52 protein-coding genes (2 of these 52 cut by a window edge) are annotated in these 57671 nt (G+C 46.2%); 23 read left to right on the top strand and 29 right to left on the bottom strand.

The genetic code is table 11. The annotated features are described in order from the left end of the window. A protein-coding gene (gene yihA / locus L5M51_RS17775; protein WP_006079362.1) for a ribosome biogenesis GTP-binding protein YihA/YsxC crosses the window boundary here: on the top strand, positions 1 to 574 show its 3' portion. Its footprint begins 86 nt before the window's first position; only the last 574 of its 660 coding nucleotides appear in the window; its start codon lies beyond the left edge, outside the window; the stop codon is at positions 572 to 574. 1021 nt (positions 575 to 1595) lie between these two features. Here yihA and polA read toward each other — a convergent pair. Further along, the gene (gene polA / locus L5M51_RS17770; protein WP_263173942.1) at positions 1596 to 4364 is read right to left on the bottom strand and encodes a DNA polymerase I; all 2769 of its coding nucleotides are present in this window, start codon (positions 4362 to 4364) and stop codon (positions 1596 to 1598) included. A 387-nt stretch (positions 4365 to 4751) separates the two neighbouring features. Here polA and elbB point away from each other — a divergent pair, with 387 nt between their 5' ends. Further along, entirely contained in the window at positions 4752 to 5414 is a 663-nt protein-coding gene (gene elbB / locus L5M51_RS17765) for an isoprenoid biosynthesis glyoxalase ElbB (protein ID WP_113940152.1), read from the top strand. Between the two features lie 75 nt (positions 5415 to 5489). Here the strand turns inward: elbB and glpG are convergent, their stop codons facing one another. From glpG to L5M51_RS17740, 5 genes are all read right to left on the bottom strand, one after another. Next, positions 5490 to 6335 (bottom strand): rhomboid family intramembrane serine protease GlpG, encoded by an 846-nt coding sequence (gene glpG, locus L5M51_RS17760; protein WP_263173940.1) that lies wholly within the window; start codon positions 6333 to 6335, stop codon positions 5490 to 5492. Then, positions 6332 to 6637 (bottom strand): thiosulfate sulfurtransferase GlpE, encoded by a 306-nt coding sequence (glpE, locus tag L5M51_RS17755; protein ID WP_006084745.1) that lies wholly within the window; start codon positions 6635 to 6637, stop codon positions 6332 to 6334. The genes glpG and glpE overlap by 4 nt, the downstream gene beginning before the upstream one ends. A 101-nt stretch (positions 6638 to 6738) precedes the next feature. After that, a complete protein-coding gene (gene tdh / locus L5M51_RS17750; RefSeq protein WP_012090660.1) occupies positions 6739 to 7764 on the bottom strand; it encodes an L-threonine 3-dehydrogenase in 1026 nt (341 codons plus the stop codon). Positions 7765 to 7786: 22 nt separating this feature from the next. Continuing rightward, positions 7787 to 8980 carry a glycine C-acetyltransferase gene (locus tag L5M51_RS17745; RefSeq protein WP_263173939.1) on the bottom strand — a complete coding sequence of 398 codons (1194 nt, stop codon included), beginning with the start codon at positions 8978 to 8980 and terminating at the stop codon, positions 7787 to 7789. A 286-nt stretch (positions 8981 to 9266) separates the two neighbouring features. After that, a complete protein-coding gene (locus tag L5M51_RS17740) occupies positions 9267 to 9914 on the bottom strand; it encodes a TetR/AcrR family transcriptional regulator (protein ID WP_219235129.1) in 648 nt (215 codons plus the stop codon). Positions 9915 to 10061: 147 nt separating this feature from the next. On the opposite strand from L5M51_RS17740, the gene waaA reads away from it, so the two are divergent. After that, entirely contained in the window at positions 10062 to 11327 is a 1266-nt protein-coding gene (waaA, locus tag L5M51_RS17735; RefSeq protein ID WP_263173937.1) for a lipid IV(A) 3-deoxy-D-manno-octulosonic acid transferase, read from the top strand. A gap of 26 nt (positions 11328 to 11353) precedes the next feature. Here waaA and L5M51_RS17730 read toward each other — a convergent pair whose 3' ends face one another. Beyond that, on the bottom strand, positions 11354 to 12109 hold the full coding sequence (locus L5M51_RS17730; RefSeq protein WP_263173935.1) for a 3-deoxy-D-manno-octulosonic acid kinase: 756 nt from the start codon (positions 12107 to 12109) through the stop codon (positions 11354 to 11356). A 98-nt stretch (positions 12110 to 12207) separates the two neighbouring features. Here L5M51_RS17730 and L5M51_RS17725 point away from each other — a divergent pair, with 98 nt between their 5' ends. From L5M51_RS17725 to L5M51_RS17715, 3 genes are all read left to right on the top strand, one after another. Next, a complete protein-coding gene (locus L5M51_RS17725) occupies positions 12208 to 13251 on the top strand; it encodes a glycosyltransferase family 9 protein (protein WP_263173934.1) in 1044 nt (347 codons plus the stop codon). A 90-nt stretch (positions 13252 to 13341) separates the two neighbouring features. Then, a complete protein-coding gene (locus L5M51_RS17720; RefSeq protein ID WP_173497801.1) occupies positions 13342 to 14427 on the top strand; it encodes a glycosyltransferase in 1086 nt (361 codons plus the stop codon). Positions 14428 to 14451: 24 nt separating this feature from the next. Next, positions 14452 to 15534 (top strand): CDP-glycerol glycerophosphotransferase family protein, encoded by a 1083-nt coding sequence (locus tag L5M51_RS17715; RefSeq protein ID WP_411569257.1) that lies wholly within the window; start codon positions 14452 to 14454, stop codon positions 15532 to 15534. A gap of 48 nt (positions 15535 to 15582) precedes the next feature. Here the strand turns inward: L5M51_RS17715 and L5M51_RS17710 are convergent, their stop codons facing one another. Then, a complete protein-coding gene (locus tag L5M51_RS17710) occupies positions 15583 to 16755 on the bottom strand; it encodes a glycosyltransferase family 4 protein (RefSeq protein ID WP_263173931.1) in 1173 nt (390 codons plus the stop codon). A gap of 357 nt (positions 16756 to 17112) precedes the next feature. Further along, on the bottom strand, positions 17113 to 18183 hold the full coding sequence (locus L5M51_RS17705) for a glycosyltransferase (RefSeq protein WP_263173930.1): 1071 nt from the start codon (positions 18181 to 18183) through the stop codon (positions 17113 to 17115). 282 nt (positions 18184 to 18465) lie between these two features. Between L5M51_RS17705 and coaD the strand changes: the two genes are divergently transcribed. Next, on the top strand, positions 18466 to 18957 hold the full coding sequence (gene coaD, locus L5M51_RS17700) for a pantetheine-phosphate adenylyltransferase (protein WP_105250747.1): 492 nt from the start codon (positions 18466 to 18468) through the stop codon (positions 18955 to 18957). A gap of 90 nt (positions 18958 to 19047) precedes the next feature. Then, the gene (locus tag L5M51_RS17695) at positions 19048 to 20523 is read left to right on the top strand and encodes a capsule assembly Wzi family protein (protein ID WP_131524422.1); all 1476 of its coding nucleotides are present in this window, start codon (positions 19048 to 19050) and stop codon (positions 20521 to 20523) included. Between the two features lie 72 nt (positions 20524 to 20595). Here L5M51_RS17695 and mutM read toward each other — a convergent pair whose 3' ends face one another. The 8 genes from mutM to L5M51_RS17655 all read right to left on the bottom strand — a co-directional run bounded on the left by mutM (position 20596) and on the right by L5M51_RS17655 (position 27658). Beyond that, positions 20596 to 21411 (bottom strand): bifunctional DNA-formamidopyrimidine glycosylase/DNA-(apurinic or apyrimidinic site) lyase, encoded by an 816-nt coding sequence (gene mutM, locus L5M51_RS17690; RefSeq protein WP_011787487.1) that lies wholly within the window; start codon positions 21409 to 21411, stop codon positions 20596 to 20598. A 35-nt stretch (positions 21412 to 21446) separates the two neighbouring features. Continuing rightward, on the bottom strand, positions 21447 to 21902 hold the full coding sequence (locus L5M51_RS17685) for a hypothetical protein (RefSeq protein ID WP_263173928.1): 456 nt from the start codon (positions 21900 to 21902) through the stop codon (positions 21447 to 21449). 90 nt (positions 21903 to 21992) lie between these two features. Further along, the gene (gene moaA / locus L5M51_RS17680) at positions 21993 to 22976 is read right to left on the bottom strand and encodes a GTP 3',8-cyclase MoaA (protein ID WP_263173926.1); all 984 of its coding nucleotides are present in this window, start codon (positions 22974 to 22976) and stop codon (positions 21993 to 21995) included. Between the two features lie 17 nt (positions 22977 to 22993). After that, positions 22994 to 24805: a bifunctional molybdopterin-guanine dinucleotide biosynthesis adaptor protein MobB/molybdopterin molybdotransferase MoeA gene (locus L5M51_RS17675; protein WP_263173925.1), complete on the bottom strand. Its 1812-nt coding sequence runs from the start codon at positions 24803 to 24805 to the stop codon at positions 22994 to 22996. A 36-nt stretch (positions 24806 to 24841) separates the two neighbouring features. Continuing rightward, complete coding sequence (mobA, locus tag L5M51_RS17670) at positions 24842 to 25432, bottom strand: molybdenum cofactor guanylyltransferase MobA (protein WP_263173924.1); 591 nt, start codon at positions 25430 to 25432, stop codon at positions 24842 to 24844. Beyond that, positions 25416 to 26126 (bottom strand): ATP-binding cassette domain-containing protein, encoded by a 711-nt coding sequence (locus tag L5M51_RS17665; protein WP_113940168.1) that lies wholly within the window; start codon positions 26124 to 26126, stop codon positions 25416 to 25418. The genes mobA and L5M51_RS17665 overlap by 17 nt, the downstream gene beginning before the upstream one ends. 3 nt (positions 26127 to 26129) lie before the next feature. Beyond that, a complete protein-coding gene (locus L5M51_RS17660; RefSeq protein WP_105250740.1) occupies positions 26130 to 26837 on the bottom strand; it encodes an ABC transporter permease in 708 nt (235 codons plus the stop codon). Continuing rightward, positions 26834 to 27658: a substrate-binding domain-containing protein gene (locus tag L5M51_RS17655; protein ID WP_105250739.1), complete on the bottom strand. Its 825-nt coding sequence runs from the start codon at positions 27656 to 27658 to the stop codon at positions 26834 to 26836. The genes L5M51_RS17660 and L5M51_RS17655 overlap by 4 nt, the downstream gene beginning before the upstream one ends. A 284-nt stretch (positions 27659 to 27942) precedes the next feature. On the opposite strand from L5M51_RS17655, the gene L5M51_RS17650 reads away from it, so the two are divergent. Together L5M51_RS17650 and L5M51_RS17645 are read left to right on the top strand one after the other, a co-directional pair. After that, positions 27943 to 29325 (top strand): sigma-54-dependent transcriptional regulator, encoded by a 1383-nt coding sequence (locus L5M51_RS17650; protein ID WP_105250738.1) that lies wholly within the window; start codon positions 27943 to 27945, stop codon positions 29323 to 29325. Between the two features lies 1 nt (position 29326). Beyond that, complete coding sequence (locus L5M51_RS17645; protein ID WP_105250737.1) at positions 29327 to 31480, top strand: cache domain-containing protein; 2154 nt, start codon at positions 29327 to 29329, stop codon at positions 31478 to 31480. A gap of 338 nt (positions 31481 to 31818) precedes the next feature. On the opposite strand, the gene L5M51_RS17640 is transcribed toward L5M51_RS17645, so the two are convergent. Continuing rightward, complete coding sequence (locus L5M51_RS17640; RefSeq protein ID WP_263173923.1) at positions 31819 to 32277, bottom strand: GNAT family N-acetyltransferase; 459 nt, start codon at positions 32275 to 32277, stop codon at positions 31819 to 31821. 100 nt (positions 32278 to 32377) lie between these two features. Further along, positions 32378 to 33037, bottom strand: a complete 660-nt coding sequence (locus L5M51_RS17635) for a 7-cyano-7-deazaguanine/7-aminomethyl-7-deazaguanine transporter (RefSeq protein WP_105250735.1) — start codon at positions 33035 to 33037, stop codon at positions 32378 to 32380. Positions 33038 to 33242: 205 nt separating this feature from the next. Here L5M51_RS17635 and L5M51_RS17630 point away from each other — a divergent pair, with 205 nt between their 5' ends. After that, complete coding sequence (locus L5M51_RS17630; RefSeq protein WP_263173921.1) at positions 33243 to 33992, top strand: substrate-binding periplasmic protein; 750 nt, start codon at positions 33243 to 33245, stop codon at positions 33990 to 33992. 21 nt (positions 33993 to 34013) lie between these two features. Here L5M51_RS17630 and L5M51_RS17625 read toward each other — a convergent pair whose 3' ends face one another. Next, entirely contained in the window at positions 34014 to 35372 is a 1359-nt protein-coding gene (locus tag L5M51_RS17625) for an isochorismate synthase MenF (protein WP_105250733.1), read from the bottom strand. 420 nt (positions 35373 to 35792) lie between these two features. Here L5M51_RS17625 and L5M51_RS17620 point away from each other — a divergent pair, with 420 nt between their 5' ends. From L5M51_RS17620 to L5M51_RS17585, 8 genes are all read left to right on the top strand, one after another. Beyond that, entirely contained in the window at positions 35793 to 37880 is a 2088-nt protein-coding gene (locus tag L5M51_RS17620) for a TonB-dependent receptor plug domain-containing protein (protein ID WP_263173919.1), read from the top strand. A 1-nt stretch (position 37881) separates the two neighbouring features. Then, positions 37882 to 39252, top strand: coding sequence for an ATP-binding cassette domain-containing protein (locus L5M51_RS17615; protein ID WP_113940175.1), 1371 nt, complete (start codon positions 37882 to 37884; stop codon positions 39250 to 39252). After that, positions 39242 to 39922 (top strand): energy-coupling factor transporter transmembrane component T, encoded by a 681-nt coding sequence (locus L5M51_RS17610; RefSeq protein WP_263173918.1) that lies wholly within the window; start codon positions 39242 to 39244, stop codon positions 39920 to 39922. Before L5M51_RS17615 ends, L5M51_RS17610 begins: the two co-directional genes overlap by 11 nt. Beyond that, a complete protein-coding gene (locus L5M51_RS17605) occupies positions 39915 to 40457 on the top strand; it encodes a core component of ECF transporter (RefSeq protein ID WP_263173917.1) in 543 nt (180 codons plus the stop codon). The genes L5M51_RS17610 and L5M51_RS17605 overlap by 8 nt, the downstream gene beginning before the upstream one ends. 29 nt (positions 40458 to 40486) lie before the next feature. Next, positions 40487 to 41224: a DNA-binding protein gene (locus L5M51_RS17600; protein ID WP_113940177.1), complete on the top strand. Its 738-nt coding sequence runs from the start codon at positions 40487 to 40489 to the stop codon at positions 41222 to 41224. Between the two features lie 38 nt (positions 41225 to 41262). After that, positions 41263 to 41493: a hypothetical protein gene (locus L5M51_RS17595; RefSeq protein WP_113940178.1), complete on the top strand. Its 231-nt coding sequence runs from the start codon at positions 41263 to 41265 to the stop codon at positions 41491 to 41493. Between the two features lie 243 nt (positions 41494 to 41736). After that, a complete protein-coding gene (locus L5M51_RS17590; RefSeq protein ID WP_263173915.1) occupies positions 41737 to 42927 on the top strand; it encodes an HD-GYP domain-containing protein in 1191 nt (396 codons plus the stop codon). A gap of 113 nt (positions 42928 to 43040) precedes the next feature. After that, positions 43041 to 43676 carry a paraquat-inducible protein A gene (locus L5M51_RS17585; RefSeq protein WP_173248414.1) on the top strand — a complete coding sequence of 212 codons (636 nt, stop codon included), beginning with the start codon at positions 43041 to 43043 and terminating at the stop codon, positions 43674 to 43676. A 74-nt stretch (positions 43677 to 43750) separates the two neighbouring features. Here L5M51_RS17585 and L5M51_RS17580 read toward each other — a convergent pair whose 3' ends face one another. From L5M51_RS17580 to L5M51_RS17565, 4 genes are read right to left on the bottom strand one after another with little or no spacing between them, the layout of a single operon-like run. Beyond that, positions 43751 to 44056 (bottom strand): DUF3240 family protein, encoded by a 306-nt coding sequence (locus L5M51_RS17580; RefSeq protein WP_105250730.1) that lies wholly within the window; start codon positions 44054 to 44056, stop codon positions 43751 to 43753. Further along, the gene (locus L5M51_RS17575) at positions 44053 to 47106 is read right to left on the bottom strand and encodes an efflux RND transporter permease subunit (RefSeq protein WP_263173914.1); all 3054 of its coding nucleotides are present in this window, start codon (positions 47104 to 47106) and stop codon (positions 44053 to 44055) included. The genes L5M51_RS17580 and L5M51_RS17575 overlap by 4 nt, the downstream gene beginning before the upstream one ends. A 1-nt stretch (position 47107) precedes the next feature. Further along, entirely contained in the window at positions 47108 to 48136 is a 1029-nt protein-coding gene (locus L5M51_RS17570) for a membrane fusion-like protein (RefSeq protein ID WP_263173912.1), read from the bottom strand. After that, positions 48133 to 49356: a metal transporter gene (locus tag L5M51_RS17565; RefSeq protein ID WP_263173911.1), complete on the bottom strand. Its 1224-nt coding sequence runs from the start codon at positions 49354 to 49356 to the stop codon at positions 48133 to 48135. Before L5M51_RS17565 ends, L5M51_RS17570 begins: the two co-directional genes overlap by 4 nt. A gap of 145 nt (positions 49357 to 49501) precedes the next feature. Here L5M51_RS17565 and L5M51_RS17560 point away from each other — a divergent pair, with 145 nt between their 5' ends. Together L5M51_RS17560 and L5M51_RS17555 are read left to right on the top strand one after the other, a co-directional pair. Beyond that, positions 49502 to 50047, top strand: coding sequence for a helix-turn-helix transcriptional regulator (locus tag L5M51_RS17560; RefSeq protein ID WP_105250726.1), 546 nt, complete (start codon positions 49502 to 49504; stop codon positions 50045 to 50047). A gap of 113 nt (positions 50048 to 50160) precedes the next feature. Further along, on the top strand, positions 50161 to 50307 hold the full coding sequence (locus L5M51_RS17555) for a hypothetical protein (RefSeq protein WP_105253023.1): 147 nt from the start codon (positions 50161 to 50163) through the stop codon (positions 50305 to 50307). Positions 50308 to 50330: 23 nt separating this feature from the next. On the opposite strand, the gene L5M51_RS17550 is transcribed toward L5M51_RS17555, so the two are convergent. Both L5M51_RS17550 and L5M51_RS17545 read right to left on the bottom strand, forming a co-directional pair. Next, positions 50331 to 51281, bottom strand: a complete 951-nt coding sequence (locus tag L5M51_RS17550) for a YeiH family protein (protein WP_263173910.1) — start codon at positions 51279 to 51281, stop codon at positions 50331 to 50333. A 286-nt stretch (positions 51282 to 51567) separates the two neighbouring features. After that, on the bottom strand, positions 51568 to 52131 hold the full coding sequence (locus L5M51_RS17545) for a malate synthase (protein WP_011845404.1): 564 nt from the start codon (positions 52129 to 52131) through the stop codon (positions 51568 to 51570). A 255-nt stretch (positions 52132 to 52386) separates the two neighbouring features. Between L5M51_RS17545 and L5M51_RS17540 the strand changes: the two genes are divergently transcribed. Together L5M51_RS17540 and L5M51_RS17535 are read left to right on the top strand one after the other, a co-directional pair. After that, complete coding sequence (locus tag L5M51_RS17540; protein ID WP_263173909.1) at positions 52387 to 53919, top strand: DUF3612 domain-containing protein; 1533 nt, start codon at positions 52387 to 52389, stop codon at positions 53917 to 53919. A 547-nt stretch (positions 53920 to 54466) separates the two neighbouring features. Beyond that, positions 54467 to 55375 (top strand): hypothetical protein, encoded by a 909-nt coding sequence (locus L5M51_RS17535; protein WP_263173907.1) that lies wholly within the window; start codon positions 54467 to 54469, stop codon positions 55373 to 55375. 195 nt (positions 55376 to 55570) lie between these two features. On the opposite strand, the gene L5M51_RS17530 is transcribed toward L5M51_RS17535, so the two are convergent. The 3 genes in view from L5M51_RS17530 to L5M51_RS17520 are tightly spaced (each overlapping or abutting the next) and all read right to left on the bottom strand, a layout consistent with a single transcriptional unit that may run on beyond the window. Then, positions 55571 to 55897: a DUF3325 domain-containing protein gene (locus tag L5M51_RS17530; protein ID WP_263173906.1), complete on the bottom strand. Its 327-nt coding sequence runs from the start codon at positions 55895 to 55897 to the stop codon at positions 55571 to 55573. Further along, positions 55894 to 57483: a PepSY-associated TM helix domain-containing protein gene (locus L5M51_RS17525; RefSeq protein WP_263173905.1), complete on the bottom strand. Its 1590-nt coding sequence runs from the start codon at positions 57481 to 57483 to the stop codon at positions 55894 to 55896. The genes L5M51_RS17530 and L5M51_RS17525 overlap by 4 nt, the downstream gene beginning before the upstream one ends. Then, a protein-coding gene (locus L5M51_RS17520) for a hypothetical protein (protein ID WP_263173903.1) crosses the window boundary here: on the bottom strand, positions 57480 to 57671 show its 3' portion. It continues 177 nt past the right edge of the window; only the last 192 of its 369 coding nucleotides appear in the window; its start codon lies off the right edge, out of view; it ends in the stop codon at positions 57480 to 57482. Before L5M51_RS17520 ends, L5M51_RS17525 begins: the two co-directional genes overlap by 4 nt.

The following is a 57671-nucleotide window of genomic DNA, read 5'->3' as shown; positions in this document are numbered from 1 at the left end:
CGATGTTGGAGTTGAGATTGCATTTGCTGGCCGCTCTAATGCTGGAAAGTCTAGTGCACTCAATGCATTAACTGAGCAAAAAAGTTTAGCAAGAACCAGTAAAACACCGGGCCGTACTCAACTAATTAACGTATTTGAGTTAGATGCTCAGCGTCGTTTAGTTGACTTGCCTGGTTATGGCTTTGCGCAAGTCCCACTTGCGTTGAAAAATAAATGGCAGCAAGCATTGGGTGAATATTTGCAAAAACGCGCTTGTTTAAGTGGCGTGGTTGTCTTGATGGATATTCGTCATCCATTAAAAGATCTCGATATGCAGATGATTGAATGGGCAGTTGCTAGTGAAATTCCAGTATTAGCTTTGCTAACGAAATCAGACAAATTAGCCCAAAGTGCTAAGATGAAAACCGTAAATGAAGTGCGTCTCGCACTAAGTGAGTTTGGCGACTGGGTGCAAGTTGAACCCTTCTCATCACTTAAAGGAACCGGTAAGCCTAAAGTGTTGGCAATTCTTAATGAATGGTGTCATCCACAGTGGTTGACTGATGAGTTAGATGCAGCGAATAACGCTGAATAATATCGCCTGTTTTGGTGTACATGGTAGAATTTGACTGTGTATACCTCCTCTTTGTTTTTACTGCAATTTTTTCTCTTTTGTTCAGTCTCATTCCCATCGGTTATTCGTTAATCTCAGGCAAAAAAATAGCCGATGATATTATCATCGGCCAAAAATATTAGCTCTTTTGGGGAGAAGCTAAATTCAACAAGACTCAAGCACCATCAAATTAGCTTCAATGGTTCTCAATGAAACTAGCATACAGCCAATTCATCCCTTATTAAAGTAAATACTCTAAAATTTACTTAAAGTCTGAAAAAAGAGCAAAAAAAAGCCTCAGCAAACAAGTTGCTGAGGCGCCAGAATTTGGCTCATCACTATAAGTGAAATAAAGGTCTGAAAGATAGAACATCTTAACCTCTGTACCCTACGCAGAGAATATTACTCTATTTATCTTTAAATGGAAAACAGTTTTTTCAAAAAAGAGGTAATTATGTGCGCTTGATCTCAGGTTGTGAGTGAAAAAGCATCTCAAATTGATCCTAAAATTTCAGTGAAAATGGTTAATTGGCTGATTTAAAGAGAAAACTCGAAATTTATATACAAAAGTGATCAATATTTGAGATTTGATTTTTTACTCTAATCCTGACCTAAGATTTTGGTGTACGCGAGAGAGAACAACCGTTATGGCACTCTTGAGCATATATGGCTGACTTGAATGCAGTTTCAATTAGAGTAAATCACACCCTTTAATATCCATCTGCTGTGGCAGTGTATCGATGAACTCTACTGCCAAATGTATCAGATAAAGATTGTTTGACTGTGAGTGAATCATTTCTGCCGATGAAGTTTGTCTAACTTAACGAGCTAATTTGTATTGTGAAAGGGTTATTTATGCTGAGTGATGAAAAGGACTCTGTATTGATGTTCTTAGAGGCGATTAAGACGGGAGAGAGCTAATCTGAGCTCAAAATATTGAAGTCAGATTAGCTTTATTTTCAGTTAAATCATATTGATAGTGTTCTTCTGGATATTACTGAGATTAGTGGGCTTCATCCCAGTTATCACCAATGCCTGCTTCGGCAAGCAGTTCAACATCGAGATTAGCTGCTTGCGCCATCAAGGTGCAGATTGTCTTTTTAAGTGCCTCTGCTTTATCCGCATCGACTTCAAACACTAATTCATCGTGAACCTGCATGATCATAGTGATTTCGCCTTGGGTTTCTGTTTTGATCCACTGGGCAATATTGATCATGGCCTTTTTGATGATGTCAGCAGCCGTACCTTGCATTGGCGCGTTAATCGCAGCACGTTCAGCACCTTGGCGGCGCATCGCATTACGATCACGGATTTCGGGCAAGTAGAGGCGACGACCAAACAGAGTCGACACATAACCTAAGTTAGCAGCACCCGCGCGCGTTTCTTCCATATAACGTAATACGCCAGGATAACGGGCAAAGTAGGTATCGATATAGGTTTGTGCTTCATGGCGTGGGATATCAAGCTGACGCGCCAAACCAAAGGCTGACATGCCATAAATTAAGCCGAAGTTAACCGCTTTGGCACGGCGGCGTTGTTCTGTGGTGACTTCATCAAAGTCGGTACCAAATACTTCTGCAGCAGTGGCTCTATGAATGTCTTTGCCCTCGGCGAAGGCTTTGAGTAAGCCAGCATCTTGGGATAAATGGGCCATGATCCGTAGTTCGATTTGCGAGTAGTCGGCGGCCAAAATTTTACGGCCTGCTGGGGCGATAAAGGCTTGGCGAATACGGCGACCTTCTTCGGTGCGAATCGGAATATTCTGCAGGTTAGGTTCGCTTGACGATAAGCGACCTGTTGCCGCATTAGCTTGATGATAGCTAGTGTGTACGCGACCCGTTTTAGCGTTGACCATCAGTGGCAGCTTATCGGTGTAAGTACTCTTTAACTTAGATAGACTTCGATGTTCGAGGATCACCTTTGGCAGTGGGAAATCTAATGCTAATTCGACCAACACTTCTTCCGCGGTCGATGGTGCACCCTTTGGGGTCTTTTTGGTGATCGGATAACCTAGCTTTTCATAAAACAATACTTGCAGCTGCTTAGGTGAACCAAGATTGAATTTTTCACCGGCAATGTCGTAGGCTTTTTCTTCTAAGGTATCGATTTTACGCGCCAGTTCATCGCTCTGTTGGCCGAGTAACATACTGTCGATTAATACCCCTTGACGTTCAATGTCCGACAACACTTGGATTAGCGGCAATTCGACTTCAGTAAACATGGCGGCAAGTTCGGCTTCTTTTTCGAGTCTTGGCCATAAATGTTGGTGTAAACGCAGTGTGATGTCGGCATCTTCGGCCGCATAAGGCGCAGCCGTCTCTAGTGGAATTTGGTTGAAGGTCAGCTGTTTTGCACCTTTACCGGCGATTTCTTCAAAGCTGATATTCTTATGGCCTAAGTACTTGAGCGCTAAACCATCCATATCATGGCGCGAAGCCACTGAGTTGAAAACATAGGATTCGAGCATAGTGTCGAAAGCGACGCCCTGTAGTTTGATCCCTGCATTGGCTAAGATACTGATGTCGTACTTAAGATTTTGACCGACTTTCTTGATCTTTGGATCCTCAAGCAGCGGACGCAGTTTTTCTAACGCGACCGTTTTATCGATTTGAGTCGGTGCACCAACGTAATCGTGGGTCAAAGGAAGATAAGCGGCTTTTCCTGTCTCAACGGCGAAGGAAATCCCGACTAATTCGGCCACCATGTAATCTAAGCTGGTGGTCTCAGTATCGATTGCCATTAAGTCGGCTTGTTTAAGCTTAGCAATCCAAGTGTCTAATTCGGCTTCGGTGAGAATGCAGTCGTACTGTGTTTCAATCGCTTCGACTGGAGATGAGTCTTCTTGCGTTTCTGTGGATGCCGCATCAATTGAGGTATTTGCCGTCATTTTATTATCTAAGACTTCGGCTAACCAACGTTTAAACTCCATCTCGCCGTAGCATTTTATCAGTTCATCTTTGTCTGCTGGCATGATGGTAAGTTCGTGCCAATCTTGCTCAAGTTCGACATCGGTTTTGATGGTGGCGAGTTCGTAAGAAAGCTTGAGCATGTCGGCATTTTCAATGATCTTTGCCGCCATGGTTTTAGAACCTCTAAAGCCGAGCTCGGCGACTTTTTCGGGCTCCGCTAATAAGTTACTCACACTGCCGGCTCCCGTGAGCATAGCGAGCGCCGTTTTCTCTCCTACGCCGGGTAAGCCGGGAATGTTGTCGGCCTTGTCGCCCATCAGTGCGAGTAAATCTATGATACGGTCTGGACCGACACCAAATTTGGTGACGACTTCTTCTGGGCCCATTATGGTGTCTGTCATGGTGTTGATGAGCGTAACGTTCTCATCCACTAATTGCGCCATGTCTTTATCGCCTGTGCTGATAAGTACGGCACGGTTTTCTAAGCTGGCTTGGCGGGCAATAGTACCGATCACGTCATCGGCTTCGACGCCGGAAATTGAAATCAGTGGTAAACCTAGTGCGCGAATAATGCGATGCAAGGGTTCGATTTGCGAACGTAGATCATCAGGCATAGGTGGGCGCTGTGCTTTGTATTCGCTGTACATGTCATTGCGGAAGGTTTTTCCCTTGGCATCGAACACGACTGCGATATGGCTTGGTTGATAACGGGTCAGCAAGCTGCGTAACATATTCACTACGCCATAAACGGCACCGGTTGCTTCGCCCTTTGAGTTTGTTAGGTGAGGAGGCGCATAATAAGCGCGATACAAATAAGAAGATCCATCCACAAGCACAAGTGGGTTTTTAGCGACGGTTGGCATAGGTATTTTTCGTTTATCGATGACTTAGATGGCGCTAAGCATGCCACAGAAGCACTATTTCAGCCATGGCAAAATGACTCCCAGCCTGTGGATAAGTCTGTGAGTGAAAAAGTCAACTGAGAATAATGGCGATGATTACGGCTTAGTGCGATTTTTTTAAGTTGTTGTTTTTTATGTTTATAAAAGATTTGTGTGAGTTCAATACTGTTTCTTAAAAAATCTTCCCAATTTGTGGATTTTTTATTGACTCCGTAAAATACATCTAAGGATTGGCTTAATTTTCGGCACTCGTCAGATTCGACGAATTAAGTTAGCACGATTTTTAATCAGATCAACTAGTTTGTTTATGGTTTGTTAAAACTTAATGACATAAGAAGGATATTTTTAATGAAAAAAGTCGCAGTGTTACTGAGTGGATGTGGTGTTTTCGATGGAACTGAGATACATGAATCGGTTTTAACGCTTTTATGCTTATCCCGATCAGGGGCTCACTACCAGTGTTTTGCACCTGATATCAAACAGATGCATGTGGTAGATCATCTCACTGGCGAGGTCGATGCTGCTGCAAGTCGTAACGTGCTGGTGGAGTCGGCGCGTATCGCCCGTGGCGAAGTCAAAGCGACCACAGAATTAGATATCGCCGAATTTGATGCCTTGATCATTCCCGGTGGCTTTGGTGCGGCGAAAAATCTGTGTAACTTTGCGACGAATGGCAGTGAGTGTGAAGTGGAACCGCTGGTGACTGATTTTATCAATGAGTTCATTCTGGCGAAAAAGCCCGTTGGTTTTATCTGTATTGCTCCTATGATGATCCCGCGTTTATATCCCCAGGGTGTAAAAGGCACTATTGGTAATGATAGCGATACTGTCGCAGCGTTTAATTTGATGGGCGGTGAGCATCAAGTTGCGACAGTACATGAGATAGTCGTGGATGAAGCAAATCGGATTGTCAGCACTCCCGCTTATATGTTGGCTGGTAATATTGCTGAAGCGCATTCAGGCATCGAGAAGCTAGTCGTTAAGCTACTAGAAATGACTGATCAGAGTTAGTTTGAGCTGTTTGTAGAAGAGTGAAGCGAGTCATTGAACCAAGATAAATTTCAGGATTTATCTTGGTTCACTATATTAAATTGAGATCGAGGATTTGCGGCTATCAAATAAACCTTGGGCTAACCCTATGAGTAAGCCGCCAATGTGGGCGCCGTTAGCAACCGAAACCCCTAGAATATCTGTGAATCCCAATGCCAACCATATCATCATAAAGCCCATATATGATGGTGGGAAATCTATTCCAGCTGCGGGTTTACGTATACCCATAATCCAAGTGTAACCTACCACTGCATACACAACGCCGGACAGCCCGCCAAAGTTAGGTCCACCGACATAATATTGGATAACGTTTGGCAGTGTTCCTGCGACAAACAGCAGGATGAGTAATGGTGCAGTACCAATACGGGTTTCGATTTTACCGCCTAAATACCACCACCAGAGCAAATTAAAGATGACGTGCATGGCTGAAAAATGCAGCAGGCTCGGTGTAAAAACACGCCAGAACTGGCTGAACTCTGAATGAGGTACTGCTCCAAAATAGGACAGTGCCGCGTAGGTTTGGTTGGCGAACCCTAAGTTCATCGCCGCAAAAATGAGTACGCAAACCGCAAAAACGATCAACGTGACTGGGCCTGCGCCGGTAATGAATTGGGTGAACAACTGCAGCGAAGGGGCACCATAATCGAGTTTGGTTTGGGTATCGCCGTGTTCCCACGAGGCTTGCAGATATTTATTGTCGTAAGGGTGAGCAATAAAGTGGGCAAACTCTTTGCGTGCTTGCTCCACATCTTTGTCATGGATAACCAGAATGGCGACACCCTGAACCAGCGGCTCAATTTGGCAGTCAATGTCTTCCCCTTTGAGGTAATCGACAAATGCCTGCGCGGCTCTGCTGTTGGGGAGTCTGCCAATTTCTATCATGCATTCGCCTCATGCCAGGCGCTATAGCCGCCGTCTAGGCTGTAAACGTCATCAAAACCTTGTTCGCATAAATATTGCGCCGCATTTTGGCTGCTCATGCCGTGGTAACAAACCACCACGAGTGGGCTATCCATATCGGCTTGGCTAATAAATTGCGCTAGGTTTTCGTTATTCAGGTTAGTTGCACCTGCAATATGGCCGTTGGTGAAGCTATTGCCATCGCGGATATCGACGATTTGCACTGGCTGTGCTTCGGTCATTTGCAGCAATTGATTAACGCTTAAGTGTTTAAAGGAAGACATAATAAAACCTGACAAAGCTAAGAGATGGAAATCAAGATGGGATAAGTGTGCAACAAGGGGCTGCGAGTGTACAGCCCCTATCTAGGTAATGCTCTGCAGGATTAATCCCAGCTGAGGATCACTTTACCCGATTGGCCCGAGCCCATAGCGTCGAAACCTTGTTGGAAATCATCAATCTTGAAGTGGTGAGTGATGATAGGTGAAATATCTAAGCCTGATTGGATAAGACTGGCCATCTTGTACCAAGTTTCGAACATTTCACGGCCGTAGATGCCTTTAATGACCAAACCTTTGAAGATCACTTTGCTCCAGTCGATGGCCATTTCACCACTTGGAATACCGAGCATAGCGACTTTGCCGCCGTGGTTCATGGTATCTAACATGGCGTGGAAGGCCGATGGTACGCCAGACATTTCTAATCCAACGTCGAAACCTTCGGTCATGCCCAGTTCTTTCATCACGTCTTTTAGGTTTTCTTTTGACACGTTCACAGCGCGCGTGGCGCCCATTTTACGGGCCAGCTCTAAGCGGTATTCGTTGACGTCGGTGATCACCACATGGCGAGCACCTACGTGACGACATACTGCTGCCGCCATGATGCCGATGGGACCTGCGCCTGTGATCAACACGTCTTCACCGACTAAATCGAAGGATAATGCTGTGTGCACAGCGTTACCAAACGGGTCAAAGATTGAGGCTAAATCATCGCTGATATCATCAGGGATTTTAAAGGCGTTAAAGGCGGGGATAACTAAGTATTCCGCAAATGAACCTTCACGATTGACACCCACGCCAGAGGTGTTACGGCATAAATGGGTGCGGCCTGCGCGGCAGTTACGGCAGTGGCCGCAGGTGATATGGCCTTCGCCAGACACGCGGTCGCCTATCTTAAAACCACGAACTTCTTGACCGATATCAACCACTTCGCCTACATATTCATGACCAACAACCATGGGGACTGGAATGGTTTTTTGTGACCATTCGTCCCAGTTGTAGATGTGCATGTCGGTGCCACAAATCGCAGTTTTTTTAATTTTGATCAGCAGATCGTTGTGGCCCATCACTGGCTTAGGCGCATCGACTAACCAAATACCTTTTTCGGCTTTTAACTTGCTTAGTGCTTTCATTGTCTCAAGTCCTAAATAGGGGTTAAATAATGCCCATTTCTTTGGCAATACGGGTAAAGGCGGTGATCGCTTTGTCGAGTTGCTCACGGGTATGTGCCGCTGACATTTGCGTACGGATACGGGCTTGTCCCTTAGGAACGACTGGGAACGAGAAGCCAATAACATAAATATGTTCTGCTAATAAGCGGTTAGCAAAGTCGCCCGCCAGTTTCGCATCACCAATCATCACAGGGATAATCGCGTGGTCGGCGCCGCCCAAAGTAAAGCCTGCTGCTGACATTTGCTCACGGAAATAACGGCTGTTTTCCCATACGGCTTCGCGCAGGGCTTGGCCTGATTTGAGCATTTCTAACACATGGATAGATGCAGTCACGATTGATGGCGCTAATGAGTTAGAGAACAGGTAAGGACGTGAACGCTGACGTAACCAGTCGATGACTTCTTTTTTACCCGAAGTGAAACCGCCCGATGCGCCGCCTAAGGCTTTGCCTAAGGTGCCAGTGATGATGTCGACTCTGTCCATCACATTGCAATATTCGTGCGTGCCACGGCCGTTTGCGCCGATAAAGCCCACAGCGTGAGAGTCATCGACCATCACTAGTGCGCCGTATTTATCGGCTAAATCACATACGCCTTGCAGGTTAGCAATCACGCCGTCCATCGAGAATACGCCGTCGGTGGCGATCAAGATGTTACGTGCGCCAGCTTCTTTCGCGGCGATCAGCTGAGTTTCTAAATCGGCCATGTCGTTGTTGGCATAACGGAAACGCTTCGCTTTACATAAACGTACACCGTCGATGATAGAAGCATGGTTGAGCGCATCGGAGATGATGGCGTCTTCTGCATCTAACAAGGTTTCGAACAGACCAGCGTTTGCATCGAAACAAGAAGAGTACAGAATGGTGTCTTCAGTGCCGAGGAATTCGCTTAGGCTCGCTTCGAGCTGTTTATGTATGTCTTGGGTGCCACAAATAAAGCGCACCGACGCCATACCAAAACCGTGACTGTCTAAGCCTCCTTGGGCGGCTTTAATCAGTTCGGGATGATTGGCTAGGCCTAAGTAATTGTTAGCACAAAAGTTAACAACTTCTTGGTGATTAACTTGAATGGCAGTCTGTTGTGGTGAGGCAATAACACGCTCGCTTTTATATAAGCCTTCGGCTTTGATGTCTGCAAGCTGTTGATTAATCTGTGCGTAGAATGAGGTAGAGGCCACCTGATATCTCCTTAGTTAACTTTATTCTGATTTTGGGAGTGGCGGCATTCTAACTCTAAACCTAATCGGCCTACAGCCTTTTTTTCATGCAGGTTCGCAAGATAAACTAGTTTAGGGCTAAAGTGGTTTTTACATTATAAAAACTAATGTGCAACATAAGTTTGCCACTGTTTGACTGAGTATTCTTTTAAGCGTTGTAGAGCGAAAACGGGTTCGCACTCAGTACTATAATTGCTTTGAGTTTAGTTCCGAATGCGAGTTCCCAACATAGGCGTTTGGGATGATGTTATAGGGATTCTTGACTCGCTAGCGCGTGGTAATGTTGCTCTAGGCGAGTAAAAGTCGCAACGGAAGTCGGGGTTGCATAGGCTTTGAAAATCATCAGCACCCTTAAAACGCCTTCATAAAGTGTCGCTTTAGTAATGGTTGACGTGCTGGATTGTGTGAGTTGATAACCAATCCAAAAGCTGACGATCATCTTAATGGTATCCGCCAGTGGCGTGATTTTGTCAGCATCGACACACAGAAATCCATCTTGTGTGAGTTTATGCAGCACATGGCTTGAACGCGTTAAGACTTGCTGCTGTGCGTGCAAATAGCGTTTTTTTAGTTCTCCATCGCGGGCGAGAATATCCGCAAGATTGGCGTACATAAAGCGGAATTGCCACAAGGTATAGAACATAGCATCGAAGTAGCCGATTAACAGTTCTACATCCACTTGCTTATCTTCATAGGGTTGGAAACCCGATTCGAGATGATTCTCATATAGACTGAAAATACAGCGGATAATGTCTTCTTTATTGCGAAAATGGTAATAAAGATTCCCGGGACTCATATTTAAGTGAGCAGCAATGTGATTGGTGGTGATGTTTCTTTCGCCATGCTCGTTGAACAGTTCAAGACTGGCATAGATTATTTTGTCGCGGGTTTTCATAAGTTATCCAAATTGCTAGTGAACGCCACATAATTGATCAAAGAAAGCTAACCAACGACCGCCGAACTGCTGGTAAATTATCCCTAATTTGGTGCATATGCTAACATTGCCGCTATTCATCAGGCAAAACTCATAAGCACGTTTTTAATGAATCGTTTTCTCTATTCCACGATCTTATATTTATTATCCCCTTTGCTAGTCGTCTATTTAGCATTTCGTACTATTAAAAGCCCTGATTACCGCGGTCGTTGGGGGGAGCGTTTTGGATTAACCCGACTTAAATCGACGGATTTACTGGTCCATTCTGTGTCTATGGGCGAAACGCTCGCGGCAATCCCATTGATCCGTTTGATTATGCAATCACACCCTGAGCTAAGCATTACGGTTACCACAACCAGCCCAACAGGGTCTGCAGAAGTGCGCAAAGCCTTTGGTGACTCAGTGCAGCATTGTTATTTGCCCTTTGACTTACCTTGGTGCGTGAGGCGTTTCTTGTGCCAAGTCTCGCCTAAGTGGTGTGTGATTATGGAAACTGAGCTGTGGCCTAACTTAGTTGCTGTTGCTGCCAAACGCGGTGTGCGCTTGATGTTAGCGAATGCCCGCCTGTCGGCCAAGTCGGCGGCGCAATATGCTAAGCGCCCTAAACTCAGTCGACCTATGTTGCAACGACTCGATGTTATTGCGGTGCAGACTCAAGTAGAAGCGCAGCGTTTTATCGAGTTAGGTGTATCGCCGGACAGAGTGACAGTATGCGGTAGCTTGAAGTTTGATCTCAGTATTACGCCTGAGCGTTTAGCCAATGCCAAGCTGTTGCGTCAGACTTGGGGGCGTAAAACCTCGCCGATTTGGGTCGCAGGCAGTGTGCATCCTGGAGAATTTGACGCCATGCTCATCGCCCATAGGCAATTATTGGCTCAGTGGCCCGATGCCTTGCTGATTATTGCACCGCGTCATCCTGAGCAGTTTTCTGCCGTTGCTGAGGTTGTTGCCAGTCAAGGTTTTGAATTAATTCGTCGCAGCAGTAATCTTCCTGTGACGGCCACGACTCAAGTGCTGGTCGGCGATACCATGGGTGAACTTCTGACCTTTTATGGCACGGCGGACCAAGCCTTTGTCGGTGGCACGCTGATCAATAATGGTGGCCATAATCCCTTGGAGCCTGTTGCTATGGGCGTACCTGTTATGGTGGGGCCGAACCATTGGGACTTTGCCCAGATTACGCAGATGTTGGCGGATGCTGGTGGGTTAAGGGTTGTCGCTTCGGCGGATGAACTTGCCGCTAACTTGATTGAGTATTTTGCTAAACCTGAGTTACGCCAGCAGGCGGTGAACGCGGGATTGGCTGTGGTTGAGGCAAATCGCGGTGCCTTGCAACAACAATATCTTCTCGCGCAATCTTTAATAACCGCTTAATTCAACTGGATAATTCGTTTAGTGGATCAGGCGCTTTGCATCGCCGCTTGATAGCCTTGCATTAGTGATGACCAGTTATCAGCGGTGAAGGCAAGGTTTGGTAGCTTGGCTTGTTCTTTATTAAAGGAACGTAACAGTCTGTCTAGATTCGATTGCTGCCATTGTGGGCTAGGTGTTTTTAACTCGCCGCGGTCGAAATCGATAAGATAAAACCGCTCTGGCGTTAAGGGTTCTGTTTGCGCGGGCTGGAACAGAATATTCTTGGCATTGAGATCGGCGTGGTACACACCACGCTGGTGGAAATGGGCGATGCAAGCCCCTAATGCTTGCCATTGCTCAGTGCTCATGACCCCTTTGCCGAGTTTAGCGACTAAATCTTCGGCGCCTTCGACCCGTTCGATAATAATATCGGCGCGGTAAAATAATCCATCGCGCACTATGTTGGCGGCAATCGGTTTAGGTACAGCAAAATCTTCGCGATACAAAACGTCTAATAAGCGTAACTCACCCATGGCGCGGGTATTTTCGAGGCCAGTATAAACGTAAGCATCTTTGCTGAATTTCTCCATTAAGCCGCCACGCCAATAATGACGCAATACCCAATGACTGTGCTCAAATGCCACAAACCAAGTGGTGTAGCGGCCTTTGGATGAACCGACGACAGCATTTTTAGCCCGCCAAAAATCCACCGAGAACCACGCGGGATCGATATCTGTTGGCGTATCTTGGCAAACTGCAATGTGACCTTGGGCGGTTTTTATGAGCTGTATCTGAGCATTCATCGGAGATTTGTTGACTTAAGCGTGGCACCTAGGGCCATTCTACATTAAGATCCTTAGCTTGCGCCAAATAACCTTAAGAGCTTTTAGCTTCAATCCCAATGAGTTTAAATCCCAATACCATGAATTCTCTTTGTTTGCTTCGCTTATCCGCTATCGGTGACGTCTGTCATGCCGTGGCTATGGTGCAGGCGATTCAGCGGCAATACCCCGAGCTCAAAATCACATGGGTGATCGGTAAACTCGAATATCAATTGTTGAAGCATTTACCCGGCATTGAGTTTGTTATTTTCGATAAATCTCAAGGGTGGCGCAGTTATTTTAATTTGCGTAAGGCCTTAAAAGGCCGACGTTTTGACGTGCTGCTGCATATGCAGGTTGCGCTACGTGCAACCTTGGCTTCATTAGCCATTTCGGCAAAGGTGCGCATAGGCTTTGATCGTGCCCGCGCTAAAGAAGGTCAGTGGCTAGTGACAAATCACAGGGTGGAGCCCTTGGCAAATCCCCATGTGCTCGAAGGATTTATGGGATTCGCTAAGGTGATTGGCGTTAACGATCTCACTCCTCAATGGCATATTCCTGTGCCAATTGCGGATACTGAATTTGCCCAGACGCAGATTAAAGACAATGAAAAAGTCTTTATCATTTGCGCTGCAGCCAGTAAGGCAGAACGTAACTGGTTATCAGAGCGTTATGCCACCGTTGCGAGCCATGCGATTGCGAAAGGATTTAGAGTCATGCTTTGCGGTGGCCCAACTCAACTTGAGAAGGATTTAGCAGAGCAAATTTTGCAGGCTTGTCCCTCTAAAATCGATAATTTAGTGGGCAAAACCAGTCTGACGCAATTATTGGCGCTGCTAAAACGCGCCAGTGTAGTGTTAGCTCCGGATACGGGCCCTGCGCATATGGCGGTGACCCAAGGCACGCCTGTCATTGGTTTATATGCCCATTCCAATCCTGGGCGCACAGGTCCGTATTTATCGCAGCAATATGTGGCGAGCGCCTATGATGAGGCAATAGCATCCCAACATAGTGGCGAAGTTAAGTGGGGCACTCGAGCCAAAGGCGAGCATTTGATGGCTTTGATCAGTGTTGAAGCTGTGATTGAGAAGTTTGATCTGGTGGTTCAGCAGACACTCAGTTAAGGCTTGTTAGTATCAGCATTCTTGTTCAGCACTCTTGATGTATCGCTGCGTTAGCGGTTTGTATTCAGAATATCGTTTAGGAGATAAATCATGCGGATAGCTATTGCCATTGACAGTTTAGCGGGTGGCGGAGCCGAAAAGGTCATGATTACCTTAGCCAAGCAATTTATTCGCTTAGGGCATGAGCCGCATTTTTTAGTTATGGAAGATAATCGCTATTATGAAATCCCAGATGACTTACCCATTCATCAATGTTTTGCCCCTAAGGATAAAGATTTCGACCATTTTGGGCGATTGAATGCTTCGGTTAACAAACTCAGCGCAAAAATCGCGGAAATTGAATCTCAAGTGGGCAAGTTTGATTTGTTTTTATCAAATTTAGATAAAACCAATTTAATGATGACCAAAACTGGTGTTTCACCGCTTTATGTCATAGTCCATTCTTCTGTAGAAGAAGAGTTGAGCCGCCAATTTAAACTGGGACCGTTTGCTTATTTCAAGAAGCTAAAATCCAAAAAAGCGCTCAATGGCCAGCATTTGATTACTGTCTCAAATGGCATAGCAAAGGAGATTAAAGATAAAGGTCGTTTGCATCCAGCATCTATGCAAACTATCTATAATCCATTTGAATTTAACGAAATCACATCTCAATCACAGCAAGATAATCCGCAAATCCCTCAGGGAGATTATCTTATTCATGTCGGTCGTTTTGCTAAGCAAAAGCGCCATGATGTGTTGTTTGAAGCCCTCAAGCTCACGCAAAATCAACTTCCTGTCGTGCTCTTGTGCCATAACCACAAAAAAGCGATAAAAGCAGCGAAAAAGTTTGGTATTGAAAAGCGATTAATTATTCCCGGTTTTCAAAGTAATCCTTTTCCATGGATTAAGCAGGCTAAGGCATTAGTGCTCAGCTCTGATTTTGAAGGTTTACCGACAGTCTTGATTGAATCTTTAGCTTGTGGGACTCCTGTTGTGAGCACTGATTGCCCACATGGACCCAGTGAGATTTTAACGGGTAATTTAGTGCCTTATCTCGTGCCGCGTCGTGATCCCAAAGCGTTAGCTAAAATGATAGACGAGGTTGTTAGCTTGCCGCCATCCCTCGAGCAGGTTGAGATTTTGGCCAAAGTCGATGCGACCTTAATTGCCGAACAATATTTAGCGTTGGCAAAATAATTTATTCGTTTGTGTTTTAGGAGCATGCTTGTGGAAGAAGCCAAACAAGCCAAAAGACGTTATTTATTTTACATAGCGCAAAACTATTCCTATGCGATGTTAAGGCCACTTCAACAAGTCATTTTGGAAAGAGGTGATGAGGTTAGCTGGTTCTTAGAGGGAAATGAGGTCGATCCTAAGTTTTTAAAAACCGATGAACTGCGCTTGCAGAGCATCGATGCTGTGAAAGCGTGGAAACCAGATGCGGTATTCGTCCCTGGGAACGTTGTCCCTCATTTTATTCCTGGGGTTAAAGTGGGCGTATTCCATGGATTTAATGCGGGTAAAATGAATCATAAGGGCCGAGAAGATCACTTCGAAATCAGAGATTGTTTTGATTTGTATTGTACCCAAGGCCCTGCGACGACTCTGCCCTTTCTGAAACTAGAGAAAAAGTTTGGTACTTTTACTGTAGTTGAAACGGGATGGCCTGCGCTCGACCCCCTATTTCTTGAGAATAAAGATAATCCCTATATCAAAGCTGATGACCCAAGGCCAGTAGTACTCTTTTGCTCAACATTTTCCCCAAGTTTGACCTGCGCACCTGTAGTATTTGAGCAGATTAAAGCCCTGTCGCAAAAGAGCCAATGGCGCTGGTTAGTGCAATTTCATCCAAAGATGAATCCTAAGATTGTTGAGCAGTACAAGGCTTTAGAAAACGAGAATTTACAGTTTGTTGAAACTGATAATGTGATCCCTTTGCTGCAGGTGGGGGATGTGATGTTGTGTGACACTTCATCGATTCTGTTGATGTTTTTAATGCAGCGAAAACCAGTGGTGACCTTTAAAAATCAGTCACCGAAAGATCATTTAATCGATATCAGTCGGGTTGAGGATATTGAATCTGCATTAACGCGAGCACTGAGTCGTCCTGATGATTTGATGGCGCACATCCATGATTATTGCAATCAAATTCACCCTACGGGCGATGGTCAATCTAGCCAGCGAGTTTTAGCCGCAACAGATGCTTTGATTGATAAAGGCACTGATTGGCTAAAACCTAAACCATTGAACTTGTTGCGCCATTTTAAGATGCGGCGCAAGCTAGGTTATTGGAAGTTGTTTTAGCTAGTTGTCGTTACTTATGGGCCGATATTTCAATATCGGCCCATTTTGTTAGCCTTGCAGTTTCATTTCTTCAACCAGTTTAAAGATGATTTCTTGCATATTTTTCTGGAAATCTTCAATACTGTGGTTGGCTTTGATGTAGTTAACTGCCTTAACCGCGAGTTCTTGTCTTAGTTGTTCGTTTTCCATCAGATGGCGTATACCATTGATAAATAAATCGACTTTATCAAAACCATCTCCGAGCACTGTACCTGTAAATACGCCAAATTGACTCGTCAGCTCGTCGGGGTCACGGCAACTGACGAGAAGGGTGCCATAAGATAACGCTTCTAAGAAAGAAATAGGTAGAGCTTCGTGAATTGAAGTGTTGACTAAAATTTTAGCATCTTTGATTAGCTGGTTTTTTCGATCGCCTTCTACATGCCCTACAAAATGTAGGTTGGGAATATTTAGGTAGTCATTCATGATGGACTGATTTTTCTTTGACTGCCTAAATGACTGACCTAGCATGAAAAATTCATATTCAGGCATCAGTTTAGCTATCTCGCAAAATAACCAACCACGTTTGACTGACTCAATTCGTCCCAGAAAGATAATGTGATTTTTCTTCGGGTGTGCTTCTACATCGAAATTATGATCGATCTCGATAGGATTGGGTAAATATTTGATTTCTGTTTTATCATCGAGATTGTAGAGATCTCTGGCTTTACGATCTAAAAAGCGTGCCTGAGAAATAAATGAGACTTTCCCTGCCGCCCAAAGGTCATGAACAAACTGATAAATATTACTGTCCCAATAACTTTTCTCAGGGAAAAGTTTTACGGTATTAATTTCATCCCATTCATAATCAGGTCTTGGATCTTGAACCCAAAATAGGAGTTTTTTATCAATATTGGGGATGGTTTTTAGAATGCGATATGAGTGGGTTGTCATTTCTATTGACAGAAATATATCGTAATTCTTCTTTTTCAGAAACCTAATATTAAGGAAATCCATAAACTTAGCAGCTAAGCGATAAACTTTAATACCATCGATCATATAACGACGAGGTATTAATCTTTGTTTGCTGCAGTCTTTCTTAATGAGCACTTCTACTTCAATATTTTCGTTGGGTAAGTGTTTGGCGATTAAGTGGCGTGCTAGAAAACCGTATCCACCATACACTGTGCCTGTACCACCAAAGTACTCATCAACTAATAAAGCCACTTTAAGCTTACTCATTACTACCCCAAAAAATCATTTATTGCTAATTCTACTTAGGCAGAATTATTTGATGGGAAGTATTTTGATATTTTTCAAATAGACTATCAATGAATTTATTTATTCATAAATACAGAATGGTTAACCTTATAATAAACTGTTTTATCGATGTTCAATAATAGTAATTATACAGGCTAAATGTATTGTATTTCTGTGTGTTATCACTCTTTGTTTGATGCATTTGTTAATGCATTGTTTTTTCTGGGGCTAATTCAAATGAGCCGTCATACTGTATCAGAGTGTAACGGGTGTTGGAGGTTAAGTAGAAACTCTACTTATATTCAATAGAGTTTCTACTTTTTACCGTATTAAAGATATTTATTCGGCTAAGTTCAAATATTGCTTTGCAATATTTTGACTATCTACGGCTTTAAGAATAGCAAGGTCTTCAAGCGATGGAGGCGATGCCAGACATTCCAGAGCCTTTTGTGCCAACAATGCAGGTTGGCGAACGGGGACCAAATATTTAGCTAAATGTCCGGTAAGGATTTCATTCGGGCCGTGAGGGCAGTCAGTGCTTACGACGGGGGTGCCACAGGCCAATGACTCAATGACTACCGTTGGCAAGCCTTCAAAATCTGAGCTCAGTAGCATTAATTCTGCGTTGGCAATCCAAGCATAGGGATTATGTTGAAAACCGGGTGTGATAATTCGGTGCTCAACACCGTATTTTTTGGCTAATTTACGCGCTTTATTTGGTCGATTACAGAGAAGCACGAGTTTAGGTGCTGTCGGCATATGCCTCAATGCTTTGAAGAGAATGTCATGGCGCTTTTGACGAGTGACTCTACCCACATGGATCATATAAGGCTCATTGGGAATTTCGGCGATGACTTCTTGAGTCTTAATTTTTATTTCTTCTAAGCGAAAAGGGTTGTAGATGGTTTGCACGCTCTGGGGTTTTAACCAAGAAGTGGCTCTGAGTTCGTCGGCAATACCATTTGAGACTGTGATGATTTTTTTGCCGATCAGGGCCTTGGCTTTTTTCCATCTGCGCCAGAAGTGTACTGGACCGCGTTTTAACTCCATCAATAACTCTTGTTTTAACGCACAATGACAGAAGTAGTAGCAAGGATCAAAATGACAGCCGGAAACAACAACATCGCAGTCAGTTGAATTACTGAGAAAGAGTGAAAACTTGCCCGTTTTTTCGGCGGCGCTCACTTTAGCTTTGAGTTGTTGTATCTGCTCCTGTAGCGAAGGTTTTTGACCCGCTTCAAACAGATAATGAATGGTCACATTTTGCGGAGGTATAAAATCGCCTTCCTTGTGAAACACAAACAAATGCACATCTTGTCCTGCTTCCTGTAACACTTCTGCCTGCGACAAGGCGACTTTCACTGTGCCGTTGGAGAAAAAGTTATGGCAAAAAATCGCGATTTTCTTCATATATGCTCTTCTGCGTGTCTTCAAACGTCGTTTTTAAACCTAACACTGCTCAGTATATATCGTTAAATAGGGGAGCAACATTGTATGTGGTCGGTTTTAATTTCGTGCAACATTATACCTGTTCGTGCCTTTACATGGGCTTAATCAATAGCGTTCTTGCTTATTTTTAAGCTTTTTATCGGTATTTAAAGCCGTTTTTGCTGCGATTATTCACTCGCTTGGCTAAAACGAGTAGACTGGCGAGCAATGATTTTTGGCATCCATGTGAGTTGAGTCAGCAAAGTGCATACAAGAGCAATTTACCCAGGGACATTTGATCCTATCACCAATGGTCATGCCGACTTGATTGAGCGTGCGGCTAAACTGTTTAAACATGTGGTGATTGGCATTGCGGCTAATCCTTCCAAGCAGCCTAGATTCACCCTTGAAGAGCGAGTTGAATTGGTCAATCGGGTGACTGCTCATTTGGATAATGTCGAGGTGGTGGGGTTTTCGGGGTTGCTAGTGGATTTTGCCAAGGAGCAAAAGGCCAGTGTACTTGTGCGTGGGTTACGCGCGGTATCCGACTTTGAATATGAATTCCAATTAGCAAATATGAATCGCAGATTGAGCCCTGATCTGGAAAGCGTATTTTTAACGCCTGCTGAGGAGAACTCATTTATCTCTTCAACCTTAGTAAAGGAAGTCGCTTTGCATGGTGGCGATGTGAGCCAGTTTGTTCACCCTGAAGTAACGGCTGCATTGGCGGCCAAGCTTAAGTTGGTTAAACCTTAGATTTTACCTGCGAACTAGATAGTTTTTACGTAGGAGTTTTGTGTTAACTTTGAGGCATTGTTGCCTTGTGATGATACTTAAAAGGATGTTATGAAGGCTTTTTTTTCCCCCACGATCCTTGCTACTAGCATTGCCTCTGGCCTATTTTTTTCTTCAATGCTTGCTGCTGCACCTTGGGTCGATGCCTCTGATATATATCTTAGAGCTGACATTCAAGCGCTGGCTGATGCGGGTGTGATCACTGTGCCAGTGAATACTTATCCATTGATGTGGTCAGGTATTGGTGGTGATTTAGCGAAAATTGAGCCTGAGCTGCTTTCTCCCTCTTTAGTACAAGCCTTTGCACGGGTTAATTTTTATTATCAAAATGCTGTCGATAATCGTGGTAATGCACGGATAAAAGTATCGGCAGCATCTGATCCTGCTCGCTTTCAACATTATGGTTCTGACTATCGCGAGAAAGGTGAAGTGCTGGGCTCCTACGAGTATTTAGGATCGCGTGTTGCTTATAAGGCGACTGTGGCAGAAACCTATGATCCGCAAGATAATAAAAACTTCCGCCTTGATGAGTCTTATTTTGCCATCATTTTTGGCAATTGGATCGCAACCTTAGGCGCGGTTGAGCAGTGGTGGGGACCGGGGTTTGACTCGGCTCTACATCGTTCTAATAATGCCCGCCCTATGTCATCGTTAACCTTGAGCCGTAACAATGCCGCGGCTTTTGAAACACCTTGGTTATCTTGGATTGGCCCTTGGACCTTTAAAACCGGATTTAGCTTAACTGAAGTGGATCGTGCTGTGCCTAAGACGGCTGAGTGGGATATGCGCTTAAGTGCAAGACCGATTAAACAGTTAGAAGTGGGATTGTCTTGGTCGACCTTATTTTGTGGTGAGGGCCAAGATTGTAACTTTGACTCTTGGTGGGATTCGGTTGCGAGTAATACTGTTTGTATCGATGGTACAAATGATTGTGCGCCCAATGAGCGCCGCGATGCAGGTCATAGAACTCAAAGTATTGATATGCGTTATGCCGATACTTTGCAGGATATCCCCGTTGGATTATATCTCGAACATAGTTGTGAAAATGGTAGTGACTGCGGCTCACTTTGGGGTATTGATACCCATTTTGGCACATCGGGTAAGCAGTTTAAGTTGTTCATGGAATATTCGGACACCTATGTAAAATGCGATGGTGATAGTGCCAATTGTTTCTATGAGGATCCTGTCTATCTGAGTGGTGCTCGCTACTATGGTCGTGCTTTGGGTTCTACCTATGATAGTGATGCACAAGTGTTTGTGGTTGGATTAGTTGGCCAGTTTAATAACAGCCGTGGTTTTACCTCGTTGCTGCGTTATGCGAAGCTGAATAAAGATGGCTCCAATGTGGCAAACACTTGGGCGCCACAACCGCCAAAAGAAGATTTATTGATGCTGGAGCTTTCTTACCGTATGCCAGTGTGGAAAGGCATGTGGAGCTTAGGTGGAACAGTATCGAGATCGGAGTTTGAAGTTCAAGAAAATGATACCAATGCCACGCTATTTAGCAGTTTTGAGTATCGTTTTTGACAGCTGTAATTGATTAAATAACGAAAAATGCCAAGCACTTGCTTGGCATTTTGGCTTATAAATAACGCAATATTAGCGTGTTTGGCAAATGCCACAAAATACTGTGGTGCGTTGGCCTAAACGGATTTCACTCAGCAAGTTACCGCAGCTTGTGCAGGTTTCACCGCCGCGACCATAGACATGCAGTTTTTGGGCGAAGTAGCCGGGCTTGCCATCGGCATTGGTAAAGTCTTTCAGCGTAGTGCCGCCTTGTTTAATGGCGTGGGCTAAGATTTGCTTCACTTCGGCAACTAAAACGGTCAAACGCTCGATATCGATTTTACCTGCTTCGGCCTCTGGATGAATACCTGCGGCAAACAGGGCTTCATTGGCGTAAATATTGCCTACACCCACTACGATATGATTATCCATCAGGCAGAGTTTGATCGCTTTTTTCTTGCCTGTTAAAGCTGCTGCTAATTGTTTGACATTAAAAGCATTAGTCAGTGGCTCTGGCCCCAGTTTGGCGAGTAATGGATGCGCTTCTTCTGGGAGTTCACACCATAGCCAAGCACCGAATCGTCTCGGATCGTTAAAACGTAAAATGCGGCCGTTGGCGAGCACTAAGTCGATATGGTCATGCTTTTCCACTGGCGTGTCGTGGGGCAAAATCCGTAAACTCCCTGACATACCCAAATGCACTATGCTGGTGCCCGCGTCAGTGTCGATTAATAGATACTTAGCACGGCGTCGCACTTGGCGTATAACTTGACCGATAATCTGTTTGGCTATGTCAGGCACAGGCCAGCGCAACGAGCCATTGCGGATCACAAGATCTATTACGGTTTGCTCGACAAGGTAGGGGGCAATACCCTGACGGGTGACTTCAACTTCTGGTAATTCCGGCATGGATTCTTTCTTATCTTAAGTAAAATTGGGTGACATTAAGTTGCGGGTTTCGCATCGAGGATCGGTTGCAGTTTAGCTCTTAAACTCGGTGGTACTAAATACCAATTACCTGCGGGAGACTTTAAGGCGCCTTCATTGGGAAAATAGATCCACAGTTGAGCATCGCGGATATCTGCAATCTGGATGACTAATTCTTGTGGATTATCTGTGGTTTCTGGCGCGGCGGTTAAGGGGGATACCCGTATGGTTTGCCACGCCTTTGCCCATTCATCACAGTTGAGGACTTTAGTGTCGCACTCCCATTGTGATGTTTGCTTGTGCAGCCATAACCCATCGAGTTGCAGCTGTGAAAGCGGCGCATTATCGTCAAATAGCAGCTGAGCATCACTCGGAACATTATTGGTCTTGTTATCCATAAAAGTCAGCACGGCGACCATAAAGGCGCAGGCGACTATGATGACGTTATTCCATTGCTTACGAGTTAATGCCATAGAAATGTGTGACGCTAAGTATGGGGTGATGCTTCGAGTTTATCACGGCCAAATTGAGATGCTAGCCCTTAAGCGATGGAGTGGTGATGCTTAACCGCCTGTGGCGTTCATAAAGCGTAGGATGTGTACCTGATTATTGCCAAAGTCGTGCTGCTTAGGCTTGAGATTAATTCCCGCGAGAATAGCGACTTTTAATCTTTCAATATCAGCCGGAAATTCCCTGACTATGCTTTTGAGATCAACGGCATGTTCATTGCCTAAACACAGCAGTAATTGGCCTTCGACTGTGACGCGCACGCGATTACATTCGTGGCAGAAGTTGTGACTGTGGGGCGAGATAAAGCCGATATGGATTGGGCTGTCGGCCATAGTGTAATAACGTGCTGGGCCGCCGGTACGTTTGTTGGAAAGCTGTAGCGGATAGTGACTATTGATGATGGCTTTTACTTCATCGCTGCTGCAATGACGGGCGCGTTTCCTCTCATCCATTTCGCCAAGTGGCATTTCTTCGATAAAGGCGATGTCTAAGTTACGGCCACGGCAGAAATCAACTAAATCAATAACTTCATTATCGTTCTGCTGTTTTAAAATCACCGCATTAATCTTGATACGTTCAAATCCCGCCGCAATAGCCGCATCAATACCATCTATGACTCTGTCTAATTTGCCGTTACGCGTTAGCTGAGTAAACAGTGTGGGGTTTAAGGTATCTAGGCTGATATTGAGGCGCTTTAATCCTGCATCAAACATGGGTTTAGCGAATTTTGTCAGCCTTGAACCATTAGTGGTCATGGATAAATCCGTCAGCCCAGGCAGTTTACCAAGCAGACCCACTAGCTGGTCGCAATCAGTGCGAACTAAGGGCTCACCGCCAGTCAGGCGAATTTTAGTCACACCAAGCTCAGTAAAGGCTTGGGCAATCCAAGCTAATTCTTCGAGGTGGAGTACGTGGTCCTTTGGCAGAAAACAGGGATCTTCCGTCATGCAATAAACACAGCGAAAGTCGCAGCGGTCGGTGACCGAGAGCCGTAAATATTCGACCTTACGGCCAAAGGAATCCACAATTAGACTCATAAAAAACTCACTGGATCCTAAAGCAGATCCGCAAAGGGTTGAATAAATACAGTTTCACCTGCATTCACGGCTTCTGCACCATCCCCTATGATGATGAGGCAATTCCCTTTAACCATTGAACTTAACATCCCAGAACCTTGGTTGCCCGTACTACTCACGTGTAGGCGTCCATCTTTACCAAGCTGATAAATCCCGCGAATAAATTCGGTGCGGCCTTGACGGCTTCGTAGAGTTTCATCACTTATTGCAGGGAATAGCTGCGCTTGCCAGTTCACTTCACCTGCTAATTTTCGTAAAGCGGGCTGCACAAATTGCAGGAAAGTGACCATTACCGCCACAGGGTTGCCAGGTAGCCCGAAGAATAAGCTATCTCCGATTTTACCAAAGGCGAGTGGCCGACCCGGACGCATGTTAATGCGCCAGAAATCAATTTTGCCGAGGCGGGCCAGTACGGTTTTAATGTAGTCCGCATCGCCGACAGACACACCACCAGAGCTAATGACGATATCGGCAAGGTTGGCGGCTTTAGCGAGAGTTGCTTCAAGGGCGGCTTCAGAATCTTCGATAATGCCTAAATCGATAACGTCACAACCGAGACGTTTTGCCATCGCTTTGATGGTAAAGCGGTTTGAGTCATAAATGCAGTTAGCTTTGAGTACTTCACCGGGCTGGCTCACTTCATCGCCGGTGGAGAATACTGCAACAGTTGGTCGGCGATATACACTCAGATGATTGAGTCCAAGTGAGGCCAGTAAACCTTGTTCTGCGGCGCTTAGGCGAGTGGCTTTTGCAAGTGCGACTTGGCCTTGAGCAATATCTTCTCCAGCGAGGCGAACGTGTTGGCCAGAAAGAATGCGGCCTTCAAAGCTAACAATGCCATCGACTTCCTTGGCAAGCTCTCGGGGCTGCACTGTATCGGCACCCGCAGGCACTGTTGCGCCCGTCATGATACGCACGGTTTCGCCGACTTTAAGCGTGCCCGAATATTGATGACCGGCAAGAACCTCTCCCACCAATTTTAAGGTGGTAGGCATGGGGTCTTGATAGACAAAGGCGTAGCCATCCATCGCCGAATTGGTTTGTTGTGGCACGTTGACGGGAGAAATGCTGTCGCTGGCCAGTATGCGGTTATCTAAGGCGTCTAACTCGATGTCTTCAATCTCTGCCACGGGTGAAACATGGGATAAAATTTGCGCTAAACCTTGGCTGACGCTGAGGTTTTTATTGTCGCCTATGGCGCAGGAATCCACGGCCGAAATGGGGTATTGGAGTGGCGCTTCCCAGTTTTGGGCGTACTCCATCACAAAATCGGCAATCTGGCTGACATTGTTGAGATCGAGACGGCGCAGCTCATTCGGGAGTGCGTCGTTTGGCAACTGAGTGTCATCGCAACAGGCGATGGCGAGGATATTCTCATCTTGGGTGTAGATAAAAGGTTTGCCGTGGGCGGCGCGGTGCAATTCAATTTTAGGTAATGCGAGCTTTTTAAAGCCTTCGACGAGGACAATATCGACTTTGTCGGCTTCGATTTGCTTGAGTAAATGGACTAACTCAGGATCGCCATCGCGCGCATCTTCTGTCATCAGCGCCCAGCGTACATGGGAGGCGACCAGCATTTGTCGTGCGCCCGCTTTACGCATTTCGTAACTGTCTTTGCCGGGAATATCTACGTCGAAATTATGGTGGGCATGCTTGATTACGGCTAAGCGCAGGCCACGTTGATTTAATTCGGGGATCAATTGCTTGAGTAAGGTGGTTTTCCCCGTGCCACTGTAGGCACAAAATCCGAGAACGGGAATAGCGAGCGGATTGACGAAGGGGTTACTCATTTGCACCTCTAATTTGGGTTATTGGAGCCTTTTTAGCTATTGGATGATTTCTATCGCTAGTCGTTGTTTTTGTTCTGGCGTATTCACATTCACAAAAGCATTGGGCTGGTCGGCGAATGACGCTACGACGAAGTGATGTTTGATATACCAAAAGTCCACTTTACGCTCACCCGCCTCAAGAAATGCTTTCATCGAGTCACGTAAGCTAGGTTTTAAGAGTAAAACAACGGGTTGTTCATACTCACCGTCACTGGCAACAGCAATCTCGGCCTTTTCTGCTTCAATTGCTGCCAACATACGCGGAACAAGGTCGAGTGGCAGGAGTGGGCAGTCGCAGGGCACTACCAATAAGTAGTCTGCATCTGTTTGGCCCATAGCGGTGATCATACCCGCTAAAGGTCCGAGGAAACCACTATGCTCGTCACTTATCACCTTAAAACCGAACTCAGCATAACGTGTTTGGTTACGATTTGCGTTGATCAGGATCTCCTTAACCTGAGGTTTTATTCTATCTATTGTGTGCTTAATCATGGCTTCGCCGTTTAATTCGACGAGACCTTTATCGTCGCCACCCATGCGACGGGCCATGCCACCGGCGAGAATAACGGCATCAATTTGCGATGACATACAAAGGCTCCTGTGCTGGCAAAGATTCAGGCTGTTGATAAGAGGTCATCACGCGCTCACCTTCTATGTGCCACTGTTGTTCACAGATGGCGGTTAACGCGCAATTCTGATGGCTACTCAGTAACATTCCTGTGCCTTCGTGTTTGAGTTGTTGGATCATTTTCAATACTAGCTCTTGGGAATCCTTGTCCATATTGGAGGTGGGTTCATCGAGCATTAATAGTTTAGGTTGTAGGATCCAAGCGCGCGCAATCGCGAGGCGCTGTCTTTCGCCGCCAGAGAGATTACTGGCCCTTGCCTGCAGCAGCGACCCTAGCTGCGCCATCTCAATCGCTTGAGTAATCCGCTGTTTCGCTTTGGCTTTTGTTTCTGAGCTGAAATTCAACCCATAGGTGAGATTATATTCCACTGTGCCGTCGAACAAATAAGGATGTTGGTGCAGATAAACGGCCTTACCTAACAATGGATTGCGTCGCCACCAAGCATTTTTGGCAAAGCCGACAGCCTCAATATGGCCTTTGGTTGGTGGCATTAAGCCCGCCAGAATTTTCATCAAGGTTGATTTGCCTGTGCCATTGTCGCCTTGCAGATAAATCACATCTCCTTGGCAGAGCGATAATACGTCGGCTTTGAATAACAGGCGCGCGCCAAAGGACATTTCTACGTCACGGGCGATCAGTTTGACCTTAGTCATTGCTTAGTGGCTCCTTGGCATGGCTTTGCCGCGTAAACTACCTAAGGCAAAGTTGAGGATCAAGGCCAAGATTAGCAGTACTAGCCCGAGGGCGATAGCTTGGGCGAAGTCACCTTTGCTGGTTTCAAGTGCGATTGCGGTAGGAATATTACGGGTCACGTTTAAAATATTGCCGCCGACCATCATAGAGCAGCCGACTTCGGTCAGAATGCGACTAAAGGCCGCGACAATCGCCAGCAGTAAGGGCATGCGCAGTTCTCGGCATACTGTCCACACTGCACGGCACCAAGAGGCACCTAAGGTGCGTGAGGTTTCCCAAGCTCTGCGATCTACGCTAGTGAATGCGGCTTGGCTCATTGCAATTAGCACGGGGGCACAGATGAACATTTGCCCGAGAATCATGCCTTCTTGGGTAAATAACCATTTTAGATCGCCCAGAGGACCGTTGCGTGTTAGCAGTAAATACACGAGTAGACCGATAACCACTGTAGGGATTGATTGCAGAGTTTGAACTAAGTTAGTGACTATCCATTTGCCGCGAAATGGCGCAAACGCCAACACAAAGCCGAGCACCATGGAAGGAACAAGCGTGATCAGCAGTGCCGCGAAAGAAACCGAAAACGAGATCGAAATGATGGACCAAACGTCAGGGTCTAAAGAAAACAGCAGGCTTAACGCCTGCTGTAATAGTGCTAGCCAGCCGTCGTTCATTCGCTATAAGTTGCCTTGAACAATTGCTCGCCTTCAACTTTGAAGTTGTTGATCATGCTTTGACCTTCTTTGCTGATCAACCAGTCGCTGAATGCTTTAGCGCCTTTGTGGTTCAGATCTGGGTATTTAGCAGGGTTGATGAGAATGACTTGGTATGGGTTGGCTAAGGTTTTGCCACCATCGAAATCAACGGCAAGATCGAGTTTAGTTTTATAAGCCACGAAAGTACCACGGTCAGACAGAGTGTAACCTTGCATTTCGTTTGCCATCAGCAGGGTTTTACCCATGCCTTGACCGACTGAAGTATAACCTTTGAAGTTAGGAGTAACATTTGCCGCTTTCCATACTTCTAACTCTTTGATGTGAGTGCCTGAGTTGTCACCACGAGAGATAAAAGGTACGCCTGATTTTGCCATTTTAACGAAGGCTTCTTCGGCCGTTTTGCTGTCACGGATTTTTGCTGGGTCGTTTTTAGGGCCAAGTACTACGAAATCATTTTCCATAATGCCACGGGGCTCAACACCAAAACCATCGGCTACGAATTTAGCTTCGGCGCTAGGCGCGTGAGTCATGACTAAATCCACATCACCTTGCTCACCTAGTTTCAGGGCTTTACCTGTACCTGTGGCGATGACTTGAACCTTGTAGCCTGATTCACTTTCGAACTTAGGTAACAGTTCTTTCAATAGGCCTGAGTTTTCTGTGCTGGTGGTGGTGGCTAACTTGATAATTTCAGTCGAGTGAGCGGGTAAAACAGTGAACATACTGGCTGCAACAACCAGTCCCAGTAATGACTTCATATGAGATTTCATGTTTAGCATGGGTACTCCTTGGCGGAAAATAGGATTCCAACTCAAATGCCTACTGAGTGGAAGGTCTCGTAAATTGTAATACGTTCGGTTGAAAGCAAGTTAGATGCCAAGCTGAGAATGCGGTCATTTTCTTCACAGCTTAACCTAATTTGTGAGCTTGATCCCAAGCTTAACAAATACTCTACAGACAAATTGTCTCAGGACAAACTTCTGATGGTTCATAGTGACCTATTCATCTATTTTCAGTGCTAGAATTGGTCGCAAATGAGTCAAAATGTCCAGAAGCAGACAATATGAGCCAGATAGATAATAACCTCAAGCCTCTTCCATCGGCAGTATCGGTACTGATTGTTGATGATGAACCTGGAATGCGGAGTTTTTTAAATAAGGCACTCTCGAAGAAATTTGCCTTAGTCGAAACGGCGGGCAGTATCGAAGATGCGGAGCAGCTGCGTAGCCGTTGCCATTTCGATTTGCTTATCGTCGACATTCGTCTGCCTGGTCGTTCGGGTATCGAATGGCATGAAGCGTTGGATGAGCAGGGGCGTCGTTCGGACATCATTTTTATGACCGGCTATGCTGACATGGAAGTCGCGATTACCGCGCTACGCGCGGGTGCTTCTGACTTCATCATGAAACCTTTCCATCTCGAACAGATGATGACTGCGGTCGATCGCTGTATCGAACGTCGCTTGCTTAAACGTGAAAACTTGATGCTGCGTCGTGAGGTTTCAATCGGTTATTCATCGACCATTATTGGCAGCAGTGAAGCCATGAAGTCGGTGAAACATATCATCGAACGTGTGGCGCCGACCAATGCCGTCGTCTTGATCCAAGGTGAGTCGGGCACGGGTAAGGAATTAGTCGCACGGCAATTGCATTTGCTTAGTGGACGTCAGGGACCTTTTGTCCCAGTTAACTGTGGCTCTATCGCCCCTGAACTGCTCGAAAGTGAATTGTTTGGCCATACCGCCGGTGCATTTACGGGTGCGAAAGGCAATCGTGAAGGTTTATTCAGTTTTGCCTCGGGCGGGACGATTTTTCTCGATGAAATTGGCGAAATGCCACTGAAAATGCAAACGGCTTTACTTCGAGTGTTAGAGCAAAAAGCGATTCGTCCTGTGGGCAGCGAGAAAGAAGTTAACATTGATGTGCGAGTGATCGCGGCCACTAACCGTACTCTGATTGATGAAGTGGATGCAGGGAATTTCCGTCGAGACTTATATTATCGGCTGAATGTGCTCGATATTTTAATCCCGCCATTACGTGATAGACCCGAAGATGTCGTGGAGTTAACCCATCATTTCACTCGCCAACTTGCCGCTGAATTAGGGGTAAGAGAAGTCGTATGGAGCCATGAAGATATGGTGAAACTACAGCAACACGAGTGGCCTGGTAACATTCGTGAACTGCGCAACATGATTGAGCGTTGTATTTTGCTGGGCAAACCGCCAGCGGAATATTGGAAGCAACAGCTGAAGAGTGAGTCTTTATCCACATCGGGTTATCCATTGGATTGGCCATTGAAAGACGTGGAAAAACACCATGTGACCAGTGTTGTGGACTTACATTCTGGCAATAAGTCTGCCGCGGCGAGGGATTTAGGCGTTTCGCGCAAGACCTTAGATCGCAAGTATAAAGAGTGGTTTGATTTTAGTGGCGAACAGGAGTCATAGGGTGTCATTCTTCACTCACTTTTTTGGTGTCAGTTGGCAGCAAATGCAGGCCAAGGTGCGCTATCGCATATTAATCCTGACGTTACTGCCCATTTTACTGACACTGGTGAGTTTAGTGTTTATCACTATTTACTGGAACATCAGTTACACAGGTAAGCAGCTGTTTATGAAGGTTAAAGCTGACTTATCTGTTGCCGAAAACACTTTGCAGCAAGTGCAAGTACGCCAAGAAAAACAACTTGAACGTGTGGTGACTTCTTGGACTTTTCAAAATGACTTTAGGCCACTTTTCAGTGGTAAAGAATTAAGTGGCGAAGTCAGCTACCGAGCCAGTATTGATGCTTTTCTCCTTGAACAGAAAAAACAGCTAAATCTCGATTATCTGCGTTTAGTCAGTGTTGCCGAAGCGGCCGCAGACCCAGATTTACGCCAAATCCTTCCTAAGTTAGATGGTTTATTACCTTACTCCGGCTTGATGGTGCTGCCGCCCGAGCGTTTAGCACGTATCGACCCCGAATTGGCTATCACTGCGAGCATTCCGATAGTTGCAACCTTGCGGGCGCAGAGCCCCGTTAAAACCGTTGAAGAACGTGGTTTATTGAGCCGTAGCCTATTGCCCGTCCCTGATATGGAAGGCAAAGTGGCTTGGTATCTCGATGGTGGGATCTTGTTTAATCGCGATACTCGAATTGTCGACCACATTCGTGATCTGGTATACGACAAAGGCACCTTGCCCGAGCGTTCCATCGGTACTGTGACCATCTTCTTAGATAACATCCGTATTTCCACCAACGTGCCGCTGCATTTTTATCCCACAGGCAATGAGACGCTGGGCCGCGCGCTTGGCAGTTTAGTATCGGAGGAAGTGAAAGACAAAGTGTTAACTCAAGGTGAGCAGTGGGTCGATCGCGCTTTCGTATTTAACGATTGGTTTATTTCCGCTTATGCCCCCTTGGAAGATGTTCGCGGCCAACGTGTCGGTATGATCTATACCGGCTTTTCTGAATCGCCATTTATCCATAATTATTTACTCAATATCATAGAGCTAGGCACGATTCTAATGTTAGTGCTGTTGGTCTCTGGCCTGCTGGTTTATCGCGGTGCTTATAGTTTATTGCAGCCAATTGAACGTATTCACCATGTTGTACAAGCTGTGCAGTCGGGGCGCAATATTCGTATCGGCGCCTTAGGATTAGATAGGGATAATGAGTTATCGAACTTAGCCGAGCAATTTGACAGTATGCTTGACTTGCTACAGCGTCGAAATGCCCAAATTCAAGCGGCGGCAGAACAGCTTGAAATGAAGGTTGAAGAGCGTACTCGCAGCCTGCAGGATAAAACCTTAGAGCTGCAACGTAACGTGGCGTTACTAAACGAAACGCGTCAACAGCTCGTCACTAACGAGAAGCTCACAGCTCTTGGCGAATTGACCGCAGGTATCGCCCATGAAATCAATAATCCGACGGCCGTTATCCTCGGCAATATGGAATTACTGCGCTACGAACTTGGTGATAATGCTGAAGTAGTAAAAGAAGAAATTGATCTAGTCATTCAACAGGTTGGGCGGATCAGCACTATCATCCGTAGCCTGTTACAATACAGCCGACCTGGCGAATTCAACGCACCACTAGAAATGCATCCGATGACTCCTATTATCGAAGAAATGTTGGTGTTGGTGCGACATTCGATTCAAAAACAAGAAGTCGTGCTGATCACTGAGTTGAACGCCAGTTGTCCAGTACAGGTTAATCGTCCGCAGTTGCTGCAAGTCTTGATTAATCTTGTAGTGAATGCGGCGCATGCGATGGACGGTAAAGGACGTATTTGGGTGCGAACCTATGACTGGGTGCAGCAGGATATGCCGATTGGCGTCAAAATCGAAGTGGAAGATGAAGGCTCAGGGATAGCGCCAGAGCAGCTTGGACGGATTTTCGACCCTTTTTATACCACACGTAAGGATGGCACTGGTTTAGGTCTTTCGCTCAGTTACGGCATTATCAAGCGGATTGGTGGCACGATAGAAGTGAGTTCAACTTTGGGTAAAGGGTCTTTATTTACCATAGGTTTGTATCATGAAGCGAAGGAAGATCAGCAAAATAATCCCTACGATGGCTTACACTTTGCGGGCAACTACAGCGATATGTCTGCAGATTAGTCTTATCCCGTTAGATAGGCAGTGTGTTGTATTTGGCTGATTAAGTTTGAATTAAAATATGTCGAGCGATTGCTGGCTTTGTATTATGTGGCTTTGCATTACTGATTTTTAGGCAAAAAAAAGCCGGATGATGAGTCCGGCCACAAAGAGTGTGTGTGAGCAATGTCGTGCTTGCAAACTCAGGAGCTCCATAACAACGTCGATTACCAGTCATCGTTGTTAAAGATGAGTTTTGGAACGCACGTTAACGATAATCATTCTCAATTGTGTTTGCAAGCTATTTATTGCAAAAAGTGCACATCTTTACAAATATCGTTTTGCTCTCATCCATTAACGATTTAGATCGACTTGCACAGATACAGTTTATGATCGACTAAGCTTTTAGGATCGGCTGTCAGTTCAGTAATTAAATATTGATTACAGATCAATAAATTAAGCATCGCAGGAAAACGATTCATCGTTTTCACCTGAATATGATTATAGCCATGGCGGCGTGCCCAAGTTTCTTGATATTCGAGTAGACTCTGCGCTAAGCCTAAACGTCTAAAGTCGGATGCAACGCCACCTAACCAGCTATAAAATATAGCCTCTTCTTGCTCATAACCCAGTTTAAACCCTGCCAATTCACCTTCTACATATGCGACTAAGATCAAACATGTCTTGCCCTGTAAGCGCTGGTCCAACACTTCGTTTGTGAGTGGGTGATCGAGCTCAGGGATTTGTTGGCTAAGTTCGATAAGCTGAGCGGCTAACTCGGGAGTCAAACTTGACTCTGCTTTAATTTCAATAGAATACATAGTTTACTCTCATAAAAAATCAGCCCCACTCGCGCGTTAACAGGAGCAGGGCTGAGCTATTAACTGGTTAAATTATAACAGGTCTGGCCAGTTGGGTTAGTTAGGAAATTGATTCTTGCGGATTGGCTCGCAAAATCTTGTCCTGTAAGACTTTTAGCAAAACACCGTATGCCGGTAGGAAAAGGCCTAAGCTCACGATTAGCTTAAAGCCGTAATCGACTGTAGCGATTTCGGGCCAATTGGCTGCCATAAAGCTATCGGAAGAGGCGTAAAAGGCGATACTGAAAAAGACTAAAGTATCGACCAGATTTCCGACTAAGGTTGAGGCGGCTGGGGCGACCCACCAAGAGCGACTGGCTCGAATACGGGCAAAAACCTTAATATCCATCAACTGACCAATCAAATAAGCCGCGAAGCTGGCAAAGGCAATTCGGAACACAAAGGTATTCCACTGTGCAAGTGAGTCAGCGCCTTGGAAGCTACCTTGATGGAACATCACTCCCATCACGTAGGAAATCATCAAAGCGGGGATCATAGCTTTGAGTATGATGCTGCGTGCGGCTTGTTGGCCAAAAATACGGACAGTGAGATCTGTGGCTAAGTACACGAACGGAAAGCTGAATGCCCCCCAAGTTGTGTGGTAGCCAAACAGTTGAAATGGCAATTGTACTAAGTAGTTGCTGACGCAAATAATCAGTATGTGAAATCCTACTAATAGGAATAAAGCGCGACGAAGCTGCGCTGTGGTTAACATTAACATATGTGGCCTTTTTAGTTGTGTAGGGCGGGGTGAGGGAACCCGCTAATATTCAATTTATTATGTTTACGACTTTATTGCCGGTGACAGCGTGCTGAAATCGGGTCGCCATTATAGTGGTCGAGTTTTAAGATGCAAGTCTGCTGTTTAAATGTGCACATAGAATGAAAACTCTTCTACACTTTGAATACGTCGAAGGAGGATAGCCATGAGACGATTTTTTGCTACTTTTTGCTTATTTTTAGCTGTGTTACCTGTATTACCTGTACCTGTTTCCGCCGCTCAGCCGATAGTGGTCAATGTCGCAACGTCAACTTGGGAGGGATTTGCCAATCGTGATAAAACGGGTTACTACTTCGAGTTACTTCAGAGGATTTTCCCTGAGCCAGAATGGCAACTCAATGTACAGTTTATGCCTTTTGCCCGCAGTTTATATCTTGTTGAGCACAATCGTACCGATATCACGCTCAGCGTTTACAAGGGTGATATTAAAAAGGGGCTATTAACAGAGAATATGGTTGAAGTGGACTCTATCGATGTGGCTGTTACTGCCGAGGTGGCAGCAGGCTGGACCGGTATTGAAAGCCTATCCCACAAGAAGGTTCAGGCCATGCTGGCCTACAGATACAATATGCTGACACCTGTGCCTATGTATTACGAAGAAAGTAGCGATATGTTGACTATGCTCAATAGCTTAAATGCTGGACGTATAGATGCCGTGCTAGATTACAAACCTAATTTGCTTACGTTTGTTCCTAAATTAAAGGCGCCACAAAATTTTGTGATTATTCAAGGTGTACTCAAGGCCGAAACCTATTTTGTTTTCGCTAACACCGAGAAAGGGCAGATGTTGAAACAACATTTTGACCTTGCACATAAGCGCTTAATCGATTCGGGTGAACAGGACAGGCTTTACCTTGAAACGATTGAAAAACGAAGGGCTGATGGCGCTGAATAGTCTTAATGTTTACTAGGCTTATTACATTTCGAATAAAATCGACATTATGGTTGCGAGTTTATTTTCAAGCTCTTGCCACTCAGCTTCAGGCTCAGAACCTGCAATAATTCCCGCCCCCGCAAATAGGTTAATCCGACCGGGTTCGATCAGCGCACTGCGGATCGCTACCGAAAACTCACTCTCATATTTATTGAAATAGCCGCAGGCACCGGCGTACCAACCGCGAATATAACCTTCACGTTGACGAATAAAGTTTAGCGCTGAATACCGCGGCAAGCCGCCAACTGCAGGAGTAGGATGCAGGGCTTGTAACAGTTGGAAATCATTCACGCCCGGTTTCAATTCGGCTCGAATTGCACGGTGTAAATGTTGAATATGGTTCAGCTTAAAAATAGTCGCTAATTCATCGGCGCCAACATAATTGCTCAGCGGCGTGAGCATATTCACTATGTGACTGCGAACAAGTTGGTTTTCAACGCTATTTTTGTTGTCTTCTAATAAAGCGTTCGCCAGCGCAATATCTTCTTCTTGATTGAGACCGCGTACCGTTGTACCAGCAAGTGCCTCGGTAAATAGCTCCTGTTGACGGCGGCGGAATAAACGCTCTGGTGAGCAAGAGATAAAAGTGCGATCTGGACTAAATTGAAAGCCAAACTGGAAACTATTGGGATTACGGCCCTGCCAGCAAGCTAGCACCATCCAAGGGTCGATAGGTTCGTTGACTTCAAGTTGCGTTAAGCGGGATAACACGACTTTTGGGGTATCTTGATTGAACTTAGGATCCACCACTTGCTCGACTAATGTCTTCCAACGTTCAAAATCAGGTTTGTCACTGCGCCCAAGTGGAACGATCTTTTTAGGTGGCGAGAGTGGCTTAGCAGGCATGACGGCTTCGATAGCGCCGATGGCCTTATCTATCTCGCTATGGTGATCATTATCAGCAAAATTAAGATTCACTAATAGGCTAAATTTGTTACCACTGCGTCTAAATTCAATGCGCGGCAGGATAAAGCGGCTATTACCGAACTCAGGCCAAGACTCTATAGTGCGATCGAAGGCAACACCGCCATAGTAGCGAATATTCTGATTCGTCGATAAGGCTCGCTGCTCTTGGTAGGCCATGGCCAGTTGCTGATCATTGATTCCGGTTTCAAATCTAAAGTCTTTGCACGCCCCTATCGCCGCGACTTCTTCGATTCTGTCGCGCCCATGCCAGTAGATCCTTGGGTATTGAGCCTGGGATGCCAGCCATGAAATTAAAGGCATAGCGACAGTGTTTAGTGACAACTGCACTATCGGTTCCGTCGGTGGAACTTGCTTTAATTGAATGAGTTTGTCGATGAGAGACTTAAGGTCTTCAGACAGGGCATGAACGGGCAAATAGAACTCCAAAGATAACGGATGAAGGCGAAAGCTGAAGGTCACTCTGTCAGCGTCAATAAATTCGACTCAGGTTAATGTCCTCTTTTACAAGCCATTTACCTGTAGTGATTTTAGTCTGTAAATAAGAATCTTTCGCTCAAATTAAAGGCCACGGTCGAGTGTGTCAAGATGTAAGGCCCTATCGTGTGACTTTCGCCATAGTCTCATTTTTCGCTGATAAAAAATGTGACTTGAGTGGGTCTTTTTGTCGGGCAAGTCACCCTCGGTGGACATTTTGTCTCTTAGTCGCTAAATGTACTTTCCCTTTGTCGTAATTAGTCGATCTAGGTTGGTTTTTAAACGTTTTTCGGTTGAGACAGAATAATCGCGGTCCACAATAGCTGGCACATCTTAAATTTTCTACGTGACAACAATAATATGATTACCACGAATACCCTCTTTAGAGTGTCATCTTTAGCCTTAGCTATTGGTCTTAGTTTTACTGTTCAAGCCGATGAAATCGCCCGTGATCCGCGACTCAATATCAATGAAGTGATCGTCGTGCATGGTGACGGCGGAGAAGCCAGTGAAATGGCGACGACCCATTGGAGCATTAGTGAAGAAGAGATCCGTGCAACCGGAGCGCAAAGTCTAGATCAAGTCTTAAAGAATGTGCCGGGTGTGTACATTCGTGTTGGTGGTGACGGAACACCAAGGGTTGATATTCGTGGTTTTAAAACTCGCCATGTGACTTTGTTGGTCAATGGTGTGCCTATGAGCAGCGCCGACGATGGTCAGTTCGACCCGAGTATCATTCCCACAAGCCAAATCGCCTCGGTAGAAGTGTCTGTCGGCCCGACATCTGTGCTTTACGGTCCAAGTGGTGCGGGCGGCGTGATCAACATTATTACTAAACAGGGCAGTACGGCGCCAGCACTGGCGGGGCGCCTCGAAGCCGGCAAAGACAATACATTTAATGGCGATATCAGCGCCGCAGGTTCGGGTGACGATTGGCAAGGTTTGGTCAGTGTCAGTCGGCAGCAAACCGATGGTTTCCCTATGTCCAATGACTTTGAGCCGACACAATACCAAGATGGTGAGCTGCGCGTTAACTCGGATAAAGAAGTCACTAACGTTTATGCCCAAGGCAGTTACTGGTTATCCGACAAGACCCAATTGATTGCCAATATGGCGCTGCGCAGTGGCGAATGGGGAAAACCTGCCCGTGACGGTACTGGGAGCGGCAAGTTGAAATTCGAACGTACCGATGACTATGACGCGCATACTTTCCAACTGGGGTTAGCGCATCAATTTGATGACACTTTCACCCTACGTGGCTTTGGCTATCACAATCAAAGCGATACCTTAGAAGCCTCCTATGCCGATGAAACCTATCAGGCTGTTACGCTGTCGCAAGATGGGCGCTCGGTTGTGCAAGGCGTCAATCTGCAGTTAATCACAGACTTGCATACCGCGGGTTTATTCACGACCTCAGTCATTGCCGAGAAACAAAGCTGGAAGTCAGTCGTCGATACTTATACGGCTAATACAGGCAGCAATAATGGTGGCACTACCGGTTCTGGCGGCGGAACAGGCACAGGTGGTGGAACAGGTACAGGTGGTGGAACAGGTACAGGTGGTGGAACAGGTACAGGTGGTGGAACAGGTACAGGTGGCGCCGAGAACTTAAATGATTCCGCTTGGCTATATACGGCCGCGGCTGAGTATCAGTATCAATCTGAGCTGCAGTACGGCTTTACCTTAGGTGGCGCTTATCATTCACTCGACACTGCAGATAGTACCGATGGCAACTATTCGGCCATGGCCTCCAGTTATTGGCAGGCGGCGCAGGATTCTCGTTTAAGTTTAAGTGTGGCACGTAAAGTGCGCTTCCCCTCTATGGTGAACTTGTATTCACAGCTATCTGGTAATCGTGATTTAGAAGCCGAAGAGTCTAAGCATGTGGAGCTGGGTTTAGAGCAGAATCTGCCGGCGAGTACCGATTTCTCCCTTTATGGTTATTACACGGATGCGAAAAATTACATCGCCAAAGATGTCGATGGTTTCTACCAAAATATGGGGCGTTATAAGTTCAAAGGGGTCGATTTCCAAATCAATAACCATGCGATCGAGCACTTAGATCTGAGCTTCTCCTATAGTTTTCTCGATTCAGAAGAGATAGACGGCGACGATACCTTAGATGCCTTGCAATATCGTCCACGTCACCAGTTACGTTGGCAGATGAGTTACGAGTTTCCCTTCGAGACTCAAGTTCACCTCAACGTGGAGCGTATTTTAGACCAAGTCTATGCGACGCAGGTGAAGGTTGGCGGTCAGACCCAATATCAACAGCAGTCGTTAGACAACTACACCTTAGTGGACGTAAATCTGGTACAGCCATTAATTCGTGACAAGTTAGATGTTTACCTACGTGCGACTAACTTGCTGGATGAAAACTACTACCAGAGTGAAGCTCTGCCACAGGCGGGACGACAGATCTTCATCGGTGTGAACTGGCAGATCTAAGATGAAACTCCTAGCGCTCGAAGGCGTTAGCTTCAACTATGGTAGCCAGTTACCGACTGTATTGCAGGAGGTAAACTTGGCCATTGGCACTGGCCAATGCCATTGCGTGAGCGGTCCTACGGGCTCTGGGAAATCGAGTCTGCTAAACCTACTGGCGGGCGTGTTAAATCGCCCGCATGAAGGCGACATCTGGCGTTACCCACAACTGGTTACGGGTCTGGTGATGCAGGACCCGCAAACTCAGCTACTTCGGCAAACCGTTGGCGCCGAAGTGGCTTTCGCGCTAGAAAACCTCGGCATTCCCGCTGAGCAAATGCTGCCTAAAGTGCAATTGGCTCTGAGACGCGTGGGCTTGTATCTGCGTCTCGATACCCAAGTCAGCACGCTTTCCCTTGGTCAAAAATATCGTTTAATGATAGCCGCTCAACTGGTGTGCGAGCCGCATTTACTGCTGCTCGATGAGCCTTGGGCACAACTCGATGATCACGGTGTGAGTGAGCTGCTGGTCGTGCTCCGCAATCTTATCCAAGATGGCATGGCGCTAGTGTTGGTTGAACATAACGCCTCGGCCTTCGCTGAGATTATTCAGCATTACTGGCAGTTAGAGGCCGGCAAGCTATCCGAAGGCGTCTATACCGTGACCGATGCGCCGCAAACTGAGGCGCCTGCGTGGCGTAATCAGCCTAAGTTTGAGCACTTAGGTAAAGTCTTGGTCAGCGCCGAAGCCTTTGATTTTGGGTTCGATGCTTGTCCCACATTATTTGCGTGTCCGCAGGGATTTCAACTGCAGGCGGGTGAGATAGTGACCTTAGTGGGAGATAACGGCTCTGGTAAAACGAGTCTATTGAAAACTATAGCGGGCGTGCACAGTTTAAGGCAGCGTCTTCCCCTTAAAGTGCTAGGGCGAAGGCCTAAATTGGGGATTTATGGCGCTGAGCTGGGTCTGCTGATGCAAAGGCCGAGTCGACAATTATTCGAGACCAGCGTGCTGGCCGAAATGCAGTTTAGCCTTAGGCGTTTTGAACTCCCCAAAGAACGCGCGGCGCAGATGTTGGATGAATTGGATTTATTTAGCTTAGCTCAGCTGTCGCCCCACAAATTATCCTACGGTCAACAGCACTTGATTGCCTTAGCGTCACTTGCCTGTTTACGCCCTAAGGTGCTGCTTTTGGACGATCCATTGGCGGGGATGGATAAGCATTACTACGGCAAAGTGTGGTACTTGCTGAAGCGGTTAAGCTCGCAAGGTTGCGCTATTTTGCTTAGCAGTCACAGAAGCATTGAACACAGCGCTGTATCACGGCAATTGAGTTTGCGTAATGGTCTATTGGTGGAGGAATTGATTGAAACAGGAGAGCGTTATGTGGGCTAGTTGTCGGCGCCTACGCGCGCTGCGGCATTGGAGTTATGAGCGGCGGGAAACGGCACTCTGTGCGTTGTCGCTGCTATTGGTGTGCGTGCTCTCAGCCTGTGCTTTTGTATTGCCCGCTGCTTTACTCTTGCCATTAGCTGGACTTAATGGACTGCTTGTTATCCACGGTTTGCTGCGACGCGGCAGTATTTGGGGCGTGCTAAAGCTAGGTTTAGTGCAATTGAGCATCACTTTGAGTCTGTATTTAATCCTCTATGGCGTTGAATATTTAGCCCAAGGCGCCGTGGTGGTTGCGCGTATTATTTTGGCGACCATTCCCGGTTGGTGGTTGTGTATTACGGCTGCTCCCGAGCGGATTGGTGAAGTGTTAAGTGCGTTTTTACCGACCAAGTGGGCCTTTGTGGTCGCGGCATCCTTAAGTTTATTGCCCTATATGGCAGATGAAATTCGCGAGATATATCAGATCCAGTGTCTGCGCGGGGCTCGCATTACACCTAAGGCGCTGCGTAACCCTAAAAATTGGTCCGAGTTGGTGTATTGCGTGTTGTTTCCCGTCTTAATCCAATTACTTAAATTATCTCGCCAGATGGCCGTTGCAGCGCAGAGCCGTCACTTTGGTTTAGCGCAACAGCCAACACATTGGCATTCACCGAGAGACAAAAATGACTAAAAAAATCCCGCTGAGTCTACAAGACTCCTTATTTGTCGGCTTTTGCGCCACCTTGCTGGTGGCATTAACGGGCATGTTAAGGCTGAAACTGGGCTTGTCTGGTCACAGCATGTTCCTGATGAGCTTCTTTTATCTGATCTGTTATGGCGTGTTAGGTCGTTTCGGCAGTATGACGGCATGCGGTGCTATCGCGGGCATAGTGGCTATGGCTTTAGGCGTAGGTAAAGGCGGGCCTATGATTTTACTGAAGTTTGCCTTGCCTGCCATAGCAATGGATCTCGTTGCCTTACTCTTGCCGCTCAGTATGAACTTGCATTGGCGCTGCGTGATCTTGGGCATTGCTGGCTGTATCGCTTGGGCAGGTAAAGTAGCACTCACCAATGTGCTTGCGGGCATGGCGCTGGATGTCGTGTTGATTCAATGGGGCTTGAGTGTATTAAAAGGCGGCTTCTTCGCCACTCTGGGCGCCTTGCTTGTACTGCCTGTGCTGACGCGATTAAAAGCTCATGACCTGTTACACCGTGATAAATTTTAAAAACCTTTTTAGAGCTTTAGGAAATGCAGATGAAAAATTGGCTGATTTGTATCGACGATACCGATGATATAGGCACTAAGGGTACGGGCGAAATTGCCGAGGAAATTGCCCATCTGCTCGCCAATATGTCGGGCGGCCATGCTTCCTTTGTGACGCGGCATCAATTGTTTGTGCACCCCGATATTCCTTATACCTCACATAATAGTGCCATGTGTTTTGCGCTGCGCTCGCCACTGACGCAGGCCGAGATCCATCAACATGCCGTTGCGCATTTGGTCGCGGAATCGGCTCCTGCGGCAGATCCTGGCATCGCCATACTCGATGTCGACTCTGACTATGATGCCGCGGCTTTAATGGATTTTGGCCGCAGAGCTAAGGTTGAAGTGATTACGAAAGCGGCGACCTATGATTTGGCTGAACAACTTAATATTCAGCTGACCGAACATGGCGGCACAGGCCAAGGTGTTATTGGAGCGTTAGCGGGATTAGGGCTACGTTTGATGGGCAGCGACGGTCGGGTAAAAGGCCAGATTAAACTTGGCCAATTTGAGGATGTTTCACTCGAACTCAGCGTTGCCGACATCCTAGAACAAACCGGACTTGATGCTGTGATGAGTACGGACAAGTATCGACTTGCGCTTGATGAGCGAGTGCAACTGAAGGGCAAAGTGAAAGCTGTATACCTTGATCACCAGTTTGTATTGCTCGTTCACCAAGAGGCAGAACAATGGCGCAATGCGGGCAAGCAAGCCCTGCAAGCCTACTAGAGCAAGTTTAGTGAAAGAGTTTAAAAAGAGAGTGCTAAATGGATCTCAACTTGGTCGAACATGCATTTGAATTAAAGGATGACCGCTGGATTTTTAAGGCGGGACTGGCTCAATATCCACAGGCGAGGCAAGTGGCCAAGCTGTGCACGCATTTTATCCCAGATGATGAAGACGAGCAGATCGACGATGAGCCCCGCTCCTGCTACAACTGCCAATATCGCCGCTGGATGGTCGCCGGTTTCGAATGCTTAGCTTTAGGCATTTATTGAAAAAGTGAGAGTGTGAAATGTGCCTTGCCTAAGCCTTAGGCCCTTATTCCATCGCATCCTGTTTAGGGCATTTTGTTTACCAAGAAAGTCTATGGTGATTTTCTAATCCTCGTCTTAGAATGCCCCTCACGTCTGTTCTATAATAATCAAAAATAACAACAGAACATTTGAGCGTAAGTCGCTTTAATGTCGTATGGTTAAGTTGATATTTTATTCAGGCACATCATCCTTGGGGTTGTAGATATGAGTGAGTCGGCAGAATCAGTTGAACTTATCAAATTACCTGTGTCGCAATTGACATTAGGTATGTTTGTCAGTGCCATAGACAAAAATGATAAAGGTCAACTTGCTATTGCAAATGCAGGACAAATTAAACACAAGGATGCGATTTTAAAACTGGCCAAAAGCGGTATTAAATTTGTTTGGGTAGACGCCGAGCGTTCGGCAGAACATTGCGGTTTAAAGAAAAAAACCACCAACGATAGTCAAACCGACAATCGAAAAGCGCCAGTGAGCCGTGATAAGCAACAAGCTCAAGCTAAGGTCATGCTGACCGAAGCGAAAGATCTTATTCGTAAAGTGTTATCCGAAACCTTCGAAGGTAAAGCCATCGAAGTTGCGCCCTTCGAAGCGTTAGCCGATACCATGATTGAGTCTGTCATGTTAGATGCTGATGCACTTAAATGTATGTCTGCGCTCCGTTCAAAAGATGCCTACCTACTCGAACATTCAGTGAATGTCGCCTTTCTGCTGGTAACCTTTGGTAAATATCTACAGCTGGATCGCGATATGCTGCGGCAAATGGCGGTCGGCGGGATTTTGCACGATATTGGCAAGATTAAAGTCGACAATAAAGTGCTGCATAAGCCGGGCAAACTGACGCCGGAAGAGTTCGAACATATGAAGCTGCATCAAGTGTATGCTCTTGAAATTATGAACGAAACTAATGGATTGTCACAGATCAGTAAAGATATCTGCTTAATGCACCACGAAAAGTTAGATGGCAGAGGTTATCCAAGGGGTTTGAAGGGTGATGAAATCCCCCGCCATGGCCGTATGAGTTGTATCGTCGATATCTTCGATGCTTTGACAGCAACGCGATGTTATAAAGAGGCTATGAGCCCTGCCGCGGCCTTTAAAATTTTACTCAGTCTGACGCCATTCCATTTGGATCAAGAATTGGTCTATGAGTTTATTCGTTGTATTGGTGTTTACCCTGTGGGTTCCTTAGTTGAATTGTCGGATGGTCGTGTTGGTATTGTTTGGGCCTCGAAAGATAGGGATGCGCTACATCCAATCGTAAAGTGTTTTTATTCTTTAAAAGTAAAACGTTACACTGATGTCGCTATGGTGGATTTATTAAAATCTGAACTTTATATTGAACGCGGTGTGTCACCGAGTACATTAGATATCGATCCGACTCCTTTCTATTAATCTTCAAATCCTACCTTAAATACCGGTCATCTGAGTCGATGGCTGGTGTGAATGATTGCAGAGCCTGCGCTAAAAACCGTAAACTGAAAGTATTTCTCTGGTCGAGCAATGCTATGAACAGTGCTATGAAATCTCTATTTCCTATTTTTATCATTATCTTATCCTTGGCTTTGTTAATCCCTGGGGTGACTCAACCAATTTTGAGTATCAGCGGCAGTATCGATAAGGCCAAGCTGGCGGAACAAGGCATAGAGCAAGTTGCCCAAAGCTTTGATGAGGACTCTGGGCGTGACAGTGCCCGCGGTATGTTAAGCATGGTCAGTGGTTTGCTTGGGTTTAATAGTCTTAAAGGTGAAGTCCAAGTGTTGCAGAAGACTCGTAGTATTTGGGGAACAGTGACCGAGCTTTATCACTCTGGTAATGGGCTCGTCGCGGGATTAGTCATGTTATTCAGTGTGATAGTGCCAGCCTTGAAGTTGAGCTTAATGTTGGCACAGCAATGTGTTAGCTCGATTGGCCTGAAACTGAGGATTAATGCCGTCGTCAACGCACTCGCCAAGTGGTCGATGGCCGATGTGTTTGTGGTAGCGCTGATCATCACCTTTATGGCGGGGAACGCCTCAGGTGGCATGGGGGAAATGCTAAAAACCCAAGCGCAATTTGAAAATGGATTTTACTTCTTTACCGCTTACTGCATTTTATCGATCCTGAGTGGTTTTTTAGTGCGGCGTCCAACGCCAATTTTGTAGCTATTTTATAAGGCATCCCGACCTTAGCGATAAGGCCGGATGACGAGATTTAACGCGGTTAATGGCGCAGTGAGTTAGGACAAAGTGCCATTTTGATAAATGGGCATAATCCAATAGCGACAGGGATTATGTTTGCAGACCAACGCCAGCGCAGCGAGCAGCGCGGCTTGTTGTGCAACGGGGTGCATGATTTCGAATTTGCAAAACTCCCGATAACCTTCCACTTGTTCCTTGATATTAAAATGGCTGTGTTCACGGCTAAAACCACAAATATTCCCTAGGCTAAAACCCGATAGAAACTCTAACTCTATCAAGGTATCGACTATGTCGTCCTTAATATCATTTTGGGCGATCAGTACTAACAGTTGTTCTGTGCTCATTTACGTTTCTCCAGCCAAAAATACAGAATTGGCAGTAAATACAGTGTGGTAATGGTTGAAGTGAGCAGACCGCCAATCACCACAATCGCTAAAGGTTTTTGAATTTCAGCCCCAGGACCTGAGGCAAACACTAGCGGCATAAGACCAAACATGGCCGTTGTCGCCGTCATCAAAATGGGGCGTAAACGCCGCGCCGCACCTTGTTCTACCCGTTCGCGCAGATGACTGAACATGTGCTTGGTTTGTTCGTAATAGCTGACCATTACCACGCCATTGAGCACAGCGACGCCGAGCAGGGCGATAAAGCCAACTGAGGCGGGCACGGACAAATACTCCCCCGATAAATACAGGCTAACTATGCCGCCCATCATAGCGAAGGGAACGTTGGCGAGGATTAAGCCCGCTTTGGCCAGTGAGCCAAATGTGGTGAATAAAATCAAAGTGATCAGTGCGATAGCAATGGGGATCACTAACAGTAAATTGCTGGTGGCTCGCTGCTGGTTTTCAAACTCGCCACCAAAACTCACGCTATAACCGCTCGGGAGTTTGATTTCCTTTGCGATTTTAGCGTTGAGCTCTTCTACAAAACTCACAATATCGCGCCCCTGCACGTTGGTGGTGATCACTGAAAAGCGATTCCCTTGCTCACGCTCGATAAGGATGGGGCCTTGCTTATAGCTTAAGGTGGCGACATCACTCAGGCGTTTTAAGGAGTGATCTGGCATCACCAGTAACTGATTTTTAAGCTCATTAATGCTGCTTAAGTGGCTCTGATTATTAGCCATCAGTACGGGTGTGCGCTTCTTACCTTGCAGCACTTCGGTCACGATCACGCCTTCGAGTTGGCTTTTCAGGTAGCGAGCAAACTCCATGGTGCTCATGCCAAAGCCACGGGCGAGCTCGTTATCTAAGGTGAGGTTGATAAAAGGGCTGCCTTCGATCATCGCCATTTTCACATCGACGCTGCCGCTGGTGGCATTAACCAGCTGTTGGATTTGGCTCGTGAGCTGACCTAAGGTGTCGATATCATTACCAAAGACCTTAATCGCCACGTCGCCAATGCTACCGGTGAGCATTTCGGACACGCGCATTTGTATCGGTTGAGTGAAGTTAAAATTAACGCCGGGATAGTCCAATAACACAGTGCGGATCGCATCGATAAGCGCTTCTTTATTTGCAAAGCGCCATTCGCTGCGGGGCAAAAGTTCTAAGAACACATCGGTTTCATTGAGTCCCATGGGATCTAAGCCGATTTCATCCGCGCCAGTACGCGCCACCATTTGTTTGATTTCAGGAACTTTAGCCAGCAAGGTTTGCTGAATTTGCTTGTCGATGGCAATCGAAGCTTCGAGTGAAATCGACGGGGATTTCTCCAGCTGCAGGATAATGTCGCCTTCATCTAAGGTCGGCATAAAGGTTTTTCCCACTAACCCGAACAGCCCTAGGCTGACGATAAGCAAGCTAAAGGCGATCACCATAAAGCGTTTTTGATGGCTAAACGTGCTCTTGAGGCTGACCAGATAAAACTGTTTAAGCTTTTCAATCGCCTTAGGTTCCTTGGCGGCTTTTTCGTTGACGAGATAAGAAGCGATAACCGGAATAACAGTTAACGACAACACCAGCGCCGACAGCATGGCAAATACGATAGTGACCGCAACTGGGGTGAAGAGTTTGCCTTCAAGCCCGCTCAAGGTCAGCAAGGGTGAGAACACTATCATGACGATCACAGTGCCCGACACTACGGGAATGGCAACGTCCTTAGTCGCGCGAAAAATCAAATGCAGCCGCGGTAATCTCTGCTTAGTGGCGATGAGATTCACCATGTTTTCGACTACGACCACAGATGAATCCACTAACATGCCGATGGCAATAACCAGTCCGCCTAGGCTCATTAAGTTCGCAGAAAGATTGAAGTAATCCATCATCAAAAACGTCATCAACGCGGCAAGAGGCAGCGAGAGTGACACGACCAATGCGGCGCGCACGTTGCCTAAAAATAGCGCCAGCAAGATGATCACCAACACTACGGCTTCGAACAAGGCATTGGAGATGGTCTCAATCGCGGTATTGATCAGATTCGCGCGGTCGTAAAAGGTGTTGATCTGGCTCCCTTCTGGCAAGGTTAGGCTGATTTGATCGAGTTTTTCTTTAATGTTTTTGACTACTTGTGCGGTATTGGCATCTTTTAGGGCGATGATTAAGGCTTCGGCTGTTTCGTTGCCATCTTTAGTGACTGCGCCATAGCGGGCTAAGTGGCCAATTTGAATATCGGCCAAATCCTGCAGTCGATACACTCTGGCATCATCGGCCTTGATCACCAATTGTTTGAGTTCGTCGATGTCATCGATGCGACCTTCGGCGCGCACTATGATGGTATCTGTACCAATGGTGAGCTTGCCCGCACCTTCGTTGTGATTATTCTCCACTATCGCCTGTTGCAGCGCCGCAAAACTTACGCCCGCGGCCGCCATAGCCGCAGGTTTGGGGGTCACACTAAAGCTTTTGGCATAGCCACCGAGGATATTCACATCGGCGACACCTGCAACGGTGCGTAGTAGCGGACGGATTTCCCATTCGAGCAACTGCCGTCTTTCCATCAGCGAAAGATTGGGATTTTCGAGTGAAAACATAAAGATTTCGCTGAGCGGCGTACTCATTGGCGCTACGCCGCCCGTCACACCTTCAGGGAAACTGTCCCACACGGCTGCGATGCGTTCGCTCACCTGCTGGCGCGCCCAATAGATATCTGTGCCTTCGTCAAAATCGAGGGTGATATCGCTGATGGCGTATTTAGTGGTCGAGCGCAGAATCGATTGATGGGGAATACCTAACAGTTCGGTTTCAATCGGCACGGTAATTTGCGCTTCGATTTCCTCCGGCGTCATACCGGGCGCCTTGAGGATGATTTTCACTTGGGTGGGCGAAATATCGGGAAAGGCATCCAAGGGAATGGAAAACCAGGCTCGCGCTCCCGCTAACATGATGATCAGCGCCACAATCAGCACAAATAAGCGCTGCGTAAGCGAAAAGCGGATGACTGAGGTCAACATCTTATTCGCCTCCTAGGCCAAGCATTATGCCTTTGACTGCAGCAACTGACTGGGATAACACTTGGATTTGGCTGAGATCTTGATCGCTTTCAACGATATATTGCTCTGGGGTTGAACCGAGAATATCGATCGTAATCGAGGTGAGCGTGTCTGCGGTTTTAGTGAAGACTTGGCTGTCTTGCTCCCAACTGAATACGCTATTTTTAGGCAATAAATACACCGCCTTTTGATACTCGGGTATCACAGTGATCTGTTGTCCTAACAGTAAGTTACATTCCTGCGGCAAGGGTGATGACCAAGCGGTCACAAAGGCACCTTCGGCGATGGCCGACACGGACTCAATGGCGATATGACACTGATTGATATTCACCGCCGAGAGCGAATGTGACTGACTCATTGGCACGCTGACCTTGACGCGAATGCTGTCGCTGGGCACCAGTGAGAATAGCTGTGAAGCTGCCATATAAGGTCCATTCACTTGGTTGAGTTTAACGATCCCCGCCACTGGCGTGCCTACCACTAGGGAGTCTGTGGCGGCATCTGTGCTTTTGACTATCTCCATAAAATGCTGCATGTGCTCGTATTCGAGGTGAGTGCTGAAGTAGTCTTTGCTGATCTCTTGCCATTTTTCTGCGCTAATACTGCCATTGTTTAATAAGGGTTTATTGCGCTCATAACGGCTCTTTGCCAGTTGATATAAGCTGCTGGCGGCTTCGACTTGGGCGAGGTAGTGGAACACTTCTGGCCCAGTCAGTTTGACAATCGCTTGGCCTTTAGTGACGAGCTGGCCTTGGCCGACGAGAAAGCTGATCTGCTGGATATTCTCTGGCGTGCTGATCCAATAATCGTTACCGGGGAGAATTTCAACCTGCGCGGGCAACGGGCTGCCCTCATAACTGGCGACTTTCTGTGGTTGCACGTAGCTCAGGTCTAAATTACCGAGGGAGCTTATCGTTAAGGATTCAGCCTGCACTAACGTGGCAACACTGGCGGATAAACAGAAAAGGCATGCGCCGTACTTGGCCATCATAATGAAATTCCTAAGGCTTGCAGTTGTTGGGAGTGCAGTTGTTGCTGCGCGACTTGGTTCAGCGCCAAGCGGGATTCGGTATCGAGGGCATCCATATAGCGGCGCAGCCAGACTTCGTAGCTAACTTGATTTTGGTCTTTGACCTTGGCCAGCTCTTCAGTGATGGTGCGGCTAAGGTGTAAGGCTTGGGTTAGCAATGTTTGTTGGTCGAGTAAGTTTTGTTGCTGTTGCTCTAGCTTTTTAAGCTGAGTTTTTAGCTCGATATAGGTACGGTCGAGGTTGAGCGTGTGCTCGGTATTGGCTTGTTGCCATTGGGATAATTCGGTTTGTGATAGGGCAGAACCTAAGGTCAGTGGTACAGAAACGGCGATGCCAAGCTGTTGATCATCGACTTGATTATCGGCGGTATTTTTGGCCGTGAGTGAGACTGCCCAAGGATCGTTATTCCCTGCTTGCTGACTCTGGATGATCAACAGCTGTTGCTGCTTCTGCAGGCTCAATAGTTGCCATAATGGATGCTGCGCGAGCATGTCATTGGGTTGGTTGTTGGCAGAAAGTGGCCGCGCGGTTTCGGCTATGTTCTGCGGTATTTGCTCTTGTCCGGTGAGTTGTTGATAGAGGGCACGCGCCTCGGCCTGTTGCTGGTTAAGGTCGACCCGCTCCAGTGCAATATCTACCAGTTCGCGCTCTAACAAGAGTATGTGGGCAATAGGCAGTTCGCCCGCATCTGTGAGTTGCTTTTGCTGATTATGGAGTTTGTCGAGTAATTGGCTCTTGCGATCTAATTGGGCCAGTTTTACTGCGGCAAGGCGATGTTCCCACAGGCTTTGTCGCAATAATCCCGATAAATACAGGCCTTGCAGCGCGGCTTGTTGCACCTGAATGCCTTGGGCGAGTTGTTTAATTTGCTTATCGCTGCTGTGCAAAGCAGGGGATTTTATTGGCAAATTGAGTGAGAGTTCCTGCTCGTAGCTGTTACCATTATCTAGGCTACCTAAGTGACTCAAGCTAATGCTCGGCAGGCCATTGAGCCAAGATGAGCTGCTTAAGCTTATTTGTGATTGCGGTAACTGACCGCCTGATTGAGATAGAGAATGTAATCTTGCTTGGCTGGTGGTGAGTGCTTGAGATAGCTCGGAATGCGCGGCGTGGCACAGGAAACTGCTGCTGACTAAGGTCGCCAACAGACATAACTTGATACAAGACGTACTGACAGACATAGGACGATTCTATGGTAATAAAGTGTGTTGTCAGTGTAGGGATTGGTGGGCGAAAGTCGTGGGGGACATGTATCATAAAACTGTCTATGGTACATATGTCCCATAAATTAATGGGTTGATTTTGCTTTTATTTAGGAGTTTTTCGATGAAGGATCTTGTCATTATTGGTCTGTTGGCCTTGATCATATGCTTTAAGCTTTTTGACATCACTTCCGACATTCAATTGGGCATTCCCCAATGGCATATTGCCCAGGAAGCCATGTTATTAGTGCTCACTGTGATTGGTGCCATGTACTTAAGTTATGACCTTATTCGTCGCTCCCGCGAAGTGAAAGCATTGGCTAAACGGTTGGAGCATGCGGATAAAAAAATCGACAATATGTCAACGCAAATGCGTTCTGCCAGACAAGAATACAGCCAAGCGGTGTCGCAGCAATTCGAAACTTGGGGCTTTACTAAGAGTGAGCAGCAAGTGGCATTTTTACTGCTTAAGGGTTTAAGTTTTAAAGAAATTGCCGAAGTGCGCCAGACTAAAGAAAAAACCGTCAGACAACAGGCATCGACCATTTACGGTAAAGCGGCAGTCGATGGACGCCATACTTTTTGCGCTTGGTTTATGGAAGATTTTATTCAAGAACATAATCAAGATCTTGCTGCGAATGAAGCGGCATCAAGCCCTAAGGCAGCTTAATCAACGCTGGATTGGCTTAGCTGTTATAGCTATTTGTTATTGAAAATCGATATTTGCTGAGTTTTTAGTTCTAAACAATAATGAGCATCCCCTAAGTTTGCAGGAAGATGCAATTGAAAAACTGGCTGATTATCGTGTTTTGCCTGATTGCCTTGGTCGCTTCGACGCAAACCACAGGACTCGTGCGCTCACTTATCGAATTCTCCGCCTTTGTTGGCGTCCTCTACTGGGCTTGGCGAATGAAGCCGACAGCAGAGTAGATTGGCTTTGAGTTAAATCTTAGCTATTGAAAATAAAGAATATACACTAAAGACGTGATACCAATCGCTGCCCACAGCATCACCCCAAGCAACAAAGGTTTGGGGCCACTCGCCCGCATTTTCTGCACTGTAATTCCTGCACCAATCAAAAACAAACACAGGACTAATGCCCGTTTCGACACCATAAATAAGGTGTCATAAACAGCGTGGAATTGTGGCAACCAATGGGCTACGGCAATGGCTAAACAATAAAAACCGATAAAATACGGCAGGTTAAGCTTGCGCTTATCGCCACCAAACAACATAGCGCTGACCAATGCGATCGGGATAATCCACAGGGCGCGGGCGAGTTTTATAGTGGTTGCGGTTTTTAAGGCTTCATCGCCGTAGGCCGAAGCCGCGCCGACTACCGACGAAGTATCGTGGATGGCGATAGCACTCCACACGCCAAAATCGTATTGGCTCATATTGAGCAAGTGGCCGAGTGCAGGGAATAAAAATAGCGCGACTGAATTGAGCACAAATACGCAGGCTAATGCAGTGGCGGTTTGATCGTTACGCGCATTGATGGCCGGAGCGACTGCGGCAATGGCGCTGCCACCGCAAATAGCGGTACCAGAGGCGATTAAGTGGCCCGTGACATGATCAAATTTCAGGGCGCGGGTGAGCATAAACCCTAAGCTGAGGGTGAAAAAGATTGAGCCAACAATCAGGCCGAAGTTGTGGGTGCTCGCCTCGATCGCCGCGTTTAAGTTAATCCCAAACCCTAAGCCAATGATCGAATAAGACAGGAGTTTTTTGGTGAGTGCGGCGATATTCCATTGCACTGGCACCCAACCAAGGCTGGCTAAGGTAAAACCTAACACTAGCGCCATGGGCGATGAGATAAAAGGCGCGAGGCATAACAAACCCGCACAGATGAAAACGATGCGATGAGTCTTATTATTTTGCTGTGATGTCGATGAAGAATTCATAACGCCTTAGGCTCGAGCGATTCGGTTTATCGTTCCAACCACAGATCTTCACATTAAGCGACGGATACAAAATGGCGATCAATTGGATTGATCATGGAGACAGATGCAAGAGGGCATTATAGCTGGGTGTATGAGCCTCAATAAAATCAATTAAACTTATCTAGTCAGTCAGTTTTATTGACTATCAGAGGATTGTGCAAAGCAGGAGGGTAAATTGAAGAAGATGAACTGAGCTCAGTTCATCTTCTTAGCTAGATAATAAATGGCGAGGTTACAAAACGTGAAATTATAAATTTACGATACTTTTCAAGTTGTAATCGCTGCCATCCTTTGCGGTAAACAACTTATCTTGGGTGTCGTTGGCGCTGGACATACCCGCATGTAATAGGCTGAGCCAATGGCGCGATGCGGCAGAACGTGACTCTGGTGTTCCGACTACCATGTTTAATGACGTTCCGATTTGGATATCTTCCAGATTGGCAACGTCTCTCGCACCTATCATGCCACTGCGGTCGAAACTGAGTTCAACGTGGCAACCTAGGTCCTGTAACACTATGGCGCAAGGCGCATCTTTAGTGCCGTTAAAGGCCACAAACTGTTTTGGCTGACGTAAACCACTGTGGCTGCCATCGGCAAAAAAGGCCAACAGGTGTTGATAGTAAACCACATAGCTGCTCACATCTTGGTGTGAACCAGAGTTAAGTGGAAAGAGGCGGTCGAGGAATTGTTTCGCATTAGCGATCTTCTCGTGCTCGGCGACATTCACTTGGGCCACGGCTAGTACTTCTTCTGCGATGAGGCTGTTTAGATTCGGTTGGATCTGGTTGCTCTTGATAATTGACATATTCATCGCTTGTTCCTCTTACTCTTTCAATTTAAAAAAATTCAGGGTTTTGATTTAACTTTTGGCTTATCAAAGTTTGTCTTCAATTTGGTTTGTCCGCTTTGAGTGCTTAGCCACTTTAAGTGTGAGTGGTTAAGCATTTCTTGTACTGGAATGGCTTAGCTTGTTCGCATTAGCCTTTCCTTGATTGCTTGATTTGTAGTCTAGTCTTTTTTTGACTACAATTTCACAATAAAAATTTTACACTGTGAATTTTACAAAATGCGCAATGACCAGAGCTTGATGAGAAAATCACATTTCCTAGGCACAAAAATACGTAACCTACGGAAACGTAATAATTTAACTATGGAAGATTTGTCGGCACGATGCATTCGAGTCGACGCAGGAAGTGCGCCCTCTGTGTCATATTTGTCGATGATCGAACGTGGCAAGCGTGTGCCGAGTGCCGGAATGCTGGCTGTGATCGCCGCGGTTTTTCAAAAAGACGCCGAATGGTTCTTAGACGATGTGCCCGAAGAAAACGCCATTACGCCAGACAAGGGTCGACGTGGTGGCATAAGTGGTATGGCACTCGAACCCAGCTTTTTGTTTTCCAATGATATTTTACAAATCGCGATTCCAGAAATGCTGTCGCAGACGGGGATCTCTGGTCGGCAGTTTGCCCATTTATTGATCCGCGCCCATCAAGAACACCATCAAAATCATTTCCCCGATCTTGAACGGGCCGCCGAAGAAGTCGGCCTCAAACGTATGCCCTTATCTCTGGACGATATGTTGGATATCGCTAATGGAATGGGATTAAAAATCAAGTGGATAGACAGTACACCGCAGGAAGTTATCGATGAAATGGGCGTGAGTTCACGTCAGTTGGTCACCTCATTTATTGAGCCGCCGAGCACGATTTATGTAAATAAAATCCTCAAAAATCGTCCCAATAGACTCAAATATGATTTAGCCGTGCACATAGGTCATTGCGTGTTGCACAACAAGGACGGCCTCAAGAGTGTGATGATCTCAGGCCGTAAATTAGAAGTGGATGAAGAGGCGGGTATGCAGTCCAATACCTTGAACGCGCAGGATATCTTGCATGCGTGGCGCGATTTTGAATCGAGCTTCTTCGCCGGTGCGCTGCTGTGCCCTAAAGTGCCTTATCGCCAATTACTCGACCGCCACGGCTATGAGATTGAGGTACACAAGCAACTGCAAGTGTCAGCCTCAGTCGCCATGCGGCGCATGACAGTGGTATCTCCTTATCCTCATTGGCATTATTTCGACGCTTACGCACCGGGCAAGCTCAAAGCCGTTTACCGTGGTAACGGTATTCCACTGCCTTGGGGCAATATGCGGTTAGTGGAAGACCCTTGTCAGCATTGGGCCGTCTTTAGGATGATCAGTGAGCCGACGGTCGGTACTTCGGCACAGATTTCGATTTTAAACGTCGGCAACGAACCACGCATTTACTGCTGCGAGTCGATTAAAGTCGAAGACTCGGCAGGCAATCCCCATGTTCTCTGTGCCGGCATAGATTTAAATCCAGCCATTGAAGCCCAAGGCAAAGATGCCCTGTCTATCGCCCACGATTTGAAAGATGCCTGTGTCGCCAGCGGCGGTTCAGTCACTATTCCCAAACACATTAAAAGCGATCTGGTGAGCGTCGCAAAAATCCTCAATATCAACTGGATAGAACGCGGGATCAAAAACGACGCCCGCCTTATTTGCTCCCGCGGCGCCGTATGCCCACGCCAACCCAGTTGCTATCAAGCAGGTAAGTCACAGTGTGATGGGGCAACGTAAATCACTATCTGATTTACGTTGAGTTTTGCGGGCTTACAGCCGAGAAAGTCGTGGGGCTTCACCCCACACCCGACCAAGGAGGACTGCTCGTCCTATCCTCCTGGATGCTCGCCCCCAACGGAGTTGAAAGCTCCTTGTGCTCATTGGCAAATTTGCTATCGCTTCCGAAGTCCTCGCTTTACATCCATGTAAAGCACTCCAGTTCGGCAATCCCTGCCTCTCGCTCATAAGCGCGAAAATCACCGATTTTCATTCGCCCCTGCACCTGTGAAAGCTAGCTCGCTATTTGATAGGCAGGATGTCTGAATGTCGTGAAGTGCATGGATGCACATGAGCGACCATAGTGAGATATATATACTTTTATGGTAATTTTTTGGGGAGTTACATTCTGCGGAATTGAGCCGGGGTTAGGACCAGCTGAGAACTACCTGTTTTATTTTTTATTTTTAATATTAATGTCCACATCAGAATGATTTGTTATTTGACTTAATACTACTAACGTATCTAATGTGTTGAGTTAATAAATAGCATCATCAAGGTTGATAGATTGAAAGAATTACACTTTAGTATAGTGAGCGACAGTTTGCTGAAAACCCATAAGGCAAAGCTAAGTGATTGTGAATATTTAGAGTTGAGTAATGCTAGAGAGATTCTATCTAAAATACTTGACCATGAAGAATTATATGATCAGGTAATAGAATCCTATGTTGAAGCTAAGTCTACAATGTATGAAATGAGTGTCAGAGCTATTTCTGACAGTGTTAAATATGATTACATAAAGAATCATAATAATCGTAGTAAGCTAAATCGCCTTTATTTCAATGTTTTAAACTTCAGTAAACTATATCTTGATCGCCACTTTCATGATGGGGATAAGAAATCATTCGTTAAAAGTATTACTGCTTCAGAAAGTAGTCACGACGAGGTTAAAAAGCATCGACAAGATATATCAAAGAATAATCCTGATTATATTTTTGGATGCAAATTAAGGAATTATGTACAGCATGCTTCGTTGCCCGTAAAAACGTTCACTACAGGTGTTCGCTGGAGTCCAGAAGATAATCAAAGTGTTGCTATTTTTCATGTGCCACTTGCTAAGAAAAAGCTAATCGATAGCGGTATTTTTTCACAACAGATGTTATTAAAATATGGTGAAAAAATTGATTTGCATCAAATTATGGATGGTTATATTTACGCAATTTCAGAAATGCATTTGAAGAGTAGACAGCTAATAAAGGATTATATGGAAAAAAGTTTAGAAGTAATTAACTTGAAGAGGCGTCAGATAGGGTTAGAACATAGTAGCTCATTATGTGATATCAACGTTGTTGATACTGAACAAGGAGTAAGTTTATTCTCACTACACGTTGAATGGTTTAGTGTAGTTGAGCATCTGCAAAAAAAGAACTTACACTCATTAAATTTCAAACGCTTTACTCACATACCGTATCAGTAGGATGTGTTTGTTAAATATTTGTAGCCGTCTAACTTATAGGGATATTTCTTATAAAATAAAAGTGCTGTTTGTCTTTGGAGTGTGAGTGCTTAATCATTTTCAGTATGATCATATTGGATTAGGGTTTGGCTATCCACCTCACTCTCTGCGATTTGCTATCAAGCCTAACTCATCTTAGTTTCGGTTATGATTGACTTAATACAACAAACCGAGCAAGCACACTACGGTGCTGGCGGGTAATATGGGCTGTAACCAGCGTGGTTTGTAACTGAGTAAAATCACTAGAATTATCGAACTCAAACATACCCAGCCGAGCAGTAATACGCTGGCGTACGCTGGGCCGTAATGACGACTGGCAAGCCAATAGCACAGGACGAGCGTTACAGTACCAGCGGTGCGAAATCCGCGTGCCTGTGCATCGGTTAACTGGCGGTTACGCACGGCCCGGTGGTGGTTAAAATAAGATAAGGCCAACAGCCCCATGGCGATAAAACAGGTTAACAATTCGCCTGTTGCTGTCATGATTCAACTCCTAATTCTGCCGTCGCTTTGGTTACCCGTGTAGCCAGTACTTTTTTAGGGCTACGCAAGCGTTTGGCTGCCATGCAAAACAGCGCTGCAAGTGCGAGCATCATGAGATCAAATCCTGCGAGAACATAGGCTTGGCGCTGTAGATTACTTATCAGCTGATACTGCGAAGTCATGGCATTGAGCAGGGGTAGCAGGCCATAAAGCAAGGCTGTGAGTAAAAAAAGTCGTTGCCATGTTTGTTTATCTCGTTTGAAGCAAGCGAGCAGTGCGACTAAAGCCCAACTGATAAAGAAACAATGGATTTCCCAGTTCTCTCTATCTGCAAAGGTGACGGGTAAGAGTCGATTGGCATAAAAATAACAGGCTAGCGCAATGGGCAGGCCAGCAAAGGTGGCGAGATTCAACATGTTCACTAGCGTGAGCCCGCTATGATTCTTATCTTTTTTAAGCTGCTTTTGTGCCAGTTTATCGGCCCACATAATCGCACCGCTGGCGATCATCACGCAGCCCGTTAATCCCGCCAGTAAATACAGTAAACGTAGGCCTTGGCCAGCAAAGCGACCACTGTGCAGGGCTATCATGGCACTTTGGGTTTGATTCGCTCCCGAAGTCACAGCCGACTGCGCCAACACAGCACCTGTCACAGTAGACAAGTGATACCAAGGCGCTTGCTGATTTAAGCTGTGCTCAGGGGCGATTTTGACTGTTACGCTGGCATTGCTGTCGTTGAGATTATCAAACTGCAAGCCTTCAAGTGGCGACTCACCCACGACACTGTGAATCGCACTGAGTAAACTCTGATTATCGAGCATAGTGGCTGGCGTGCCAGTGGCGGCGGGAGTTTGGTAAATGGGTTTCCATTGCGAATAAAAGGCTTGAGTTTCATCACCATATTGTGTGTTAAGTCCCCATGGCATATACATAAACATCAAAGTCACTAGGCCGGTATAAGTGATCATAAGATGAAAGGGCAATGCGAGAACTGAGCTGGCGACATGGGCATCTAACCAAGAGCGCGGGCCTTTGCCGGGTCTAAAACTAAAAAAATCCTTAAAAATACGTTTGTGGATCACTATCCCGCTGATGATGGCGACCAACATGAACATAGTGCAAAAGCCGACAATCCAACGCGCCGTGAGCACACTCATGTAGTACAAGTCGAAATGCAGTCGATAGAGAAAGTCGCCCCCTCGGCTTTCCCATGCTTTAGGTAAGGCTTCACCTGTTGCAGGGTTAATAAAGCCTTGATGATAATCACCAAATCGCTGGCCTTCAGCGGCGGGATCGCTCCATGCATAGGTCAGTAATGGCACCCGTTGTGTGGGTAAGTAAATCCACCACGACTCAGCGTCAGGCGCTTGTTGTGCTAAGGACGTGAGGCCCTTGAGTATCAATTGTTGATTATCCGCATTGGCATCATATTGGCTGCCGTGGTTTTCGGGTTGCATCCACAGGTTGATTTCAGCACGGTAATAGGCCGCTGTTCCGGCGAAAAAAACCAGAAACAACACCCAGCAGGTGAGTAATCCAACCCAAGTGTGTAGCCAAGTCATTGAACGAAAAAAGGAGTCTTTCATAATCCACTCCCTTGAGCACTTGTAGCATCAAACGCTTTAGCGGCGAGGTAAGCTAAATACAGCAGACCGCTGAGCGCGAATAAATCCAGCCAGTATCGCCATGTTGATTTAACGCTGAACACCCAAATCACGGCGCAGGTGTACACAGTAAATGACAGCATCATGGCGGTTAACACCCGATCAACCTG

The organism is Shewanella sp. SM73 (genome assembly GCF_025653795.1).
GTDB classification, from domain to species: Bacteria; Pseudomonadota; Gammaproteobacteria; order Enterobacterales; family Shewanellaceae; genus Shewanella; species Shewanella oncorhynchi.
This window is presented reverse-complemented; position numbering and strand designations above follow the sequence as displayed.

Bases quoted from the DNA above. Each gene is read 5' to 3' on its own strand.
- L5M51_RS17635 (WP_105250735.1), bottom strand. From the start codon at position 33,037: ATGTTAATGTTAACCACAGCGCAGCTTCGTCGCGCTTTATTCCTATTA.
- L5M51_RS17580 (WP_105250730.1), bottom strand. From the start codon at position 44,056: ATGAGCACAGAACAACTGTTAGTACTGATCGCCCAAAATGATATTAAG.
- L5M51_RS17530 (WP_263173906.1), bottom strand. From the start codon at position 55,897: ATGACAGCAACAGGCGAATTGTTAACCTGTTTTATCGCCATGGGGCTG.
- L5M51_RS17610 (WP_263173918.1), top strand. From the start codon at position 39,242: ATGTGGGCTAGTTGTCGGCGCCTACGCGCGCTGCGGCATTGGAGTTAT.
- tdh (WP_012090660.1), bottom strand. From the start codon at position 7,764: ATGAAAGCACTAAGCAAGTTAAAAGCCGAAAAAGGTATTTGGTTAGTC.
- waaA (WP_263173937.1), top strand. From the start codon at position 10,062: ATGAATCGTTTTCTCTATTCCACGATCTTATATTTATTATCCCCTTTG.
- moaA (WP_263173926.1), bottom strand. From the start codon at position 22,976: ATGAGTCTAATTGTGGATTCCTTTGGCCGTAAGGTCGAATATTTACGG.
- L5M51_RS17710 (WP_263173931.1), bottom strand. From the start codon at position 16,755: ATGAGTAAGCTTAAAGTGGCTTTATTAGTTGATGAGTACTTTGGTGGT.
- L5M51_RS17620 (WP_263173919.1), top strand. From the start codon at position 35,793: ATGATTACCACGAATACCCTCTTTAGAGTGTCATCTTTAGCCTTAGCT.
- mobA (WP_263173924.1), bottom strand. From the start codon at position 25,432: ATGTCATCGCAAATTGATGCCGTTATTCTCGCCGGTGGCATGGCCCGT.
- L5M51_RS17685 (WP_263173928.1), bottom strand. From the start codon at position 21,902: ATGGCATTAACTCGTAAGCAATGGAATAACGTCATCATAGTCGCCTGC.
- L5M51_RS17545 (WP_011845404.1), bottom strand. From the start codon at position 52,131: ATGAATATGTCAATTATCAAGAGCAACCAGATCCAACCGAATCTAAAC.
- L5M51_RS17550 (WP_263173910.1), bottom strand. From the start codon at position 51,281: ATGAATTCTTCATCGACATCACAGCAAAATAATAAGACTCATCGCATC.
- L5M51_RS17565 (WP_263173911.1), bottom strand. From the start codon at position 49,356: ATGTCTGTCAGTACGTCTTGTATCAAGTTATGTCTGTTGGCGACCTTA.
- L5M51_RS17630 (WP_263173921.1), top strand. From the start codon at position 33,243: ATGAGACGATTTTTTGCTACTTTTTGCTTATTTTTAGCTGTGTTACCT.
- L5M51_RS17525 (WP_263173905.1), bottom strand. From the start codon at position 57,483: ATGAAAGACTCCTTTTTTCGTTCAATGACTTGGCTACACACTTGGGTT.
- elbB (WP_113940152.1), top strand. From the start codon at position 4,752: ATGAAAAAAGTCGCAGTGTTACTGAGTGGATGTGGTGTTTTCGATGGA.
- glpE (WP_006084745.1), bottom strand. From the start codon at position 6,637: ATGTCTTCCTTTAAACACTTAAGCGTTAATCAATTGCTGCAAATGACC.
- L5M51_RS17650 (WP_105250738.1), top strand. From the start codon at position 27,943: ATGAGCCAGATAGATAATAACCTCAAGCCTCTTCCATCGGCAGTATCG.
- glpG (WP_263173940.1), bottom strand. From the start codon at position 6,335: ATGATAGAAATTGGCAGACTCCCCAACAGCAGAGCCGCGCAGGCATTT.
- L5M51_RS17655 (WP_105250739.1), bottom strand. From the start codon at position 27,658: ATGCTAAACATGAAATCTCATATGAAGTCATTACTGGGACTGGTTGTT.
- L5M51_RS17570 (WP_263173912.1), bottom strand. From the start codon at position 48,136: ATGATGGCCAAGTACGGCGCATGCCTTTTCTGTTTATCCGCCAGTGTT.
- L5M51_RS17585 (WP_173248414.1), top strand. From the start codon at position 43,041: ATGAACAGTGCTATGAAATCTCTATTTCCTATTTTTATCATTATCTTA.
- L5M51_RS17740 (WP_219235129.1), bottom strand. From the start codon at position 9,914: ATGAAAACCCGCGACAAAATAATCTATGCCAGTCTTGAACTGTTCAAC.
- mutM (WP_011787487.1), bottom strand. From the start codon at position 21,411: ATGCCGGAATTACCAGAAGTTGAAGTCACCCGTCAGGGTATTGCCCCC.
- L5M51_RS17600 (WP_113940177.1), top strand. From the start codon at position 40,487: ATGAAAAATTGGCTGATTTGTATCGACGATACCGATGATATAGGCACT.
- L5M51_RS17540 (WP_263173909.1), top strand. From the start codon at position 52,387: ATGCGCAATGACCAGAGCTTGATGAGAAAATCACATTTCCTAGGCACA.
- L5M51_RS17730 (WP_263173935.1), bottom strand. From the start codon at position 12,109: ATGAATGCTCAGATACAGCTCATAAAAACCGCCCAAGGTCACATTGCA.
- L5M51_RS17595 (WP_113940178.1), top strand. From the start codon at position 41,263: ATGGATCTCAACTTGGTCGAACATGCATTTGAATTAAAGGATGACCGC.
- polA (WP_263173942.1), bottom strand. From the start codon at position 4,364: ATGCCAACCGTCGCTAAAAACCCACTTGTGCTTGTGGATGGATCTTCT.
- L5M51_RS17725 (WP_263173934.1), top strand. From the start codon at position 12,208: ATGAGTTTAAATCCCAATACCATGAATTCTCTTTGTTTGCTTCGCTTA.
- L5M51_RS17705 (WP_263173930.1), bottom strand. From the start codon at position 18,183: ATGAAGAAAATCGCGATTTTTTGCCATAACTTTTTCTCCAACGGCACA.
- L5M51_RS17665 (WP_113940168.1), bottom strand. From the start codon at position 26,126: ATGACTAAGGTCAAACTGATCGCCCGTGACGTAGAAATGTCCTTTGGC.
- L5M51_RS17605 (WP_263173917.1), top strand. From the start codon at position 39,915: ATGACTAAAAAAATCCCGCTGAGTCTACAAGACTCCTTATTTGTCGGC.
- L5M51_RS17560 (WP_105250726.1), top strand. From the start codon at position 49,502: ATGAAGGATCTTGTCATTATTGGTCTGTTGGCCTTGATCATATGCTTT.
- L5M51_RS17720 (WP_173497801.1), top strand. From the start codon at position 13,342: ATGCGGATAGCTATTGCCATTGACAGTTTAGCGGGTGGCGGAGCCGAA.
- L5M51_RS17640 (WP_263173923.1), bottom strand. From the start codon at position 32,277: ATGTATTCTATTGAAATTAAAGCAGAGTCAAGTTTGACTCCCGAGTTA.
- L5M51_RS17695 (WP_131524422.1), top strand. From the start codon at position 19,048: ATGAAGGCTTTTTTTTCCCCCACGATCCTTGCTACTAGCATTGCCTCT.
- L5M51_RS17615 (WP_113940175.1), top strand. From the start codon at position 37,882: ATGAAACTCCTAGCGCTCGAAGGCGTTAGCTTCAACTATGGTAGCCAG.
- L5M51_RS17590 (WP_263173915.1), top strand. From the start codon at position 41,737: ATGAGTGAGTCGGCAGAATCAGTTGAACTTATCAAATTACCTGTGTCG.
- L5M51_RS17575 (WP_263173914.1), bottom strand. From the start codon at position 47,106: ATGTTGACCTCAGTCATCCGCTTTTCGCTTACGCAGCGCTTATTTGTG.
- L5M51_RS17675 (WP_263173925.1), bottom strand. From the start codon at position 24,805: ATGAGTAACCCCTTCGTCAATCCGCTCGCTATTCCCGTTCTCGGATTT.
- L5M51_RS17660 (WP_105250740.1), bottom strand. From the start codon at position 26,837: ATGAACGACGGCTGGCTAGCACTATTACAGCAGGCGTTAAGCCTGCTG.
- L5M51_RS17715 (WP_411569257.1), top strand. From the start codon at position 14,452: ATGCTTGTGGAAGAAGCCAAACAAGCCAAAAGACGTTATTTATTTTAC.